The following is a 54,549-nucleotide window of genomic DNA, read 5'->3' as shown; positions in this document are numbered from 1 at the left end:
TTGATGCGCGCCGTGGAGCGGGTGCTCAGGCGTTGAGGTGGTTCAGGACCGTTTCGTGGAGCGCGCCATTCGTGCACACGAGGCTGCCACCTTCCAGGCTGCCCGCGCCGGCGACGTCGGTCCAGCGCCCGCCGGCCTCCTCGACGATCACCGTCAGCGCCGCCATGTCCCAGGGCGACAGCTCGGGCTCGGCAGACAGGTCCACGGAGCCCTCGGCGACCATCATGTGCGACCAGAAGTCCCCATACGCCCTGGTACGCCAGCAGGCGCGGCTCAGATCCAGGAAGTTGTTGAGCTTGCCCTGCTTCTCCCAGCCGCCGAAGCTGGAGTACGAGAACGAGGCGTCACCCAGGTCCGTCACCGCCGAGACCCGCATGCGGCTGGCCTTGGTGAGGCTCTTGCCGGTCCACGCGCCGCCGCCCTTGGCCGCCCACCAGCGCCGGCCGAGCGCGGGCGCGGAGACGAGTCCGACGACGACCTCGCCGTGGTCCATGAGCGCGATGAGCGTGGCCCAGACGGGCACGCCGCGCACGTAGTTCTTGGTCCCGTCGATCGGGTCGATGATCCACGACCTGGCGCCCCAGCCGGTCCGCCCGAACTCCTCGCCCACGACGGCGTCGCGCGGGCGCGCCCGGCGAAGCGTGCCGCGGATCGCCTCCTCGACCGCCCGGTCGGCGTCGCTGACCGGCGTGAGGTCCGGCTTGGTGTCGACCTTGAGGTCCACCGCCTTGAACCGCCGCAGGGTCAGGTCGTCGGCGGCGTCCGCCATGACGTGCGCGAGGCGTAGATCGTCGTTGTAACCCGTCACGAGGAGCCACGCTACCGTGCCGGGCACACGCCGCATCAGAGGCCGATTCCCGCTTTCTTGCCGACATATCACCACTCGGGGCGTGGCCTCCGTTGTTACTCGCGAGTAGCATTGCGGCATGTCTTTTGATGTGGGCGCTTTCATGCTCCAGACCGTGCCGTTCGCGAACACGCTCGGGGTCGTCTTCGACAAGGTCGACGACGGGTACGCCCTGTGCCGCCTGCCCGATCGTCCCGACCTGCACAACCATGTGGCGGGGCCGCATGCCGGGGCCCTGTTCACGCTCGCCGAGTCGGCGTCCGGCGCGGCCATGCTGTCGGCGCTCGGTGACCAGTTGTCGCGCGCGGTGCCGCTGGCCACCGGGGCGACCATCCGGTACCGGAAGCTGGCCATGGGCGAGGTGACCGCCGAGGCCCGGCTTCAGGCGGATCGGGACGAGGTGGTGTCACGGTTGGACGCGGGGGAGCGGCCGGAGTTCGAGGTGGGGGTGGAGCTCAAGAACGCCGAAGGCGTCCTGGTCAGCGAGATGACCGTCTCCTGGACCCTCCGCCCCAACCGCCCCGCCTAGCCTCACACGCTCGGCCTTGGCGTGGCGCACCGGACTGGGCCCGCTGAGTGCCGGGTTGCGCCGCGCTGTGTGCCCGGGCTGATCCGCGCGCTGGGTCTTCGGCCGAACCGCGGGATAGCCCCTCACCGCGGTGGGGCGGTGGAGCCTGGTGGGCCTGGCGCGGTGAGCTGTCCGGTCTGGAGGCGCGCTGGAACGTTGGGCCAGGCAAGGCGGTTGGCTGCGCGGTGGAGTGTCGGACCTGGTGGCGCGGCGGATTGTCGGGCCGGGAGCGTGAGCCGGGTGCGGTGGGTTGTCAGGTCTGGTGGCGTGGTGGCCCGTTGGGCCGGGCAGGCTGGTGGGCCGGATGGGCGGTGTCCCGAGGGCGGTGGGGTGTGTCCCTTGCCTGGGTGCGTGTCAGTCTGTTGTGGGTTCGGGGTCGCGGGTGGCGAGGAGGCGGCGGAGGCTGTCGAGGCGGGCCGGGTCGGCGTGGCCCTCGGCGACCCACGCGTCCAGCGCGCAGTCGGGGCCGCGGTGGGTGCAGCCCTTGGGGCAGTTGACCGTGCCGTCGATGAGGTCGGGGAAGGCGGCCAGTACGGTTTCCACCGAGATGTGGGCCAGGCCGAAGCTGCGTACCCCGGGCGTGTCGATGATCCAGCCGCCCTCGGGCAGTTCGAGGGCCACGGCCGAGGTGGAGGTGTGGCGGCCGCGGCCGGTCACCGCGTTGACGTGGGAGACGGCCCGGTTGGCATCCGGTACGAGGGCGTTGACCAGCGTGGACTTGCCCACCCCCGAATGGCCCACCAGCACGCTGATCCGACCGGTCAGGTGTTCTTGCAGGTCCTCCAGCGAGCCGCCCTTGTGGACGACCACGTGCGGCACGCCCAGCGGTTCGTACAGGGAGAGCAGCTCGTCCGGCGACGCCAGGTCGGACTTCGTCAGGCAGAGCAGGGCCTCGATGTCGGCGTCGAAGGCCGCCACCAGGATGCGGTCGATCATGCGCGGACGGGGCGGGGGCTCGGCCAGGGCGGTGACGATGACGAGCTGGTCGGCGTTGGCCACGACCGGGCGCTCGATGCCGTCGGTGTCATCGGTGTCGTCGGCGGAACGGCGCAGCATCGACGTGCGAGGCTCGACGCGGACGATGCGGGCAAGGGTGTCGGGTTCGCCGGAGACGTCCCCGACGATGGCCACCCGGTCGCCGACCACGATGCCCTTGCGGCCGAGTTCGCGGGCCTTCATGGCCACCACGAGCCTGCGGACGGGCTTGGCCTTCTTGCGGCCACGGCCGCCCGACGCGGCGGTGGCCGCCTCGACCAGGGTGGTGTAGCGGCCCCGGTCGACGGCCACCACGAAGCCCTCGACGGCGTCCTCGTGGGCAGGGCGGATCCGGGTCCTCGGCCGCGAACCCTTGCCCGGCCTGACCCTGACGTCGTCCTCGTCGTATTCCCGCCGCTTCAGCGGTCTTCCTCCCCCAGCATCTCCCCCCACATGCGGGTGAACTCCGGGAGGGTTTTACCCGTTGTGGCGATGTTCTCCACTTCGATGCCGGGCACCGCCAGGCCGATGACCGCACCGGCCGTGGCCATGCGGTGGTCGTCGTAGCTGTGGAAGACGCCGCCGTGGAGCGCGCGGGGGCGGACGATCAGGCCGTCGTCGGTCTCCTCCGCGTCGCCGCCCAGGCGGTTGATCTCGGTGACGAGCGCCTCCAGGCGGTCGGTCTCGTGGCCGCGGATGTGGGCGATGCCGCGCAGCCTGCTCGGGGTGGTGGCCAGGGCGGCCAGCGCGGCGATCGTGGGCGTCAGCTCGGAGACGTCGCGCAGGTCGGCGTCGATGCCGAGGATCCGGCCGTCGGCGGGGGCGGTGAGGGTGAGGGTGGCGACGGCCTCGCCGTACGGCGTCAGGTCGATCGTGGCGCCCATGCGGGTGAACAGCTCGCGCAGCACGTCACCCGGCTGGGTGGTGCTCAGCGGCCAGTCGGGGACGGAGACCGTGCCGCCCGCGACCATGGCCGCGGCCAGGAACGGCGCCGCGTTGGACAGGTCGGGCTCCACCGTGGTCTCCCGCGCGGCGATCGGGCCCGGGGCCACGCGCCACACGTCGGGTTCGGAGTCGTCGACGCTCACGCCCACGGCTCTGAGCATCTGCACGGTCATGAGGATGTGGGGTTGCGACGGGACCGGCGGGCCCGCGTGCCGGATCGTGACGCCCTTCTCGAAACGGGCCGCGGCCAGCAGCAGCCCCGAGACGAACTGTGACGAGCCCGACGCGTCCATCGTCACCTCGCCGCCGCTCAACGGGCCGCGGATGGTGAACGGCAGCGCGTCGTTGTCGATCGTGGCCCCGAGGGCGCGCAGGGCGTCGAGGATGGGGCCCATCGGGCGTTTGCGGGCATGGGCGTCGCCGTCGAAGCGCACCTCGCCGTCGGCCAGCGCGGCCATCGGGGGCACGAACCGCATCACCGTTCCGGCCAGGCCGACGTCGATGCTCGCGCCGCTGGTGACGGGGCCTGGGGTGACGCGCCAGTCGACGCCCGCCGGGGTCTCGTCGACGGCCTCGAAGCCCGCACCCAGTGCGCGCAGGGCGGCCACCATCAGGTCGGCGTCGCGGCTGCGGAGCGCCTGGCGGACCAGGCCGGGGCCGTCGGCCAGCGCGGCCAGCAGGAGCGCGCGGTTGGTCACCGACTTGGAGCCGGGCAGGGCGACGGTAGCCGCGAGGGGGGCGGTCGCGACCGGGGCTGGCCAGTGCTGTGCGGGCATGGTCAAAGACTACTGGCAGCCGGTACGGCGGGCCGCAGCCTGTGGACGAGGGCACGCGGCCCGCATGTCTGTGGACAGGGCGGCGGGCGGGGGCCCCGGAGGTGAGGGCGCGGAGGTGAGGGCGGGGAGGTGAGCGCGCGGAGGCCACGTGTCTGTGATCAGGGCGCCGAACGGGATCGCGGAGGCGGGGGTGAGGGGAGAGGCGGAGAGAGGAGGTGAGGGCGCGGGTTGGGGCGGGTGGTCGAGAGGGTGGGAGGCGGGGGAGGGCAGGGCGTGGCAGGGTGGGGTTATGTGTGGTAGATACGCCTCGGCGCGCAAAAAGCACGAGCTGCTGGAAGAGTTCCAGGTCGAACTGGACGACGAGCCCGACAAGGAGCTGAGCCCCGACTACAACGTGGCTCCCACCAAGCAGGTCTACGCCGTCCTCAGCCGCGTCCCCGAGGAGGCCGAGCGGGCGGTCAGGCAGCTCAGGGTCGTCAAGTGGGGCCTGGTGCCGATCTGGGCGAAGGACCCCTCGGTGGGCTCACGGATGATCAACGCGCGGGCTGAGACCCTGGCCGAGAAGCCGGCCTACAAGCAGGCGTTCGCCAAGCGGCGCTGCCTCATCCCCGCCGACGGCTACTTCGAGTGGATGCCGATCGAGGGCGACAAAAAGAAGAAGCAGCCCTACTTCATCCACCCCGAGGACGGCGGGGTGCTGGCCATGGCCGGGCTGTACGAGTTCTGGAAGGACAAGACCCGCGAGGACGACGACCCGCTGAAGTGGCTGGTCACCTGCACGGTCATCACGACGGACGCCGAGGACGACCTCGGCCACATCCACGACAGGATGCCGATGATGATCGAGCGGGAGCGCTGGGCGGAGTGGCTCGACCCCAAGCTGACCGACACCGCCACGGCCCAGGGACTGCTCGTCCCGGCCCAGTCGGGCCGGCTGGTTGCCTACCCGGTGTCCACAGATGTGAACAATGTCCGGAACAACGGTCCCGACCTCATCAAACCCCTGCCTGACGGAGAAGAAGGAGCGCTTTTCTAGTAGGTGTAAGAACCGCGCCAAATGGGCATCCGGTGGAAAAGCGATGCAACCGTTCACTCGGTGTCACCGCCACATTCACCCCTCGTTGCGCAGGGCGGGACCACCGGGGAGAGTCCCGCCAGGCTCCCCTCACCTGCCCGGAGGTGCGGATTCGTGGACCACACGACCGCTCGTGAACGTCTGGAGAGCATGCTGGCCGAGCTCGACCGCTCGATCAGGGTCCTGACCGGCGATCCCGTCGCCGTGCGTGAGCGTTCGGCGGCCGACGCCGGATCCGATCTCACCGAGGCCGACCGTGCCCAGGCCATGCTCGACGTGGCCGTCGCGCAGCGCCGCGCCGTCGTGAGCGCGCTCAGCCGCATCGACGACGGCGTCTACGGCGAGTGCGTCGACTGCGGCAAACCGGTCCCTGAAGGGCGGCTGGAGGCCCGCCCGGAGGCCGCCCGGTGCGTGCAGTGCCAGTCGAAGCAGGAGCGGCGCCGCTAGGTCTTGCGGGCGCTGGCCACCAGGTGGATGCCGACCGTGTCGTCGTCGTCCGGGTGCGCCTCGAGTTCCGTGCGCACCAGCCAGGCCAGTGACCGGGAGTCGGAGCCGAGCACGTGGTCGACGGTCGAGGGGGACAAGACGGTGCGGGGCCGTACCCACTCGACCTCGAGACCCGCGCCCATCAGCAGCTCGCGCAACTGCCCGCTGCTGAAGCAGCGGGTGATGCCGCCGTCGGGCCAGGGCACGAGCATGACCTCGTTCGTCTGGCGCAGGTGCTGCCACTGGCCCTGCTCGGCCAGGATGGCCATGCCCAGCACCAGCGAGTCGACGCACAGCAGCGCGCGGCCGCCGGGGCGCAGCACGCGGGCCACGTCGGACATCGCCGACTCGGCCATGAGCTCCACCGACATGGCGCGCTCCTCGGCCAGCACCGCGTCCACGCTCTCGTCGGGCAGGAAGGACAGGTCGTCGGAGCGCACCTGGCGGACCCGGACGTCGCGCAGCCTGGACTGGTCGGTGGTCATGCGGAAGTCGACGACCTCGATCACCTTGTGGCCGGCCCGCGCGGCCTGGGCGGACCAGCGCCCGCGCCCGCCGGACAGGTCGAGGATCACCGATGGCTGGCCGGGGAGCCACCTGCTGAGTTGTTCCGCGACGACCGCGCGGTAGAACGTCCAGTACGGCCCGAGGGTCCCCGAGCCGTTCAGTTCCTCGGCCGGAATGGGCAGCACACGCGACTCCTGGGTTCCGGGACAATGGCTACCAGCCGGTACGTATTCTTTTTCCCCGCACCGGGTTGTTCGTCACCTTCTATCTTGCGGGAACAGACGCGGGCGCGGGCGTGTTGCGACGAGCATGCTCGCAGTTGCAGGTCGTCCACAGATACCGCCACCCGGCCCCAGTGACCGGCGACTTGGTGCCAAGCAGGTATTCTCCCCTGAGTACGGTGTACCGCCACAGCCGGCCACCGGTGATCATAGGGGGGTGGGTCCGGTGCCCGCGACAGGCGCGGAGACTCTGGAGCAGCGCAGTGAGCGGTTCGAGCGCGACGTCATGCCGTATCTCGAGCAGCTCTACTCCGCCGCGCTCCGGATGACCCGGAACCCGGCGGATGCGGAGGACCTGCTGCAGGAGACCTTCGCCAAGGCGTTCGCCTCGTTCCACCAGTTCCAGGAGGGTACGAACCTCAAGGCGTGGCTCTACCGGATCCTGACCAACACCTTCATCAACAGCTACCGCAAGAAGCAGCGGGAGCCGAAGCAGTCGGGCACCGAGGAGATCGAGGACTGGCAGCTCGCGCGCGCCGAGTCCCACACCTCGACCGGGCTGAAGTCCGCCGAGGTGGAGGCGCTGGAGCACCTGCCCGACGGCGACATCAAGCAGGCGCTCGCGGCCCTGCCCGAGGAGTTCAGGATCGCGGTCTACCTCGCCGACGTCGAGGGCTTCCCCTACAAGGAGATCGCCGACATCATGGGCACCCCGATCGGCACCGTGATGTCCCGGCTGCACCGCGGCCGCAGGCAGTTGCGGAACCTGCTCGAGGACTATGCTCGCGAGCGTGGCCTCGTCCCGGCGGAGGGGTCGAAATGAGCTGTGGCAACCCGCACGACACCGACTGTCGCGAAGTGCTGGACAAGGTCTACGCCTACCTCGACGGGGAGCTCGGCGAGGGTGACTGCGTCGACATCCGGGTGCACCTCGACGAGTGCGACCCGTGCCTCAAGGAGTACGACCTCGACAAGGTCGTGAAGCAGCTCGTGGCCAAGCACTGCGGCTGCGACCCGGTGCCCGCCGACCTGCGCTCCAAGGTGCTCGGCCGGATCGAGCAGGTCCGGGCGGAGCTGTCCGACTAAGATCTTCCCCATGCGCGTGGTGGTCACCGGCGGCGCCGGGTTCATCGGGTCGAATCTCGTCGACCGCCTCCTGGGCGACGGCCACGACGTGGTCGCCGTGGACGACTTCTCTTCCGGCAGCCGCGACAACCTCGCCGGCGCCCTGACGAACGACCGCTTCCGGCTGTGCGAGCTGGACATCCGCGACCCGGCGATGATCGCGCTGGGCGCGGAGTGGAAGCCCGAGGTCATCTGCCACCTTGCCGCGCAGATCAGCGTCCGCAGAAGCGTGAGCGATCCCGTCCACGACGCGCGGGTCAACGTCGAGGGCACCGCGTCGGTGCTGGCCGCCGCGCGCGAGGGTGGCAGCCGCAAGGTGGTCTTCGCCTCCTCGGTCGCCGTGTACGGCCGGCCGCCCGCCATCCCGGTTCCCGCCGACGCGCCGGCCGACCCCCGCTCGCCGTACGCGGCCTCGAAGCTCAGCGCCGAGACGTATCTCGCGACCTTCCACGCCCTCTACGGCCTGGAGTACACCACGCTCGTCCTCTCCAACGTCTACGGCCCGCGCCAGTCGCCCGACGGCGAGGCCGGCGTCGTCGCCATCTTCACCGACTCCCTGCTCAACGGCGTGCCCACCGTCCTCTACGGCGACGGCACCCAGACCCGCGACTACGTCTACGTGGACGACGTGGTCGACGGCTTCGTGCGCGCGTGCGGCGCCGACGGCAACGGCCGCCGCTTCAACCTGGGCACCGGCATCCAGACGACCGACCGCCGCCTGCACTCGCTCATCGCCGACGCCGTGGGCGCCCAGGACAAGCCGGGCTTCGCGCAGCCCAGGCCGGGCGACCTGCCGGCCATGGCGGTGGATCCGGTGCCCGCCTACGACGGGCTCTCCTGGCAGCCCGCGAGCGACCTGGCCACGGGCCTGCGCGCCACCGTCGAGTGGAGACGGAGTTGCCGCAGGTAGTGGCTTGATTACGCTTTGCTTGCGATTCTCGACTCCGCCCGTTTCCGCACGTCAACTTCTGTAGCGTGAATCACAGGTTTCGACGGGGAGGAAGTGGATGTTGAAGGTGTCGACCGCCCGGCTGATCACGGCTCTCGTGCTGATCACACCGGTCGTTCTCCTCTTGACGGCCGGCGGGGGCGGTGGCGTCCTCCCGCCCGGGGTCTCCTGGACCTGAGCTCCAAAGGGGGGCCGCAATGCGTGATCTGTCGTGGCCTGCGAAGGTCTATCTGTTCGCCGTGATCGGCGCGGCCGCCGCGCTGTTCGCCCACAGCCTGATCACCAAGGGGCAGCTCGTCGCCTCGGAGAGCCTCGGCATCCTGCTCGTGCTCGCGCTGCTGTTCCTGGTGTGCGAGTCGATGCCGACGCTGCTCAACGTGGAGCAGTTCGCGGTGTCGGTGAGCTTCTCGGCCGCGCTGGCCGCGGTGGTGCTCATCGGGATGGAGGGCGCCGCGCTGGTCGGCCTCACGGCGGTCCTGAGCGTACGGCCCGGCCTGCCGCTGATCAAGCGGCTCTTCAACGGCGCCCAGTTCGCCCTGTGCGGTTACGCCGCCGGCTGGGTCTACCAGCAGTTAGGCGGTGTCTCCGGGGTCCCGCAGGTCAACGCGTTCGACGACCTGATCGGCCCCTACGCGGCGGCCACGGCCGTGTTCGTGCCGCTCAACATCGTGCTCACGCTCACCATGATCTCGCTGGCCACGCAGGTCAGCGCGGGCGAGGTGCCGATGCGCGGCATGGTGCAGTTCCTGCTGACCTATCTCGGCTACGGCACATTCGGACTGCTGGTGGCGGGCCTGTGGGCGACGATCCAGTCGATCTCGGCGGTGCTGGTGCTGCTGCCGCTGTTCGTGGCCAGGTGGGCCTTCGGCCAGTACCACGCGCAGCAGCGCTCCTACGACGCCACGATGGCCGCGCTGTGCCAGGCGGTCGAGACGAAGGACTACTACACCCGCGGCCACTGCACCCGGGTCTCGCTCGCCTCCACCATGATCGCGCAGGAGATCGGCATGGGCATGGACCGGCTGCGGGCCATACGCTACGCCGGCATGCTCCACGACGTCGGCAAGCTGGGCGTGCCCACCAAGGTGCTGCAGAAGGAGGGGCCGCTGACCGAGGAGGAGTTCGCCGCGATCCAGTTGCACCCGATGCGGGGCCTGGAGATCGTGCGCGGCATCGACTTCCTGGACGAGGCCTTCGCCGGGATCATGCACCACCACGAGCGCCATGACGGCAAGGGGTACCCGATGGGGCTGGCCGGGGCGGAGATCCCGGAGTTCGCCCGGGTCATCGCGGTGGCCGACGCCTTCGACTCGATGACCTCCGACCGCTCCTACCGCGGCGCCCGCCCGGTCGAGGTGGCGGTGGACGAACTGGAGCGCGGCGCGGGCACCCAGTTCGACCCGGTGATGGTGGCCGCGTTTATCAAGGCCCTCGACCGCAACCCGTGGCAGCCGCAACGCCGCGTCGAGCCCCCACCGGAGGACGCCGCCACCATCAAGGACCACGACGACCCGACCATGCCGATCCAAGTGGTGACGGGCCAGTGAAACGGGAGCGAACCCGACGCAGTGAGCGGAGTGGAGGGCCGAGGTACGAGGCACTCCGCGAAGCGAATGAGGAGTGGTGAGCGACCCAATGAAACGCGCCTTTCAGGGGCTGGATTCAGGGCAACTGCTGCTGATCTGTGCCGCCGGGTTGGTCGCTGTGGCGGGGGTGGCGCACACTGCGGCGGTCGGGCTTGACCGTCCTGAGGTGGCCATCGGGTTCGGTGCGCTGATCGCGGTGGGCGAGCTGGCCAGGCTGACCATGCCGGGCAACAGGGAGGTCGCCCCGATCGGCGCCGCCGCCGCGCTCGGCTACACGCTCCTGCTCGACCTGGCCACCAACCCGCTGCGCCACTCCGCGCTCCAGGTGGTGGCGGTGATCGCGGTCGGGATGGTGGCGGGCGCGCTGCCGCACCTGGCGGTGGGCCGGCCGCCGCGCCTGGACGCGATGGCCAGGCGGCTGCTGACCGGTGCGCTGCTGGCCTTCGCCTTCCGCCCGCTGGCCGGCACCCTGCACGAGCTGACGCTGGGTGAGCGCGGCACCTGGTGGCCCGCGCTGATCGTGATGGTCACGCTGATCGCGCTCACGCTGGGCATCGACGTGCTGATCGCCGCGATGCTCCGCGCCGAGCAGGTGCGCACCGCGTTCAGGGTGGCGGTCAGCGACGAGGTCCGCACCGCCTTCCCGCTGGGCGCGGCGGTCGCGGCCTCCGGCGTGCTGCTCGCGCTCGCCTCGCACAGCATGGACCTGGTGGCGCTGGTCGTGTTCGCCGCGCCGCTGCTGGTCACGCAGGTCGCCTTCCGCAAGTACGCCGGCATCCGCGCCACCTACCTCCAGACGGTACGCGCGCTGGCCCGGGTGACCGAGGTCGGCGGCTACGTGGAGCCCGGCCACTCCCGCAGGGTCAGCCGCCTGTCGGTGGCGATCGGCCGCGAGCTGGGCATGTCCGAGCCGGAACTCCTGGAGCTGGAGTACGCGGCCCTGATGCACGACATCGGCCAGCTCTCGCTGCGCGACCCGATCCCGGGCGGCGCGACCGTGCTGACCGATCCCGAGCAGGCCAGGCGGATCGCCGAGCTGGGCGCGGAGGTCATCAGGCAGACCGGCGTGCTGGACCGGGTGGCCGACGTGGTGCGCCGCCAGTGCGACCCGATCGACGAGGATCCGCCGCTGTCGAGCCGCATCATCAAGGTGGCCAACGCCTACGACGACCTCGTCGGCGGCTCCACCGACCGCGACCGCGCCGGCGCCGCCCTGGAACGGCTGCGCCTGGCGGGCGGCTCCGAGTACGACGCCGCCTGCATCGGCGGCTTGGCCAGGGTGGTCGACCGGGCCCCTTCGCACCGGATTTAGGGGGTTCGGGCGGGAGATCAGGAGGGTTTCCGGCCTCGTACAAAGCGGCGGGTATTCCGAGGGGAGATTTCGCCCGTCTCGCACCCTGGAGTTGTGGGCTTCCTACAGAACTGCCCCCGCAATCGAGGGTGTCTGCGGGAAAGGGGTGGCCGGGCGCGCGATCGTAAGGTGGGCGCGTGCTTACAGAGACCCTGGGACCCGTTCTGGTCGCCAACAGAGGCGAGATCGCGCGGCGGATCATCCGCACGGTCCGGCGGCTTGGCCTGCGCGCCGTCGCGGTCTACTCGGAGGCGGACGCCGACCTGCCGTTCGTCACCGAGGCCGACGAGGCGGTGCTGCTCGGCCCCGCCAACCCCGCCCAGTCCTACCTGGACGTGGACAAGGTACTCGCGGCGGCCCGGCGGACGGGGGCGCGTGCCGTACATCCTGGATATGGCTTCCTCGCGGAGAACGCGGCGTTCGCCCGCGCGGTGACCGAGGCCGGGCTGGTGTGGATCGGCCCGTCGCCCGAGGCGATCGAGCGGATGGGCGACAAGATCAACGCGCGCAACCTGATGGAGGCCGCGGGCGTGCCCGTCGCGGCGGGCACCCGCGAGCCGGTCACCGACCTCGAACGGGCGGTGGAGGCGGCGGACGGCATCGGCTACCCGGTCATGGTGAAGACGGCCGGCGGCGGTGGCGGCATCGGGATGGGCGTCGCGCACGACGACAGGGAGCTGGCCAAGGCGTTCGAGCAGGCGTCCAGGGCGGCGGCGCGCTTCGCGGGGGCCGACGCGGACGGGCCCGCGATCCTGCTGGAGCGCTACATCGAGCGGGCGCGGCACGTGGAGGTGCAGATCCTCGGGCTGCCCGGCGGCCGGGTCCTGGCGCTGGGCGAGCGCGACTGCTCGGTGCAGCGCCGCCACCAGAAGGTCGTGGAGGAGTCGCCCTCGCCCGGCATCACGCCCGATCTGCGCGCGCGCATGCTGGCCGCCGCCGCGCGGGCTGGCGAGGCGGTCGGCTACCTGGGCGCGGGCACCGTGGAGTGCCTGGTCGACGCGGAGAAGCAGGACTTCGTCTTCCTGGAGATGAACACCAGGCTCCAGGTGGAGCACCCGGTCACCGAGCTCGTCACCGGCCTCGACCTGGTGGAGCTCCAGCTGCGCGTGGCGGCGGGCGAGAACCCCGACGTCCGGTGGGAGCCGCGCGGGCACGCGATCGAGTTCCGCGTCTATGCGGAGGATCCCAAGCGCTTCTTCCCCGGACCTGGAAAGATCACGGTCTGGCGGGAGCCGGCCGGCGCCCGGGTCGACTCCGGCTACGTGGAGGGCAACACGGTCACCCCGTTCTACGATCCCCTCATGGCCAAGCTGTGCGTGTACGGCGACAGCCGCGCGCAGGCCATCGAACGGGCGAAGGAGGCGGTCGCCGGGTTCGCCGTCGAGGGTCCCAAGAACAACCTGCCGTTCTGCGCGGAACTGCTGGACAACGCGGAGTTCGTCAGCGGGGACTACGACACGGGTCTGGTCGGGCGCATGCGCGCACAACGCGCGTGACATGGTGAGAACGCAGGAAGAGGGGAGCACCCGTGGCCGAGGTACACGCCGAGATGGTGGCGAACGTCTGGAAGGTCGTCGTCCAGGAGGGCGACACCGTCGAGGACGGCGACACGCTGGTCATTCTCGAGTCGATGAAGATGGAGATCCCCGTTCTGGCCGAGGACTCCGGCGTGGTGGCGCAGCTCAAGGTCGCCGAGGGAGACGTCATCCAGGAGGGCGACCTGATCGCCGTCATCGAGTAGCGCGCTCCATGAAGCGTTCGCGGTCGACGACCACCCGTTCGATGGTGCCCTGGCCGACCATCGTGGTGCGGTCGCGGGCGACGAAGCTGAACACGAGCCGCCGGCCGTCGACCTCGGTGAGCTCGGTGCTGATCTCGACGTGCGCGCCGACCGGGCTGGCCGCCAGGTGCTCCATCTGGACGCGGGTCCCGACGGAGGTCTCGCCCGGGGCCAGGTGCGGGCGTACGGCCTGCACCGTGGCCATCTCGGCCAGGGCGAGCAGCCGCGGCGTGGCCAGCACCGGCACGTCCCCGCTGCCGATCTTGGTGGCGGTGTCCTCCCGCTCGACCATGATGAGCAACTGGGAGCGGAGGCCGGGCGCGAGCGTCATGGCCTCACCCTACTGTGGCCGCCGCCGATCTCCGGGAAACGCGGACAAGGTCCATCTCAAGGCCGCAGGATAGGGTTTGTACCGCTTGTGGCATATGAGTGGCGTGTGGGACGCCTGGGTCATACACTCTCGAAGTTCCGTGACCTCTGTGTTACCCCGCTGCGACACAAGTTCGCTTTGTTGGTGAGTCTGGGGTTGGAGAGGCAGGGGGTACCGGGGGAGACATGGTCGCGCAAGGGACGACGCTGGCGGGGAGGTATCGCCTCGACACCCGCATCGGCGCCGGTGGCATGGGCGAGGTCTGGCGTGGGGAGGACGTCGTCCTCGCACGGACCGTCGCCGTCAAGGTGCTGCTCCCAGGTCGGATGGACGACCCCGGTTTCGTGGCCCGCTTCCAGGGCGAGGCACGGGCCATGGCCACGATCAACCACTCGGGCGTCGTGGACGTCTACGACTACGGGGTCAGCGGCGACACCGTCTACCTGGTGATGAAGTTCGTCGACGGCGAGCCGCTCGACCGCCTGCTGGTCCGCCTGGGCCGCATCGCGCCGCAACCGGCGATGGAGCTCATCGCGCAGGCCGCCTCCGCGCTGCAGGCCGTTCACGACCAGGGCATCGTGCACCGGGACGTGAAGCCGGGCAACCTGATGGTCCAGCGCGACGGCACGCTCGTGCTCACCGACTTCGGCATCGCCCGCTCCGACCTGGCCAACCGGCTCACCGACGCCGGCATGGTGCTCGGCACCGCCGCCTACTGCGCGCCCGAGCAGGCCGAGGGCGCCCCCGTGACCCCCGCGGTCGACATCTACGCGCTCGGCGTGGTCGCCTACGAGTGCCTCGTCGGCCAGCGCCCCTTCGACGGCGACAGCGCGGTCACGATCGCGCTCAAGCACATCAGGGAGGCGCCGCCGCCGCTGCCCGCCGAGATCCCGCCGTACGTGCGGGCGCTGGTGGAGAAGGCGCTGTCGAAGGACCCGCTCAGGCGCTTCGCCAACGCGGCCGAGATGAGCCGCGCCGCCCGCCAGGTCGCCGCGGGCGAGGTGCCCGACGTGGTCACCGGCGCCACGATGGCGCCGCCGGTCGAGGCGTACCAGACGGGAGCGGTCCAGGGGCCGCCGCAGCCGTCCGGCGGCGAGGACGACACCACGCTCGCCCAGCCGCGCCGCGGCAACCGCCGGGCCGCCAAGGCCCGCCGCAGGGGCGGCCTGGTCGCCGCGATCGCCGTCGCCCTCGTGCTCGGCGTGGGCGCGGGCGCGGTCGCCATCACCGGGATGACCACCGGCGGCGAGCCGGAGACGCCCGCCACCCGGGTCGGCTCGGAGGAGACCACCACCAAGCCGGCACCGCCCAAGAACACCAGGACCCGGCAGCGGCCGACGCCCACCCCCGACGAGCCGACCCGCCAGCCGTCCAGGCAGCAGCCGACCGAGGAGCCGGAGCCGACGAAGTCGCCCTCGCCCACCAAGTCGCCCTCGCCGACGCCGTCGACCACGAAGGGCACCAAGACGCCGTCGCCCACGCCCGCGGTCAAGAAGCCGGTGCCCGGCGTCGTCAACATGAAGTACCCGGACGCCCGCCGGATCATCACCGAGGCCGGGTTCACCATCAAGGTCGACGACCAGGAGCGCGGCCAGTTCCCCGAGCGCTGCCTGACCGTGGTCGAGCAGAGCCCGGGCGCCGGCGCCAAGCTGGAGCTGAAGAAGGCCGTCCTGCTGACGCTGGTCAACACCGAGCTCTGCCCGTCGACGCCGCCGCCGTCCTCGACGCCGACGCCGACTCTCAAGCAGTAGTCGCCTCAGACCCCCGTGGTGTTGCGGGGGTAGGCGATCTGCGGGTCCGTCGCGACGTTCACCATGTACGGCACGCCGGACTCGAACGCCCGCCGCAGCGCGGGACCGATCTCCGACGGCCTGGTCACCAGCTCGCCGCCGCCGCCCAGCGCCGTCACCACCTGGTCGTAGCGGGTCTGCGGCTGCAGCTCGGCGGCCACGTCGTAGCCGTAGAGCATCTGCATCGGGTGCTTCTCCAGGCCCCAGATGCCGTTGTTGCCGCAGATCATGACGACGGGCAGGCGGTGGCGTACCAAAGAGTCGACGTCCATGAGTGAGAAGCCCGCGGCGCCGTCGCCGAGCAGCAGCACCACCTGCGAGGACGGGCGGGCCAGGCGGGCGGCGATGGAGTAGCCGAGGCCGGTGCCCAGGCAGCCGTACGGGCCGGGGTCGAGCCAGTTGCCCGGCTGCTTCGGCTCCACGTACTTGCCCGCGTAGGAGACGAAGTCGCCGCCGTCGCCGATCACCACGGCGTCGTCGGCCAGGACCTTGGCCAGCTCGCCGTAGATGCGCATGGGGTGGATCGGGTCGGAGTCGGCGGCCAGGAGGCCGGCGTCGGCGGCGACGGCCGCGGCGGCGGTCTCGGCCAGCCTGGCGGCCCAGGGGGCGTAGCGGGCCGGCTTGACGTCGGCTTCGCCGCAGGCCGTGCCGAGGCTCCAGAAGACCACCGACAGGTCGCCCGCGGCGGAGGCGGCCGGCTGCATGTGCGTGGCCAGTTGCGACGGCGCGTCCACGATGTGCACCACGCGCGCCAGCGAGGTGTCGTTCTTGCCGCCGAACCAGCCGTAGCCCAGGCGGAAGTCCAGCGGGGTGCCGACCACGATGACCAGGTCCGCCTCGCCGAACGCCTGCCCCCGGGCGCGCGTGACCAGCAGCTCGTGGCCCGCGGGCAGGACGCCGCGGCCCTGGCCGTTGAGGATCACCGGAATCCTCCACGACTCGGCGAAGTCGCGGGCCGCCTCCTCCGCGCGGTCCATCCACACGTCCGAGCCGAGCACCAGGACCGGACGCTCGGCCTCGCCGATCAGCCGGGCGATCGCCGCGACGTTGTCCGGGTCGGGCTCCAGCGGGGACGGGGTCTGGGTGTCGGCGGCGTGCGGCGGCGAGGGGGAGAACAGGTGGTCCATGGCGAAGTCCATGAACACCGGGCCGCGGTGCGGGGCGATCGCGGTGCGGAAGGCCATCTCGACGTCCTGGCCGATCGAGTCGGGGCCGGTCGCGGTGAAGGCCAGCTTCGTGATCGGTTCGAGCAGCGGCGGGTGGTCGAGCTCCTGGAGCGCGCCGCTTCCCCAGCGCGACTGCGGTGCCCTGCCGCCCATCACCACCAGGGGCGAGCCGTTGAAATGCGCGGTGGCGACGCCGCTGACACCGTTGGTGATGCCGGGGCCCGCCGTCAGCACCGCCAGGCCGGGCTTGCGGGTCAGCCTGGCCGTGGCCTCGGCGGCGAAGACGGCGCTCTGCTCGTGGCGTACGTCGAGGATCCGCACGTCCTCGTGTACCGCGCCGTCGTACAGGGGGAAGACGTGGCCTCCGGAAAGGGTGAACATGGTCTCGATGCCATAGGCCTTGGACACGGCGACGGCTGCGTCACCGGCATGCTTCGCGGACTCCATGCCGGGAACCTACCAACCAGTCACCGGGTCAAACAGAGAGTTGTTCTCCTGCTCATGGTCATCGGCAGCAGATGTCGACCCGGCCGTACTGGGCGCTGGCGTCTATCTTGCGTACCGAGGAAGGGTCCTGGACCACGTCGACGTCGGGGTTCTCGGCCACGACGGTGATGGCGTAGGCGCCGTCCTCCACGATGATGACGATGTCGCCCTGGGTTCTGACCTTCGCCTTCACGTTCATGGGCCGTTCGAGGAAGCCGAGCATCACCTGGCCCTCGCCGGTCTCCACGTCGGCCTCCTCGCCGCGCAGGCTGTGGGCGGAGATGCTGCCGGAGCCGCTGCGTGCCCACAGCCTGCCCACGGTCTGGTTGGCGCCGATGTCCCCGGAGACGGTGGTCAGGCGGGCGTCGCCGTACAGGCTGTCGACCTGGAGGGAGCCGGCCTCCACGGTCGCGTCCAGATCGGTCTCGGAGGGGACGAAGACCGTGTAGTCGGTGACGCACGTGTGGTCGCGCTCGTCGTCCATGTTGGGGCACTCCGCCGACAGCCGCAGGGTGGTGCCGTTCCAGTCCTCGGAGACGCTCGGCCGCGTGTCCGACCACTTCAGCCGCTGCGCCAACTGGATCTCGCCGGCGGCGCCCGGCACGACCCACACGCTCACCTCGCCGCGCGCCTCGATCGTGAGCTGCTTGCCGCCGAAGGGGATGGTGCGCACGCTCTCGTACGTCGGCGGGCGGGCGAGGGCGAAGCCGGCCCACATCGCGCCCGTGGAGACAATCAGGGCCAGCACGGTCAGCACCGCGCCGAACGTCAGCCAGACCGTCCTCACAGCACACTCCTGATCTTGAGGAAGTGGAGGACCGCCAGCACGCGGCGGTGGTCGCCCTCGGCGGGCGACAGGTCGAGCTTGGTGAAGATGTTGCCGATGTGCTTGCCGACCGCGCCCTCGCTGAGCACGAGCTCCTGGCCGATGCCGGCGTTGGAGCGGCCCTCGGCCATCAGCTTGAGCACCTCCTGCTCGCGCGGCGTGAGCCGGTCGAGCGGGTCGCTGTGGCCGCGCAGGAGGAGCTGGGAGACGACCTCGGGGTCAAGGACCGTGCCGCCGGCCGCGACCCTGCGCAGCGCGTCGATGAACTCGGTCACGTCCGCCACCCGGTCCTTCAGCAGGTAGCCGACGCTGCCGGTCGCCGAGGAGAGCAACTGGGCGGCATAGCGTTCCTCGACGTACTGCGAGAGCACCAGGACGGCCAGCTCCGGCTGCTGGCGGCGCAGCACGAGCGCGGCGCGCAGGCCCTCGTCGGTGTGGGTGGGCGGCATCCGCACGTCGGTGACCACGAGGTCGGGCCGATGCTCGTCGGCGGCGCGCAGCAGCCCCTCGGCGTCGCCCGAGGTCGCCACCACGTGCATGCCCGAGGCTTCGAGCAGCCGGATGAGCCCCTCCCTGAGCAGGACGGAGTCCTCGGCCAGCACTACTCGCACGGCAGCTCCACTTCGATCATCGTCGGCCCGCCGAGCGGGCTTTGCAGGTGCAGCGATCCATCCACCGACCGGACGCGCTGCGCCAGCCCGCGCAGCCCCGTCCCGCCCTCCATACTCGCGCCGCCCAGCCCGTCGTCCACCACCGTGAGCGTCAGCCGGTTGCCCTGGCGGCGCACCGAGATCTCGGCGGCACGCGCCCGCGCGTGCTTGGCGATGTTGGCCAGCGCCTCGGAGACCACGAAGAACGCGACCGCCTCGATGGTGGGCGAGACGCGCTGGGCGATGTCCACCCGCAGCCGCACCGGCACCGGCGAGCGGGCGGCGACGCCGGACAGGGCCGCGTCCAGGCCCTGGTCGTTGAGCACCGCGGGGTGCAGGCCGCGCACGAAGTCGCGTAGCTCGCGCAGGGCCTGCTTGGCCTCCTCGTGCGCCTGCTCGATCGCCTCCTTGGCGGGGTCGGGCAGGTCGGTGAGGGTGGCGCGGGCCAGGCCCAGGTTCATGGCCAGCGACACCAGCCGCTGCTGGGCGCCGTCGTGCAGGTCACGCTCGATGCGGCGGCGCTCGGCGTCGGCGGCGTCGATCACGCCCGCCCGGCTCACCTGGAGGTTCGCGATGCGCTCGCCGAGCTCGGCGTGGCTCGGCCCCAGCAGCGCCCGCGCGATGGAGATCTCCAGTACGGCCATGGCCCGCGCCGCGATCGGCGCCAGGACCAGCATGAGCAGCCCCACGGCCGTGTACAGCGACGCCACGACCGGGTTGCGCAGGTCGAAGTCGAACACCTCCGGCGGCGGCTGCAGCACCGGCTGGAGGAACGCGGTCAGCCCCACCACGCCGCCGCCCCACAGCCCGCAGACCAGCACCGCCGCGAACGCGCTGAACAGCGGCGCCATCAGGTGAAAGCCGATCTGCCGCCACAGCCGGTGGTCGCGCCAGGTCGTGCTGCGCGGCGCGGGCGGCAGAACGAACCCCAGGAACGCGGCCAGCCGCGAGCGCTGCACCGCGGTCATCCCGCGCACGCTGCGCCGCAGCACCGGCGGCAGCACGGCCAGCACGATCGTCAGCAGGGCGAGCACCGCGGCGATCGGCACACCGGTCACGACGTGGGCCGTGTCAAGCCACGTCCGTGCCGACCAGGGGCGGGGGACTTTCATGCTCTCCAACCTATGGACTGGCCCCCGATCCTCGACAGGGGCCTGCTGGGCTGACTGGGGGTGGTGCTAGCCCCACCCCCACGAGCATGCCGTACGCCCGAACCGGCGGGCCCGAATCGGCATCTCACAAAGGGGGATCTGACAGGGGAGGAAACCGATGGTGAAGACAGGGATCGTGCTCGCGGCGGCGACCGCGGCGCTGGCGTGGGGCGTGCCCGCGCAGGCCGCCTCGCCCGTGCTGCCGAAGGGCTTCCTGCTGACGGAGAAGGCCGCAGCGGGACCGCACAAGCCCGACGAGCGATGGAAGGTCGACAACCGGCGGACGACGGGCTTGCTGCTCGACCCGTGCGAGCACCGCTACTGGTCCGGCAAGAAGGCGACCGACCGGGGCAGGATCGCCTCCAGGACGATCGTCAAGTCGGTCGAGGTCGAGTCCTGGGGCGAGCAGGTGGCCCTCTACCGCGACGTGAAGGCGGCCAAGGCGGTCATGAAGGACCTGCGCGCCGACCTCAGGCGCTGCGCCGTCAGCGGCGGCGAGGAGTACCTGAGGACCACCTACACCAGCCGTCCGCTCGACGTCGGCGACGAGGGCATCAGGGCGCTCCACAGCGACTTCGAGGGCGCCGTGCGCTTCGTCGCGGTCCGCGGGGCCGCGGCCGTCCTCATCTACATGGAGGCCGGCGGCTCCGCGCGCGGGCTGCCGGTCAAGGACTTCAGGGCGCTGGTGAAGCAGGCCGGCACGATGGCCGCCCGGGTGTGCGCGCTGCCGCGGGCCCGCTGCCACCGGGCCTGACGCTCACCGCGCGGGCCTGAACGTCTCGCGGAAGCGCGCGGGGTCGAAGCCGCCGCCCAGGACGGGACCGAGCCCGGAATGGGCCAGCGCGGCGAAGTCGGGATGGCCGGCGGCGTTCGCGGGAAGCGCGCCGGCCAGCGGGCGGGCGGCCAGCATCTCCAGGTCGGCCACGTTCAGGCGGTCGGCCAGTCCCGGCTCGTCCGGCCACGACCCGATCACCAGCCCGGCCAGGTCGAGGCCGCGGTGCGCGAGCGCCTCCAGCGTCAGCGCGGTGTGGTTGAGCGTCCCGAGCCCCGGGCTCGCCACGACCAGCACCTGCGCGGTCAGCAGCCGGGCCAGGTCGGCGAGCGTGGTGCCGTCCTCGTCGAAGCGCACCAGCAGCCCGCCCACGCCCTCGACCAGGACGAGCTGGTGGGACTCGGCCAGCTCCAGCACCCGCGCCGCCACCTCGGGCAGCGACACCGGCGGCAGGCCGCTCGCGCGGGCCGCCGCCGCGGGCGAGAGCGGCGCGGGGTAGCGGGCGAACTCGAAGGTGGTGGTGACCCCGGAGAGCCTGATCACCTCGTCCAGGTCGGCGGGCTCGCCGGGCCGTACGCCGGTCTGGGCGGGTTTGACCACCGCCACGCTCGCGCCCCGCCGCCTGGCCAGGGCGGCGACCGCGGCGGTGACGACCGTCTTGCCCACTCCGGTGTCGGTCCCCGTGACTACCACGACACTCATGGGCCCACGATAGCGACCGGCCCGCCGTGCCCTGGCTACGGCCGGCGCAGGCGGGTGACGAACTTGTACCGGTCGCCGCGGTAGAGGGACTGCGCCCACTCGACCGGGTTGCCGTCGGCGTCGAAGGCGTGGCGGGTGAGCAGGAGCATCGGCAGGCCGACGTCCACGCCGAGGGCCTTGGCGTCGTACGGCGTGGCGAGAACGGTCTCGATGATCTCCTCGGCGTCCGTCAGCCGCACGTTGTAGGCGTTGTGCAGCGTCTCGTACAGCGACGAGTGCACCTCCAGCTCCCTGCGCAGCCTGGGGAAGCGGCGGGCCGACAGGTGGGTGGTGTCGATGGAGACGGGCTCGCCGTTGGCCAGGCGCAGCCGGTGGATGCGCAGCACGCGCCCGCCCGGGTTGATGGCCAGGCGGCGGGCGAGCGGCTCGTCGGCGGTGATGTAGCCGATTTCGAGGATCTTGGTGTCCGGTTCGAGGCCGGCGGTGCGCAGGTCGCCGATGTAGGAGGTGAGCTGGAGCACCTGCGCCACCTTGGGCTGGGCGACGAACGTGCCCTTGCCCTGGATGCGCAGCAGCCTGCCCTCCACCACGAGCTCGGTGAGCGCCTGCCGCACGGTCGTGCGCGAGGTCTCGAAGCGTACGGCCAGCGTCCGCTCGGGCGGCAGCGCTGTGCCCGGCGGCAGGCTCTTGGTCAGTTCGAGCAGGCTCCGTTTGACGTCGTAGTACTTAGGTACGCGAGGGGGGTCCTCAGTCACGCTCTCACCTTCACTTCTGCCACGGCGGTGAGGGCGTGTCTGATCACCGCGAGATCATCGGAACTCAGATTGGCCCGAGCGGTCAACCGCAGGCAAGAGCGTCGTGCCGGCGACCGGTGCCATCCGTGCTCAGCACAGGTGGCACCGGTCGCAGGCGTGGTCTCCGCCGCCCATCGGACGTCCGGCACGACAGCTCCTGCCGGCATGCCGGGTCCCTGGCCGGGCTCGCGGGCCAGGACGGCCGGCTCACCCGCCCGGGCACGCGCGCGTACTGGCAGCTCAGGCTGACTGAGAAGGATATCCACCACCGGGCGTGCGGTGCTCACGCGGGCCCGGCCTGGAGCCGTGTCCGGAGCGGACGGCGTCACTGACCCGATCAATGTGTTCCTCACCTCCGGGTCGCGGGCCGGGGAACCGCACATTTGGGACGGTGTGTTGGTTCTCACAATGTGAGATTCCCGAAAAAAACCCATTTGACCGCACAGTCCTGCCCCTTCCGCCTCCGGTTTGGCTGTTGGGGTGGTGAGCACGCATGATGCACTCGTGCCGACTCTCAGCGACCTCGTCGTCCGCCACACCGCCCTTGACGAGGCTGATCTCGACTGGCTGCACTCGCTGGTCTCCGACTGGCAGTTGCTGGCCGACCTCTCCTTCGCCGACCTCATCCTCTGGACGCCGCTGCTGGAGGAGCGGGGCTGGATCGCTATCGCGCAGATGCGCCCCACCACCGGCCCCACCGTCTACCACGACGACATCGTCGGCAGCGTCGTCGGCCGCGGCGAGCGCCACCTGATCGACACCGCCTGGAACGAGCGCCGCATCTGCCGTGAGGGCGACCCCGACTGGTCGACGGGCGTCCCGGTCCGCGAGGAGACCATCCCGGTACGCCGCACGCTCCCCGACGGCTCAGGACGCTTCATCGGCGTCATCCAGCGCTCCACGAACCTGTCGTCGGCCCGCACCCCCTCCCGCCTCGAGCTCACCTACCTCCAGAGCGCCTCCGACCTGGCCCAGATGGTCGCCGAGGGCCGGTTCCCCTTCTCGGGGGAGGAGCCGATCCTGGTGCGCTCGCCGCGCGTCGGCGACGGCCTGCTCCGGCTCGACCGCGCCGGCCGCGTCACCTACGCCTCTCCGAACGCCCTGTCCGCCTACCGCCGCCTGGGCCTGCACGCCGACCTCGTGGGCGCCGAGCTGGGCCGGGTGACCGCGCAGCTCTGCTACTCCGACGAGCCCATCAACGAGGACCTCATGATCGTGGCCAGCGGGCGCGCGGCCAAGGAGACCGAGGTGGAGTCGGGCGGCACGATCGTGCAGCTCAGGGCGATCCCGCTCATCGTGGGCGGCGGCCGCATCGGAGCGCTGGTCCTCATCCGCGACGTCACCGAGCTGCGCCGCCGCGAACGCGAGCTGATGACCAAGGACGCCACGATCCGCGAGATCCACCACCGCGTCAAGAACAACCTGCAGACCGTCGCGGCCCTCCTCCGCCTCCAGGCCAGGCGGCTGCGCGTGCCCGAGGGCAGGGAGGCGCTGGAGGAGGCGGTGCGCCGCGTGGGCTCGATCGCGATCGTGCACGAGACGCTCTCCCACGCGCCCGAGGAGTTCGTGGACTTCGACGACATCGCCGACCGGGTGATCGCCATGGCCGGCGAGGTCTCGGCCCCCGAGGCCGCCGTCACGCCGCGCCGGGTGGGCGCGTTCGGCATCCTGCCGTCGCTGATCGCCACGCCGCTGGCCATGGCGCTGACCGAACTCCTCCAGAACGCCCTGCAGCACGGCCGTCCCAAGCGCCTTCAGGTCGTGGTCAAGGCCGAGCCCGACCGCCTGAACATCCTCGTCTGGGACGACGGCCTGGGCCTGCCCGAGGACTTCGACCTGGAGAACGCGACCAGCCTCGGCCTGCAGATCGTCCGCACGCTGGTGGTGGGGGAACTGTCCGGCAAACTCGCCATCGCCCCCCGCGACGGCGGCGGCACGGAGGTCTCCCTGTCCATCCCCCTCCCCACCGCCCCACCCGACGCGTCGCGCGGGTAGAGGGTACGGCACCGCCCTCCGCTGGGCAGGGGCCGATCCGTGGCCACTTCCGGGCGGTCCTGGGGACGTGTGGCCGCCTTCCGGGCAGGTCCTGGATGCGAAGCCGCCTGTTCCAGGGACCCGCGTGGCCTGTTACCGGGACCCGCGTGGCCCCTTTCCGGACCCGCGTGGCCTGTCGCCGGGCAGGCGTGGTCGGGTCCTGGGCAGGGAGTGTCGTCCATGCCGCGGGCGGGTCCGGGCGGGGGTGTCGCGGCGGTGACATGCGGACGCCGCCACGGCGCGCTCTTGGGCGTCCAAGGGGTTGGACCACTTGGGCGGCCAAGGATGCGCCGTGACGGCGGGTGCCACGTCCGACGTGAGAAGCGATCCCCACGATCGGCGCCCGCCGGGGTCGGCGGGTGGGGTCAGGCCGGCTGTGCCGTACCTTATGATCTTGACGGAGGGGCGGCGTCAGAGGGCGGCGCGGGCGCGGGCGCGGCGGCGCTTGAGGGCGCGGCGCTCGTCCTCGCTCAGGCCACCCCACACGCCGGCGTCCTGACCCGACTCCAGCGCCCACTGCAGGCACTTCTCAACGGCCGAGCAGGAACGACAGACCTGCTTGGCCTCCTCGATCTGCATGAGAGCGGGGCCGGTGTTGCCGATCGGGAAGAACAGCTCAGGGTCCACGTCACGGCAGGCAGCTCGGTGGCGCCAGTCCATGCGTCACTCCTTAGTGGATGGAGCCGGTGGTTGACTCCGTGCGGCTAGTACTTTGTGAAGAGATTCACTAACTCGCGCGAACCTTTCCCGAATCCTGTGGACCCGGGGATGCCCGCTGAACATCGGCAGACCTCTAAGGGGCTGATTAAAGGTCCTACGTTCCGATGTCATTCACGAGCTTTTCAGCCACGCAGAGTGCACGCAAGGGGGTTGGTGGGAAGTTTTGGCGGAGATGGATGTCGGATGCGTCACACAATGACCGAATGTAACCATCTAGACCAGAACTTGTAACGCGTTCGGTGTAGCCCGGAATGTGATGGATTCGCGCTCGCCGAGGTAGTCGCCGTCGAGCTGAAAGGCCACGGGGCGTTCGGCGGTCAGCGTGAACTCGGCCTCGTCGTGGAGCTGCACGAGGTGGCGGCCGGACGGAAGGCGATCACTCTCCGTGAGGATCTGCCGGATCAGTGGCAGCATGGTCGGGAGCCCCAGGCGTTGCAGCCCGAGCAGGTCCAGCCCGGTCTCGAAGCTCGCCCACGGGGTCGGGGTGACCGCGCGCGTGCCCACGTAGGTCCAGGGCGAGGTGTTTGAGATGATCGCCATGAAGATCCCGTGCGCGGTCGGGATGCCGGGCCCGGTGAGCGTCATGGCCGGGGTGCGCTTGTCGGTGGCGACGTAGTGGCGCAGCGCGGTGTTCACGTAGCGGGCGGGCGTGGCTTTCCTGCCGGTCCCGCGCAGCCCCTCGACCGCCCTGATCACCTCGGCGTCATAGCCCATGCCGGAGCAGAAGGTGAAATACCTGCTCTCGTCCTCCCACCTCGCATGCCCCAAGCTGACGATCCTGCGCCGGTCGTCCCGCAGCGCCTCCAGCACCGCGCCCGTGGCCTCGACCGGGTCGTTGGGCAGGCCGAGCGCGCGGGCGAAGACGTTGGCGCTCCCGCCGGGGATGACGATGAGCGCGGGCCGCTCGGTCGCGGTGGTGGCGGCGGTGTTGAGCAGCCCGTTCACGGTCTCGTTGACGGTCCCGTCGCCACCGAGCACGGCCACCGTGTCGAACCCCTTGGCCGTCGCCTTCGCGGCCAGCGCCGCCGCGTGCCCTCGGTAGCCGGTCTCCTCGACGGTCAGATCGACGGCGGCGCCGAGGGCGCGGATGAGGACGTCGCGGGTCCGCGAGTTGGTGGTGGTCGCCTTGGGGTTGACCAGCAACATCGCACGCATGCCTCCAAGGTAACCGCTCCCCGATCGTCCCACTCACCCCCACACCCACCCAAAAACCTCACCTACCCATCAACCCACCCTCCCCGGACACTTTCGTGGGGTCTGTCCGGGCGCCGAGACGGCGGGACGTCGGGCGGTGGGCTTCGGCGCCTTCGGCAGGTGGCCGACCCGGGCACGGTGGCCGGTCAAGGTGGGCCGTTGCGGCGGGTACCACGTCCGACGTGAGAAGCGACCCCCACGATCGGCGGTCACCGGCGGCGGCGGGTGGGGGCAGCTTGGCTTCGCCGTAACGGATGGGGGGCCACTAGACCGGAACGGCGGGAAGGCCGGGGAGAGAGAGCGAGACGGCGGGAAAGCCGGGGGCAGGGGACGAATAGAGTATTGGGCGTGAGGACGTTGTGGGTGGCGGCGGCGGTGGTGGCGCTGGAGGGTTTGGTGGCGCTCGGCCTGGGGATCTACGTCGCCGTTGAGGCCGTCGTGGGCAGGCCGGAGAGCATGACCAGCGCCGTGGCGGAGGCCGGGTTCGGGCTGCTGGTCGGCGCCGGCCTGCTGTGGGTCGCCTGGGGCGGCCTGCTCAAGGCCGAGCGGTGGGGGAGGGCGCCGAGCGTGCTCACCCAGATCTTCGTGATCCCGGTGGCCGTCACGCTGATCCAGGCGGACCGTCCGGCCCTGGGCTTCCCGCTCATGGCGGTCGCCCTGGTCGGCCTGGGCGTGCTGCTGGCGCCCCCCACCACGAAGGCGCTCTACGGCGAGGACCGTTAGTCCTCGGCGGTCAGTCCCTCGCGTAGCTGGGCGAGCGTGCGGGCCAGCAGACGCGAGACGTGCATCTGCGAGATCCCGAGCTCGGTGGCGATCTGCGACTGCGTCATGTTCCCGAAGAACCGCAGCAGCAGGATGCGCTTCTCGCGCGGCGGCAGCCGTTCGAGCAGCGGCTTGAGCGACTCGCGGTACTCGACGCCTTCGAGCGACTCGTCCACGATGCCGAGCGAGTCGGACACGGCGGGCGCGTCGTCGTCACCGGAGTCGGGAGCGTCGAGCGAGACGGTCGAGTAGGCGTTGGCCGACTCCAGGCCCTCCAGGACCTCTTCCTCGGTCATCTTGAGGTAGGCGGCCAGTTCGGCCACGGTCGGCGCGCGGCCCTCGCGCTGCGACAGCTCGCTTATCGCCTTCGTCAGCGACAGCTTCAGCTCCTGCAGGCGGCGTGGTACGCGCACCGCCCAGCCCTTGTCGCGGAAGTGGCGCTTGATCTCCCCGACGATCGTCGGCGTAGCGTAGGTGGAGAACTCCACGCCCCTGGCGAGGTCGAAGCGGTCGATGGACTTGATCAGGCCGATGGTGGCGACCTGGGTGAGGTCGTCCAGCCACTCGCCGCGATTGCGGAAGCGGCGGGCCAGGTACTCGACAAGGGGAAGGTGAAGCTCGACCAGCTCGTCCCTGATGCGCTGCCGGCGCGGCTCATCGGGACCCAGCTCGGCCAGCTCGGCGAAGAGCATGCGAGCGCGCACCCTGTCGGGCACGGCGTGTTCGCTGGTGGCCATGGCTCCAGTCCTTTCCGTCACGCCGGCCTCGCCGCGCCTCGGCGCTTACGCAGGACGATCGACATGCGGTCGGGGGAGTCGGTTACGGCGTCCACGTCGTCCGCCAGGGCGGTCAGCACCATCCACGCGAAGTCGTCGCGCTTGGGCGCGGAATTGCCGACGGTCGCGACCTCTACGCTGACCTGCATCTCCTGCCCGGTCAGCTCGAACTCGGCCGTCAGGTCGGTGCCCGGCACCGCCTCGGTCAGCAGCATGGCGCACGCCTCGTCGACGGCGATCCGCAGATCCTCGATCTCGTCGAGCGTGAAGTCCAGCCGCGCGGCCAGCCCGGCGGTTGCCGTACGCAGCACGGACAGGTAGGCGCTCGCCGCGGGGAGCCTGATGCTCACCACGTCGCGGATGCCCGCCACGCCCTCAGCGCGCGTCTCGGTTTCCTCGGTCACGATCCTCCCTCGGGTCAGCGACCCCGTACGGTTTCGACGCTGACTGCAACTTACCGCCCCGGAGAGGTGCTTGGCGGATTCAGACTCGCCAACGAACGAAAAGGCTCTGCGTGGCTGGTACCACACAGAGCCCTTTTTTCCGATTTATGCGGCCTTAGTGGCCCAGAAGATCTTGGAGATTTCGTCGATCTTGCCGAGAAGGTCGTCCGCCTTGGACACGTCTACGGTGCCCTTGCCGCCAGCCGCGCCGGCCAGCTTGGTGGCCTCCCAGAAGAGCTGGTGGAGCTGGGGGTACTGCTCCAGGTGCGGCGGCTTGAAGTAGTCGGTCCACAGCACCCACAGGTGGTGCTTGACCAGCTCGGCCCGCTCCTCCTTGATGGTGAGGGCGCGCGAGCGGAAGACCGGGTCCTCGTTGCCCGCGTACTTCTCCATGATCGCCTTGACCGATTCCGCCTCGATCCGGGCCTGAGCGGGGTCGTAGACGCCGCAGGGCAGGTCGCAGTGCGCGGAAGCGACATGCTTGGGTCGTAGCAGTCGTGCGAGCATCAGAAAGTCCTTCCTTGATGCTGAGTCAGCTTGGGTCCAGTTACCGACCTTACTCGGGTCCGAAACGCCCGTGGATGAAGGGGTCACAGCACATGAGAGTGCGTGTCGAAGGGGACTCCATGCGGCCTGCGCTGCGTCCCGGCGACTGGCTGCTGGTACGGCGGGGCGCCACCGTCCACCCAGGAGACCTGGTCGTCGCCCGCCTGCCCGGGGACCCCGCGCGCCTCATCGTCAAGCGGGCCCAGTGGCACGGCGAGGAGGGCTGGTGGCTGGAGAGCGACAACCAGCGCGCCTCCGGCCGCCGTGACAGCTGGGACTTCGGCCCGGTCAGCGACATCGTGGGCCGCGTGGTGCTGCGCTACTGGCCGTTGCTCAGGTTGCCGAGCCACTTGTCGCGCAACCGCTCGTAGGTCCCGTCCTTCCTGGCACGTTCCAGGACCTTGTCCACGGTGCGGAGCAGCCCGGCGTCTCCCTTGCGTACGGCGATGCCGTACCTCTCGCCGGTCTCCAGGCTCTCCAGCAGCTTGAGCTCCTTGCCGAGCTTGAGCTTGGTCAGCCAGAGCGCGATCACCGGCCGGTCCTGGATCAGCGCGTCCACGTGCCCGGCCTGGAGCCCGATGAGCTGCTGCAGCGAGTCGTCGTACTCGACGACGGCCAGGCCCTTGTCGCGCGCGTAGTCGGCGCCCGTGGTGCCGGTCTGGACCCCGACCTTCACCCCGGCGCCCTTCAGCTTCTTCAGCTTGCTGTCCCTGCGCACCAGGACGGCCTGGGAGGCCTCGAAGTAGGGCGTGGAGAAGGCGAGGTTCCTCTTGCGCTGCTCGGTGATCGTGATGCCGGCCGCGGCCACCTCGCAGGTGCCGTCGCCGAGCGCGCTGCCGTTCTGGATGGCGTCGAAGTCCACGTTGACGACCTTGAGCGGCCTGCGCAGCTCCTGGGCCACCAGGCTGACCAGGTCCACGTCGAAGCCCACGATGACGCCGTCCTGCTCGAACTCGAACGGCTCGTAGGGCGTGTTGGTGCACATGGTGAGGGCGCCGGAGGGGTCGGCCTGCCGTACGCGCTCGGTTCCGCAGGCGGCGAGCGTGCCGCAGGCCGCCAGCGCGAGCAGGGCGAGGCCTGCGCAACGCCTCATACGGGCGGGGGAGCCCGCATGAGGCGTTGCGGCGCGTGCGGTGCTCATCAGCCCTCGGGGTGCAGGACGCGCCGCAGGAACGCCCTGGTCCGCTCGTGCTGCGGGTCGCCGATGACCTGGGCGGGGGTGCCCTCCTCGACGATCACGCCGCCGTCCATGAACACGACCCGGTCGGCCACCTCGCGGGCGAAGCCCATCTCGTGGGTGACCACCATCATCGTCATGCCCTCCTCGGCCAGCTTGCGCATGACCATGAGCACGTCGCCGACGAGTTCGGGGTCGAGGGCGCTGGTCGGCTCGTCGAAGAGCATGAGGTCGGGGTTCATCGCCAGCGCCCTCGCGATGGCCACGCGCTGCTGCTGGCCGCCGGAGAGCTGCGCCGGGTAGGAGGCGCACTTGGCGCCCACGCCGACCTTGTCCAGGTTCTCCCTGGCGATGACCTCGGCTTCCTTCTTGCTGCGCTTGAGCACCCGCTGCTGGGAGATCATGACGTTCTGCAGGGCCGTCATGTGCGGAAACAGGTTGAACTGCTGGAAGACCATGCCGATGCGGCGGCGTACGGCGTCGATGTCCACGTCGGGGTCGGTGAGCTCGACGCCCTCCACGTACACCTTGCCCTTGGACGGGTGCTCCAGCAGGTTCACGCAGCGCAGCAGCGTGGACTTGCCGGACCCCGAGGGGCCGATGACGCAGACGACCTGGCCGGGGTCGACGGTGAAGTCGATGCCCTTGAGCACGTGGTTGTCGCCGAAGCTCTTGTGCAGGTCCCTGACGTCGATGGCGTGTGGCGTCGTCATCGCTTCTCCAGCCTGCGTGCGAGGTATCCGAGCGGGATCGTGACCAGAAGATACGTCAGGCCCGCGACCATCAGGGGCGTCGCGTTGGAGTACTGCGAGGCCAGGTCGTTGCCGAACTTGGCCAGTTCGACGTACTGACTGGACACCCCCAGGAACAGCACCAGCGAGGAGTCCTTGAGGAGGAAGACGAACTGGTTGGTCGTGGGCGGGATGACGATCCTGATGGCCTGGGGGATGACCACGGTGAACAGCGCCCTGCTGGCCGACATGCCCAGCGACCTGGCCGCCTCGGTCTGACCGGGAGGCACGGCCTGGAGGCCGGCGCGGAAGACCTCCGCCTGGTAGGCGGCGCCGATCACGCCGAGGCCGAGGATGCCCTGGCCGTAGACGTCGCCGGGGATCTGGAAGCCGGGCAGGGCAGCCGGCAGGAAGGTGATCAGGATGAAGACGAGCAGGGCGGGCAGGCCGCGGAAGATCTCGATGTAGATGGTCGCGATCCACCGGTAGATGCCGACCTGCGACATGCGCATCAACGCGAAGATCAGCCCGAACACGAAGGCGAGGATGAATCCGCCGACGGTGTAGATGATCGTGTTGGTCAGCGCGATCGTGAACAGTTCGGGCAGCGTCTTCTGCGCCACGTCGAGCTTGGCGAAGTTCTGCGCCAGGTTCGGCCAGTCCGCGTAGAAGCCCAGGCCGATGAGCAGGGCCGCGAGCACGATGTACTGGACGGTCCGGATGATGCGCTGCTTCTTACGTGGGCTGAGCCGGGCACGGCCCGGCTCAGCCACCGTGGACGGCTTCATCAGCCCAGCTCACCGGGCTTCTTGCCGAACCACTTCACGAAGATCTGCTCGTAGGTTCCGTCCTTCTTGGCGGTTTCGATGGAGTCGTTGATGGCCTTGAGCAGGACCGGGTCGGCGTTCTTCTTGAGGCCGATGCCGTACTGCTCGCCGGTGTCGAGGCTGGCGATCATCTCGAACTTGGCGGCCACGTCCGGCTTCTTCAGCCAGGTGAGGACGACGGGCAGGTCCTGGACGATCACGTCGGCCTGGCCCGACTGCAGGGCGAGGAGCTCCTTGGAGGAGTCGGCGTACTCGACCGGGTCGAAGCCCTTGCCCTTGACGTAGTCGAGGCCCGTGGTGCTGGCCTGGGCGCCGAGCTTGAGGCCCTTGGCCTTGACGTCGTCCAGGGACGTGGCTCCGGTGCCCTTCTTGGCCAGCAGGGCCTGCGTGGCGTCGAAGTAGGGCACCGAGAAGTCGATGTTCTGCTTGCGCTCGTCGGTGATCGTCATGCCGGCGGCGGCCACGTCGCACTTGCCGGAAGCCATCGCCGCGCCGCTCTTGATCTGGGCGAAGTCGATGTCCACGATCTCCTGGGTCACGCCCAGCTTCTTGGCGGCCAGGTCGACGATGTCCACGTCGAAACCGACGACCTTGTCGCCTTCCTTGAACTGGAAGGGTTCGTACGGGATGTTCGTGCATGTGGTGAGCTTGCCGGCGTTCACCAGCTTGGCGCCGCCGGCGGCGGTGCCGGACGGCTGCGCGGTGTCGGTGCCCGCCTGCTGGCCGCCGCACGCGGACAGTGCCAGGGCGGCGGTGATAGCGAGCGTGCCTACGGCGTAGCCACGGCGACGCGAAGACCAGAGGGCCATGTTCGGCCTCCTCATGAGGTATGCCACGAAAGTTAGGTTTTGTGAAGTTTAGATGGCGGTTAGTAGCAGTCCGTGCGTTCTGATTTAACGATGCGTCAACAGAACGGCGTCAGCTCCGACACCTGATCTATCTCACCATGTGGCACAATCATGAAACGGGTGACCCCCGTACCCCTCACGAGACGACCGATCGACGAGGGGATCCTGGCAGCTACCGAAGCCAGGCCTCCTTGTGGCGTCTGTCCTTCCGTCCGATGAACCTACAGGGGTCTCTGTGGCTGTCACGCCCGCTTCCACCTCGCTTGATTCCTTCGACCTGGACCCGGCTTTCGCGCTGCACCGCGGCGGCAAGCTCGAGGTCCGCTCGACCATCCCCGTCCGCGACAAGGACGACCTCTCCCTCGCCTACACCCCCGGAGTGGCCCGCGTCTGCTCGGCCATCGCCGACTCCCCGGAGCTGGTCAACGATTACACCTGGGTCTCGAATGTGGTCGCCGTCGTCTCCGACGGCACCGCTGTGCTAGGGCTCGGCGACATCGGTCCCGCCGCCGCCATGCCCGTCATGGAGGGCAAGGCACTCCTCTTCAAGGAGTTCGGGGGCGTCGACGCGGTTCCCATCTGCCTCGACTGCACCGACGTCGACGCGCTCGTCGAGACCGTGGTACGGCTCGCGCCCTCCTTCGGCGGCATCAACCTGGAGGACATCAGCGCCCCCCGGTGCTTCGAGGTCGAGGACCGGCTGCGCGACCTGCTCGACATCCCGGTCTTCCACGACGACCAGCACGGCACCGCGATCGTGGCGCTGGCCGCGCTCAAGAACGCCGCCCGCCTCACCGGACGTTCCCTGTCCGACCTGCGCGCCGTGGTGGCCGGCGCGGGCGCCTCCGGCGTCGCGGTGAGCCGCATCCTGCTGGAGGCGGGCATCGGCGACATCGCCGTGGCCGACTCCAAGGGCCTGCTCCACAACGGACGTACCGACCTCAACCCGATCAAGTCCGCGCTGACCCGCGACACCAACAAGGGCGGCCACACGGGCTCGACCGAGCAGGCGCTGGCCGGCGCCGACGTCTTCATCGGCCTGTCCGGCTCGACCGTCGCCGAGGAGGCCATCGCCTCCATGGCCCCCGACGCGATCGTCTTCGCGCTGTCGAACCCGACCCCCGAGATCGACCCGGCCGCCGCCCGCCGCCACGCGAGCGTCGTGGCCACCGGCCGCTCCGACTACCCCAACCAGATCAACAACGTGCTGGCCTTCCCCGGCGTCTTCCGCGGCGCCCTCGACGTGCGGGCCCGCACGATCACCGAGAACATGAAGGTGGCCGCCGCCGACGCCCTGGCCGACGTGGTCGCCGACGACCTGACCGCCGACTACATCATCCCGAGCCCGTTCGACGCCCGGGTGGCCCCCGCGGTGACCGCCGCCGTGGCCGCCCAGGCCCAGATCGACGGCGTCGCCCGCGTCTAGACCCCGTACGATCGCGTGCCCGGCCGGACCAATCCGGCCGGGCCTTTTTCTGCAAGCCGTCATCAAGCGGCGTCTGAGAAGGTCGACGAAACCGTCGATCTTGGAGGACACATGAAAGCGGTTCTGGTGAGCGCGGCGGCCGCCGCCACGCTTCTCTGCGCGACCATCCCGGCCGAGGCCGCCACCGGCCTCAAGACCGTGTACGGCTGGGCGAAGATCTCCGGCAACTCCCACTTCGTCCTGACCCCGCACAAGGCCACGCTGGGCGAGATCGGGGAGAGCGGCCTGCTCGGCTGGTCACTGGAGAAGAAGACCGGAAAGCCCGTCCGGATCGCCTACACCGAGGGCCTGGACTACCGGCAGGTCAACAAGACGTGCGGCAAGCGGGCCGCCGGCTACCCCTACGACAGCGCCACCAAGAAGGCGTACGGCAAGACCAAGTGCGACCCGATCCACCTCTGGCAGCGGCTCAAGAAGGGCCGGATGGCGGTGCGCGTGGTCTTCGACAACACCAAGCGGCCGATGGCCGTACGCGTCTGGGAGCTGAACCTGCCCTAGCCCGTCCGTCTTTAGGAACAGCAGAAAACCTCTTTACTCTTCGTGCTATAAAGGGAGCGCTCTGTAAGGATGGCGGGCGCCGGCTCCTGGGCGAGGAGAGCTATGGAACGCGAGCCCAACCGACTGCTCCAGCGAGTCATCGCGGAGGCGGGCTTCTCACACAAGGGCCTTGCCCGGCGGCTGAACGATCTGGGAGCAGCGCGCGGCACCCCCGGCCTCAAGTACGACCACAGCTCCGTTCTGCGCTGGATCGGTGGTCAGCGGCCGAGGGAACCGGTTCCGTGCCTTCTCGCGGAGATCTTCGCGCTCCGGCTCGGCAGGCCGGTGACCACCGAGGAACTCGGCATGCCGGCCATGACCACACCCCTCGATCTCGGGCAGGAGTTCACGCACACCTGGCAGGAGGGGGTCGCTACCGTGACGGCACTGTGGCGGGCGGATGTGGAGAGACGGAGGTTCCTGCTCGACTCGACGTTCGCGATCGGGGCGGGCTCGGTGGGGGCCCTGCGCTGGTTGTCGGCGCCGGCCGAGGGGAGGCCGACCGGCGGGGGAGGACGCAGGGTCGGCAACGCGGACATCGCCGCGATTCACGAGGTGACCCGTTCGTTCGGGGAATTGGACAACCGTTTCGGGAGCGGCCGGGTGCGCTCCTCGGTCGTGAAATATCTGGACACCGCCGTGTCCCCGCTCCTTCGGGACGGCTCGTACGGCGAGGCCACCGGCCGCCAGCTCGCCTCGGCCGCCGCCGAACTCACCCGCCTGGCCGGCTGGATGGCCTACGACCTCGAACAGCACGGCCTCGCGCAGCGCTATCTGATCCAGGCGCTGCGCCTGGCCCGCGGCGCCGCCGACCACGCGCTGGGCGGCGAGATCCTCGCCGGGATGGCCCACCAGGCGATCTACATGGGCCAGCACAACCACGCACTCGACCTGGCCCGCGCCGCGCAGTTGTCGGCCGGCCGGGCGGGCGTGCGGACGCTGCTGGCCTCCGCCCACGTCCTGGAGGCCCATGCCCACGCCGGACTCGGCGACGCCCGGTCCTGCGGCACCTCGCTCAACGAGTCCGAGCAGGCGTTCTCGGCCCGCCGTACCGAGGACGAGCCGGTGTGGCTCGGGTACTTCGACGAGGCGTACCTGGCGGCCAAGTTCGCCCACTGCTTCCGCGACCTGGGCGACGGCGAGCGCGCGGTCCGGCACGCCCGCCGCTCGCTGCAGATGGACGGCCGCTTCGTGCGTGGCCGCATGTTCAACCTCTCGCTGCTGTCGGCTGGGCTGCTGCAGACCGGCGAGCTGGAGGAGTCCTGCGCCACCGCCGCCGACGCACTGCTCCTGGGCGCCGAACTCCAGTCGGCCCGCTCCCGCTCCTACGCCGACGACCTGCGCCGCCGCCTCGAACCCCACAAGCATGAGCGCGCCGTCCAGGAACTCACCGAACGCACCCGCGACCTGGCCTCCGTCTGACGTCACACCCGGCGCCCCGCCGACCGTCACTCCGGTATGAACAGTGACGACGGCCTGGCCGACTCCGTGGGGTCGGCGCTACTGACCGCCCTGAGCACCCTGCCGCCGGCCGAACGGCTCGCCTTCGTGCTGCACGTGCTGCTCGGCCTGCCGTACCGGGAGATCGCGCCGCTCCTGAACCGCTCACCCGCGGCCACCCGCCGCCTCGTCACCCGCGCCCGCCACCACATGACCGACGCGAAAGCCCGCGGTGGACCCACCGCGGGCTTCCTCTGACGACGCTCGTCAGTGCAGGATCTCGCCGTTCGGGCCCACCACGGACTTCGTCTGCGCGTAGGTCGCCTTGTTGTAGACGTCGGCGGTCTCGCTGTCGAAGTAGGCGGAGCTGACGAAGTCGATCCGCTGGTTGCCGTCCTGGTCGTGGAAGATGCTGGTCACGCCGTTCAGGTAGCCGGTGCGCTTGGCGTTGTTATACCTGATCAGCCAGGGCCCGCCGTCGGCGCCGCCGGTGAGCGAGCACTTGAGCACCTGGTGCTCCTCCACCTTGAAGGTGTTGACCTGGTAGGTCTTGGTGCCCGTCTTGCCGTAGCAGAACTTGGGGGTGACGCCGGAGTACGGCTTGTCGCCGTCGGGGTGCGGGTCACCGGGGTAACCGAAGACGTAGACCGGCTGGCCCTTGGGCTGGTTCCACGCGAACCCCTGCCCTCCGACGACGTCCCCGAGCTTCCCGGTGTCCTTGGCGAGCCCGATGATGTAGTGGTCGCGGAAGTACTTGATCTGCTTGCCGGTCTTGACCCACTGCTTGAGGTAGAAGCGGGTCTCGTACCAGGCGATCTCGTTGCCGTTCTTGTCCTTGTCGACGGTCAGCAGCGCGAGGACCTTGCCGTCGGCCTTCTCAGCCAGCAGCTTCTTGTAGGCCTCCTGGCTGATGGGGGCGGGGCCGTCCTGGACGTACTGCTCGCCGTTCTGGTTCGCCGCGGTGGCCTTCGGGGCCGCCTTGTATGCCGCCTCCGTGACCTCCACCCTGGTCAGGGTCTTCTCGCCCTTGTAGTCGCTGCCGACCTTCTCGGGCGTGAGATCGAAGTCCTTGGACCAGTACGGCCCGCCCGCGCCGTACTTGGAGAAGCCGGCGTCGTACTCCTCCTTCTTGATCTCCTCATGCTTGACCCACTTGTCGCCCTTCCAGGCGTCGTACGCGCTCTTGGTGACCTCTTTCTCCTCGGTCAGCGTGAAGCCGTTGTGCACGGCCACGAAGGCGTAGTCGCCGTCGTAGTCGTCGTACACGTCGAGGTCGTAGGTCGTGAAGGCGTACGCGCCCGCGTACACGCCCCAGGGAGCCTTGCCCTGGTAGTAGCCGGGGACGAAGACCCACTTCTTGTAGACGTCCTTGCCGTCCTCGTACACGCAGTGCCCGGCGGTCGCGACCAGGTTGCGGTGGCGCGACTGGATCGAGGTGGCCGAGCACCAGCGGTAGTTGCCCTTGCTGTCCAGGAAGAAGACCTTGCCGATGCTGCGGGGCAGGTTGACGTTCTTGACCTTGGCGCCGGGCTTGGAGGAGGTGATCGGGGCGGTCATGCCGGGCTTGCCGTCGAAAGTCTTGGCCTGGGTCGTCACCAGCTTGGGGACGTCTTTCGCGTCCCAGTGGTACTGGGTGGCCTTCTTCAGGGCGGCGGCGTTGCCGTCCAGCCAGAAGAACGCGTTGCTGTAGGCGTCGGCGGGCTTCGGAGCGAGCGGGTCCTGGACCCAGCTCGGCTCGGCGGCGGCCGGGAGAGCAAGGGATGCAGCGCTCAGACTGGCGGCGGCGAGGGGGACGAGCAGGCGCTTCACGGAGGGCTCCACAGGAGTAACAAGAGGGATGTCAGGACCCTATCGACCCATGCGTCCCTCTGATAAGGGATCTTCTAAGAAATTTCCTGAAGAAAGACCGAAGGGCCTGGCTTGCGCCAGGCCCTTCGGGTGATGCCGGGGTGAGCCGAGGTTTGGACGCTCAGCTCAGCCGATCACCGAACTACTTGGGGAGGCCCCAGGTGATCGCGCCGGACCACACGTTCGCAGCGGCCGAGTACACGGCGTGCGTCTCCTCGTCGAAGTACGGCGAGGACATGTAGTCCCAACGGTCGTTGCCGTCCGTGTCGTACAGAACGCTGGTCACGCCGTTGACGTAGCCCATGCGCTTGGCGTTGCTGTACTTGAGCAGCCACGGGGCGCCGTTGTAGCCGCCGGTGACGGCGCACTTCAGCGACACGTGCTCCTCGATCTTCAGGCTCGCGACCTTCGTGGCCTTCGGGCCGGTCTTGCCGTAGCACCACTTCGGCGTGACGCCGGAGTAGGGCTTCGAGCCGTCGGGGTGCTTCGCGTAGGGGTAGCCGAAGGTACGAACGACCTTGCCGGTGCCCTGGTTCCACGAGAAGCCCTGGCCGCCGACGTTGTCGCCGAGACGACCGGTGTCCTTCACCGCGTGAGCCACGATGTAGAACTCGCCCACCCAGTAAACTTCCTTGGTGGTGGACTTGACCCACTTCTTGATGAAGAACTGCTTCTTGCCCCAGTTGACCTGCTTGGCCGGGTCCGAGGTCTCCTTGCCGTCCTTGTCAAGGCCGAAGACCTTGCCCAGGAACTTGCCGTCAGCCTTCTCGGCCAGGAGCTTCTTGTACTCCTCCTGGCTGATGAACTGAGCGCTGGCGTTGGTCGGGCCGACGAACTTGGCGTTGTTGTCGAAACCGTTGGGAGCGTTGGTGTACTGCAGCTCCGTCACCTCGACGGAGGTCAGCTTGACGCCGTCCTTGCCGGTCGCGGTGAGGTAAGGCTTGGCCGAGTTGTAGTCGACAACGCTGGCCGGCTTACCGACGGTCTCCGGCGAGGAGGTCACGGACTCCTTCTGGAAGGGGCCGTTCTCGCCGTACTTGGAGACGCCCGCGTCGTACTCGGCCGCGGTGATCTCGGTCTTCTTGACGTACTTCTCGCCCTTGTACGCGTCGTACTCGGACTTCGAAACCTGCTTCGAGCCGTTGAAGACGCCGCCGACACCGTTGTACACAGTGACGAACGCGTAGTCGCGGTCGAAGTCCTCGTACACCGAGAGGTCGTAGTGGGTGAAGGCCTGCTTACCCACGTAGATGCCCCACGGAGCCTTGCCCTGGTAGTAACCGGGGACGAAGACCCACTTGGAGACGACCTCGTCGTTGGCCTTGATGTCGTAGACGCAGTGACCGGCCGTGGCGACCAGGTTGCGGTACTTCGACTGGATCGACGTGCCGGAGCACCAGTACAGGTTGCCGTCGCGACCCTCGAAGAAGACCTTACCGATGGACTTCGGCAGGTTCACGTTGTGGGACTTGACGGTGACCTTCTTCTCGGCACCGATCGGGGGGAGCTCGCCCGGCTTCGTGTTGCCGACGTAGCCACCCTTCTCAACGATCTTCTTGACGTCCTTGTTGTCCCAGTAGTAGGCCGTGGCCTGCTTCAGGGCAGCGTTGTTGGACTTCGTCCAGAAGTTGATGATCTCGGCGGCCTTGGCGTCCGAGGCAAGCTGCTCGGCGTCGTACGTCGGCTCAGCCTGCGCGGCACCGGCAAGGCCGGCGGCCAGCAGACCAGTGGCCAGGATGGCGCCACCGGCCGGGAGGAGGATGCGCTTCAAGGTAACTCCTTGCGCTGTCGTGGAACGCCTCTTGCGTCCCATGCGTCAGTAAAGGGATAGCCAGGAACATACAGCGCCGATCTTGAAAACAGGAACCCGCTTTGGGAGGAAAAGATGGGTCAAGTCGGCCGTGATCGGTTCGTGATGTTTAGGCGGGCGATGGGGCTGACCGGGCGAAGGGCAAGGTCTGTGCTGTTTTCGCAGATCAACTCATGAGAGTTGCCGGTGTGACCCGTGTGGTCAGGGTGTCGGTCTAGAGGGTGTGGCCTCAGCTATGTGACGCAGATCACATCTGATCGATGGCACCGTTCGCGCGCGCCGTGCGTCCAAACGGCTTCAACTTTCGCCGGAACAGCCGTAGGGCCCGGCGGTCGCCGGGCCCTACGGGTCATTCAGGATCTACGAACAGCCTCAGGCCGCTCGCTCAGCGCCCCTTAGAACGCCTTGCCGGACCACACCTTCGCGGCGGCCTGGTAGACCGACGCGGTCTCACCGTCGAAGTACGGCGAGGTGATGGTGTCGACGCGGTCGTTGCCGTTCTGGTCGGCGAAGGTGCTGGTGACACCGTTCACGTAACCGATGCGCTTGGCGTTGCTGTACTTGAGGAGCCAGGGACCACCGTCGGCGCCCTCGGTCATCGCGCACTTGAGCGCGATGTGCTCCTCGATCTTCTTGGCGGCCGAGGCGGCCAGCTTCGAAGAGGTCTTGCCGTAGCACCACTTCGGCGTGATGCCGGTGTAGTTCTTGTTGCCGTCGGGGTGCGGGGCGGCCGGGTAGCCGAACACCCGGACGTCCTTGCCCGTGGGCTGGTTCCAGGCGAAGCCCTGGCCACCGACGTTGTCACCGAGGCGGCCGGCGTCCTTGATGGAGCCGGAGACCACGAAGTAGGTCTCGTGCCAGTAGATCTCCTTGACGGAGCTCTTGACCCACTTCTTGATGAAGAACTGCTGCTTGTACCAGGCGGTCTCGTTGCCGTTCTTGTCCTTGTCGGCCCAGAGCTTGCCCAGGAACTTGCCGTCGGCCTTCTCGGCCTGCAGCTTCTTGTAGGTCTCCTGAGTGATGGCGGCCTTGCTCGAGTTGGTCGGGCCAACGAACTTGGCGTTGTTGTCCAGACCGGCCGGAGCCTTGGTGTAGTCGTGCTCGGTGACCTCGACGCCGGTGAGCTTGATGCCGTTCTTGCCGGTCGCGGTCAGGTATGGCTTCACGTCCGCAGCCGTCTTCACGTCGGCGGGCTTGCCCACGGTCTCGGGAGCCGAGGTGACCGACTCCTTCTTGTAGGGGCCGTTCTCGCCGTACTTGGAGACGCCCGCGTCGTACTCGGCGGCCGTGATCTCCTTCTTCGCCGCGAACTTCTCGCCCTGGTAGGCGTCGAACTCGCTCTTCGCGACTTCCTTCTTGGTACCGCCACCGAGGTGGACGCCGTTGTAGACCGTGACGAACGCGTAGTCGCGGTCGTAGTCCTCGTACGTGGAGAAGTCGTAGTGGGTGAAGGCCTGCTTACCCACGTAGATGCCCCACGGGGACTTGCCCTGGTAGTAACCGGGGACGAAGACCCACTTGGACATGACGTCCTGGTTGTCCTTGACGTCGTAGACGCAGTGGCCGGCCGTGGCGACCAGGTTGCGGTACTGCGACTGGATCGAGGTGGCCGAGCACCACTTCTTCTCGCCCTTGCCGTTCACGAAGAACACCTTGCCGATGGTCTTCGGCAGGTTCACGTTCTGAACCTTGGCGGTGGTCTTCTTCTCGGCGCCGATCGGGGGCGTGGTGCCGGGCCGGCTGTCCGCGGAGTAGCCGCCCTTCTGCTTCAGCTTCTCGACGTCTTTGCCGTCCCAGACGTTGGACTCCTTGGCGGCCTTGAGGGCGGCGCCGTTGTTGTCCGCCCAGAAGGCGGCGATGGCCTTAGCGGTGGCCGCGCTCTTCGCCATCGGGTCGGTGTCGACGTCGTTGGCGGCCGAGGCGGTGCCGGCCAGGCCGGCGGCCAGCAGGCCGGTCGCCAGGATGGCGCCACCGGCGGGGATGAGGATGCGCTTCAAGGGAACTGCTCCTTGGTCTGTCGTGGGTCGCAACATGCGTCCCATGCGTCAGTAAAGGGATAGCAAGGAACATACCCGTGTGATCTTTGCAGGTGGAAGCCGTTTCGCCCGGTTTGGTAGTCACCCTTACCGCCGTGACCGTGCTGTTATCTGTCAGATACAATTACCGCCGGTGATCGTTTGGGCATGTTTTCACTGGCCAATCGGGGGCATGTGGCGAATGGTGCAAAAGAGTCGTAAGGGCCTCGCCACTCACCGTGCACCGGTGAATGTGACGTAGATCACAGGAACCAGATTGGCCCCTCGTCCCGTCTAAGTCGCTCCGATCATGAGCGGACAGGGGTGCGGGGCGCTCCGATTCGGGCAGCAGACGACCGCCAGGGACGCGAACCGGCCGCCCGTGAGCCAGAAACCCCACTGGACGTCCACGGCGCCACCGAGGGATTCGGTCGCGTTGGCCAGCCGTACCGGACGGCCTATGCGCTCCTCGTCGGCGGGCAGGAGCAGGTTGCGCCGCACCAGCGTGTACTCGCGGTCGAGCCAGGCGAGCGCGTCCGCCACGGAGTCGTGCGTGGCGCTCACCTGGCGGCGTGGGCGCGCGAGCCAGTCGGCGGTGCGCATCGGAGGGAGCGGCGAGCCGGGGAACTCGGGCGTGCCGGTCCGGCGCTCTTCCTCCAGGCGCAGTTCCTCGCCGATCCCGGTCCACAGGTAGGCGTGAAAGTGCCCGGCCATGTGAGGAGATATGCCCAGAAATGCGGAAGGGGCCCGGCAGTGATGCCGGGCCCCTTCACGTCGACGTCCTACTTGTAGAGCTCGCCCTTCGGGCCGACGACCTTGCCGGACCACACGTTCTTCGCGGCGTTGTAGACGTCAGCCGTCTCGCCGTCGAAGTACGGGGAGGTGATCCAGTCGATGCGGTCGTTGCCGTCCTGGTCGGCGAAGGTGCTGGTGACACCGTTCACGTAGCCGAGACGCTTGGAGTTGCTGTAGTTCTTCAGCCAGGGGCCGCCGTCGTAACCGGGGGTCACGGCGCACTTGAGGCCCACGTGCTCCTCGATCTTCAGCCACGAGGCGCCGACCTTCTTGCCGGTGGTCGGGCCGTAGCAGGTCTTCGGGGTCACGCCCGAGTAGACCTTGTTGCCGTCCGGGTGCGGCGCGTACGGGTAACCGAAGGCGCGCACCGGCTTGCCGCTGGGCTGGTTCCAGGAGATGCCCTGGCCGCCGACGTTGTCACCGAGACGGCCCGCGTCCACGAACTTCTTGCCGTCGTGGCCGATGCCGTTGTAGACGGTGACGAACGCGTAGTCGCGGTCGTAGTCCTCGTAGGTCGTGAAGTCGTAGTGGGTGAACGCCTGCTTGCCCACGTAGATGCCCCACGGCGCCTTGCCCTGGTAGTAGCCGGGGACGAAGACCCAGCGGTCCAGGACGTCGCGGTTGCCGTCCGTGTCGTACACGCAGTGGCCGGCCGTGGCGACCAGGTTGCGGTAGTTCGACTGGATCGAGGTGGCCGAGCACCAGCGGTACTTGCCGGAGGCGTCGACGAAGAACACCTTGCCGATGGTCTTCGGCAGGTTGACGTTCTGGGACTTGCCGGAGCCGGAGGACTGCGGCGCGGTCTGCCCGGGACGGCCGTCGGGGCTGTAGCCGCCCTTCTGGACGACCTTCTTCACGTCCGCGGCGTCCCAGGTGTAGGAGGTCGCCTGGCGCAGAGCGGCGAAGTTGGACCGCATCCAGAACGCGGCGACGGAGTAGGCCGCCTTGGTGTTGGTGGCCATCGGGTCCTTGGCGATGTCGTCGGCGGCCTGAGCGACACCGGACAAGCTGGCGGCCACGAGACCGGTCGCCAGCAGAGCGCCACCGGCCGGAAGAAGGATTCGCTTCAAGGTAACTCCAGGTTGCGCTGGTCTAGGGGCGCCGAATGCGCTCCGAACTCAGCAAAAATGGACAGCCCGGAACTTACAGTGCTGACTCGGTCCATGTGAATTTTCGGTAGATCATGTCAACCGCTCCAACACGCGGCGTGATCGTTCCGAGACAGAGGTCCTGCCTGATCACAGAGCCGGCCTATGGGGCCGATGTGACTTGCCTCACTTTTCGCTGCTGCCCTGCGCGTCGGCCTGCCGGTACACGTCTGAGGTGGTGGCGATGAACGGCGGCGCGGACACCGCGTCGTACGCCCCGCGGGCGTCGCGGTTCCAGGTCAGGCTGTTGACCCCGTTGAGGTAGCCGAGCTTCGTCGAGCTCTGGAACTTCCACAGCCAGGGGCCGCCGCTCGCGCCCGCGGTCAGGTTGCAGGGCTGGAGCAGCACGCCGTACTGCAGCTCCCGGCTCGGCGCGGTCGTCTTGGTGGTGCCGCCGGCGCAGGTCTCGAGCGTCTTGCCGGTGAAGGGCCGGGTGCCGTCGGGCTGGGCGCCCGCCGGGTAACCGAAGGCGTTGACGCGGTTGCCGTACCCCTTGGAGATCGCCAGGCCCTGGCCGCCGACGTTGTCCTGCAGCTTGCCGACGTCCTTCATGGCGTAGGAGCCGTCCTTCTGCTTCTCCCAGACGAAGCCGCGGTGGACGGTGACGAAGGCGTAGTCGAAGTCGTAGTCGCCCTTGACCCAGTCCTCGTGCAGGCTGAGCGAGGCGCCGACGTAGATGCCGTCAGGGGTGCTGCCGTCGGGCTGCGGGTTCGGGACGAAGATCCAGTTGTGCGCCTCGCCGGGCTGGCGCGGGTCGTAGGCGCAGTGTCCCGCCGTGGCGACGACGCTCTTGCTCTTGGACGCCACCGCGCTGGCCGAGCACCAGAACTCCTTGCTGCCGAACCGGAAGAAGACCTTGCCCATGGTCTTGGCGGCCGAGGCGCCCTTGGGCAGCGCGGGCGCGACGTCACGGGGGCCCGACTTCGCCTGCTTCACGGTCGAGGAAGCGGCCTTCACGGCGGAGCCGACCGCCGACCCGGCGGCGGTGGAGGAGGCGGCGGGCGCGTTGCCCGCGGGCGTGGCCGGCGAGTAGCTGTCGGCCTTCTTGAGCCGGTCGGGGTGCCAGTACTCCGCGACCTTCTTCATGTCCGCGTCGGTCTTGGCCAGCGCGACGGTCATGACCTTGCTGGGGGCGGCGTTCGCGATCCCGGTCAGGGCAGGCACCATCAGCAGCGCGCCGAGGGCGGCGGCCGCGAGGGACCTGACCGGGGGGATCATGAAATGCCTTTCTTGGGGTCGTAAGGGAGGATTTTTCCAGATCGACTCACTGTATGGCAGCTCGGATGGAGATTCGTTATCTGATCAAGGTTGACGTGTGTCCCATAAAGCCCATGTGAGGCAAGCGTCCCGCGCGTCGGTCGTTGGTCACCGATGATCTGCGAGCAAGGCTGCGGGTATGCGACTCATGTGTCTCGCCGTCCTTTCATGTACGGCTATCGCCGCTGGTCCAGCCGCAAATCCCGCGGAACCACCGAAGAACGGATACGTGCTCACCCACGGCGCCCGTCATGTTCTTCTCGTCTGCGACGGCCGCCCGAGCGTGCACCCGCGGGCCACCGAGGCGTGCGCCGCGCTGACGGCCGCCGCGGGCAATCCGGCGCGCATGCCGGTGACGCAGGTGCTGTGCACCGAGGAGTACAGCCCGGTGAAGGTCACGGCCACCGGCGTCTGGGGAGAGAGGCTGATCAACTACACCGCCGTCTACGGCAACCGGTGCCGGATGAGCGCCGCCACGGGCCCGCTGTTCGCGTTCTGACATGGGAAAGTCCCCGGGGAGGGCCCGGGGACTTTCAGCTCGGGTTCCGACGCCTTACAGGGGGAAGTTGCCGGTCCACCGGTTGGCGGCGGCCTTGTAGACCTTGTAGGTGTCGGCGTTGAAGTACGGCGACGAGATGTGGTCGTACCTGTCGTTGCCGTCGGTGTCCCACGCCACGCTGTTGACGCCGACCAGGTAGCCGGTGCGCGAGGCGCTCTTGTAGTTGTAGATGAACGGCCCGCCGCTCGCGCCGGCGGTGAAGGAGCACTTGAAGCCGATGTGCTCCTGGAGGTTGTACTTCGGCGCCGACGGCATGGGCTTGGTCTTGCCGTAGCACCACTTCATCGTGCGGCCGGTGAACGGCTTGTCGCCGTCGGGGTGCTCGCCCGCCGGGTAGCCGAAGGAGAACACGTTCACCTTCGTGCTGCGGTTCCAGGCGAAGCCCTGGCCGCCGACGTTGTCACCGAGACGGCCGGCGTTCTTGACCGTCCACTGCCACTTGCCGTTGACCTTCTCCCACTTGACCTTGATGCCGTTGTAGACGTTGACGAACGCGTAGTCGAAGTCGTAGTCCTCCTTCACCACGAAGTCGTCGTGCGCGTTGAACGTCCTGGCGGCGTAGATCCCGTAGGGAGCCTTGCCCTCCCACGCGCTGTTGCCGTCCCAGTACGACGGGATGAAGATCCAGTTGTCGTAGAAGACGTTCTTCTTGGTGTCGTAGACGCAGTGCGCCGAGGTCGCCACCAGGTTGCGGTACTTGCCCTGGACAGAGCTGGCCGAGCAGAAGCGCCAGCTCTTCGGGTCGTTCGGGTTGGCGCCGGGCAGCGTGAAGAACACGCGGCCGACCGTGTTGGGCAGGTTGACGTGCTTGCTCTTGGCGGTCTTCGCCTTCTCCTCGCCGATCGGAGGAACCGATCCGGGCGGACCGTCGGGGCTCTGGGTGCCGCCCCTGACGCCCTTGGACGAGATGTCCAGGGAGTCCTTCATGTCCGTGGCCAACCGGATGCGGTCGGGCGTCCAGAACTGGACCGCCTGGGTCGCGGGCGTCGTCGCGTTCTTGGAGACGACGTCCTTGGGTGCCTGCGTCGCGGAGGCGGTGCCGCTCATCATGCCGGCGGCCAGTCCGATGGCCACCAGGCCGGCGAGCGGAATCGCCATGCGCCTTGCTCGGGAAATCATGGAGCTCCTTCCAGTTCTCGGCGGCCCAGAGCGGGGTACGGCGCCCCGGTGGGCCAGGAAAACGCTGGGAACGCTAATGAATGGCGCAGGGCGAGTTCCAGGAAACGACGCGAAAAAGTCTGGCCCGGTTCCGTTCCGTTATAGAAATAGCAATTGGGCATGTATTCTCAACCGGTATCCGCGCTGGTCTCCGCGGCGTCGAGAATTCATTCTCCCCACGAATAACAGCGGTCACTTTCACCAATGCGCCGCCTGGGCCCACTCGGGTCAGAAACGTCACTCGCGAGCCGAACCGAATGTTGTTCTGGTTAGATGGAGGGCATGGACCCGCGCACCCCCTGCCTCGTCGGCGCCGCCCAGCTCACCGTCCGGACACAGCCCGGGCCGGAACCCCTCGACCTCTGGGAGCACGTGGCCAGGGAGGCCGCGCGCGACGCCGGCCTGCCGCCGTCGCGGCTCGACTCGATCGGGCTGGTCTACACCGATTCCTGGCAGTACGACGCGCCGCCGTACCGGCTGGCGGAACGTCTCGGGGCGGCGCCGCGCCACAGCGTCTACTCCAACGTCAGCGGTACGGCTCCGCAGATGCTCATCGGGGCGGCGGCGGCGCGGATCGCGGCGGGGGAGCTGGACAGCGCGCTGGTGGCGGGGGCGGAGGCGCTGGCCACGCGCAGGCACTTCCGGAAGATGAGGGAGCATGTGGTGTGGAGTCATCCGGCCGATCCGAAGCCGCCGTACGGGTGGGACCGGCCGCCGCATCCTGCGGAATTGGCGCACGAGTTGTTCCTTCCTGTCCACACTTATCCGATCCTGGAGACGGCCCACCGTTTCTCCCGAAATATGGCGATAAGTCGGGAAATGTCGGAGAGGGCGGGGTTTATGTCGCTTATGTCGGAAGTGGCGGCGGCCAATCCCCACGCCTGGCGGCGGGTGGCGTTTTCTCCGGAGGAGCTGGAGACCGGGCGGTTCGTCGGCTGGCCGTACACCAGCAACACGGTCGCGACGCTGGAGGTCGACCAGGCCGCGGCCGTCGTCCTGGTCAGCGCGGAGCTGGCCGACAGGCTGGCGATTCCGCTGGAGCGGCGGGTGTACCTGCGCGGCTGGGCCTACGCCGAGGACACCTGGGAGGTCGCCGCCCGGCCCTCGCTGGCCTCCTCGACGGCGATCGCGAGGGCGGCCGAGGCCGCTTTCGCCCGCGCCGGGCTGGGGCTGGACGACATGGCCGCGCTCGACCTGTACAGCTGCTTCGCCGTCGCCCTGCGGCAGGCGTGCGACGCGCTCAAACTTGACCTTTTCGACCCGCGCGGCCTCACGGTCACCGGCGGCCTGCCGTACGCCGGCGGCCCCGCCAGCGACTACGTCCTGCACTCCACCGCCACCCTGGCCGGCCTCCTGCGCGCCCAGCGCGGCCACGGCCTGGTCACCGGCGTGGGCATGCACCTGACCAAACACACCTGCGCCGTCTGGTCCACCGAACCCGGCGGCGTCCTCGGCGACGCCGCCCCCGTGCACACCGCCACCCCCGTCCCCCTCCAGCCCCTGTATGAGGGCCCCGCGACGGTGGCCGGCTACACGGTCGCGCACGGCCGCGACGGCGCACCCGAGCGCGCGATCCTGGTCGTCGACCTCCCGGACGGCCCCGCCCGCGCCCACGCCGTCGTACGGCAGGCCGACCTACTGGCCGACGCCGAGTCCCGCGAACTGGTGGGCACCCGGGTACGCCTGCGCACCGAGGGACAGGCGAACGTAGCCGATTGGTGACACCGATCCCCATGCACTTTCGTAGCCAACCGGCTACCCTTCGTGTGTTGACATTTTTATGTCACCGGCGAACGCTGGAGTCATGCGGAGGACCACGGTGCGCATCGACGAGACACTCCTCAACGAGGCGAAGGCGTACGCAGCACGCAACGGACGCAGTCTCACCTCGGTCATGGAGGACGCCTTGCGGCAACTACTCAACCGCTCCACAGAAGCGGCCGAACGGCCCCGGGTGGAGCTACCGGTCTCCGGATCCCGCCTCAGGTCCGGGATCGAGCTCACCCCCGAGTTCATCAAGGACCTGCTCGACCGGGAGGGTGTCGAACGCGACCTCAAGGAGGTGGGCGATGCTGCTGAGTGACGTCAACGTGCTCGTCAACGCCTTCCGCCTGGAGGCCAAGGGGCACCGGTCCTGCCGCGCGGTCGTCGAAGACCTCGTCAACGGCGATTCGGCCTATGCGGTCTCGGATCAAGTGATCAACAGCTTCATCCGGGTCCTGGCGAATCGGCAGCTCTACGAGCAGCCGGCGACGCTGGAGGAGATCCTCGCCTTCGCGGAGCTGGTCCGCAACCAGCCCCATGCGATCGTGGTCAGCCCGGGGGAGCGCCACTGGGAGATCTTCACCGGTCTGTGCAAGCAGATCGGGACGAACCATAAGCTCGTGCCCGACGCGTATCTGGCGGCGCTGGCCATCGAGCACGGTTGTGAATTTGTGACCTGTGACAAGGACTTTGCCCGGTTCGAGGGGTTGCGCTGGAGGTCGCCGCTCAACTGAACTGGGGCCGAGGGCGTAAGCCGCACTACTGCGCGAGGATCGCTGGTGGCGGATCAGTTCGACGTCATCGAGGCCGGTGAGAAGGGGCGCCGGCGGTGGATCGGCATCGTGGTGCTGGTCGCGGTACTCGCGGTGCCCGTCGTCGGCCTGCTCGCCAGCCGGGAGCCGGAGGCGGAGGCGCCCGTGCGGCCCTCCCGTGATCCAACGCCCATGTTGACGACGCTGACCTCGGCGCCGAACGTGCTGCATGCCAAGGCGCAGGTCAAGGGGGCTGACGAGGTCATCCAGGTGGTGTTCCCGCACGGGTTGCGGGCCGAGGTGCGGTATCCGGCGGAGTTGCGGCTCGATGAGCTGGGGTCGCGGCCGTTCGTGGGGTTGTGGATCTCGGGTGAGGAGTTCTCGCAGTACCGGCAGTTGGCTGCGCCTTACGGGGGTGACATCGAGGTGACGCGGGGGGAGAAGCCGCTGCGGTCGTTCACCGAGAACGTCACGCTGTGGCCGCGGCCGCCCGGGGGCGGGCTGGTGGGGCAGGTGATGTTGTTCGCGTTCGGGCCGTGGCGGATGGCGATGTACGACCGGCCGACCGGGATGCGGTTCGAGCAGCGGATGGAGCTGGCCACGAACCTCAAGGGGACGGTGACCAAGGACGGCTACCTGGTGCTCAGGTCGTCGGGGCAGATCCGGCTGGCCGCGCCGGGTGACGGGCGGCGTAGTGATCCGGTGGGGCCGCAACTGCTGTTCGGCGGCGGGTCGAGTGACATGGTCGCGCTCGTGCCCACCCCGGACTGCGCGCTGCCCGAGGTGCCCAACGCCATGGGCTCGCGCGGGCGGCACACGGAGTCGGTGTGCATGGGGGACTTCATGGTGGCGGCCTCGGGCTCCCGCGATTTCGTGCGCACGGCGGTCAGCAAGATCCGGATCACCCCGAAGTGACCCGTCCCGGCCCGGTTCGCCGGAGGTCATGCGCTCGCTGAAAGTCCGTGCTCAGCGGGTTGGGGTGGCGCGGGTGCGGTGGTCTCCGCGGGTTGGGGTAGCGCGGGTGTGGTGATGTCAGAGGGTTGGGGTGGCGCGGGCGTGGTGGTGTCCGCGGGTTGGGGTAGCGCGGGTGTGGTGATGTCAGGGGTTGCGGGGCTAGTGGGGGGTGGGGGTTAGGGGGCGGGGGTGGTGGGTTCGGGCTTTGCGGCGGGCCTGGTAGGCCAGGGGCATGTAGCGCAGGCGCTCCGGCAGTCTGGGGGTTAGGAGGGCTACCAGTCTTCCGATTCGGTGCAGGCGGCGTTCGTCGCGGGGGGTCCAGGTCAGGCCGAGCTTTGCGCGCACTGCCGGCGGCAGCGTGCCCACCGTGACGAAGGCGTTGAAGCCGCCGGAGGCCACTCCCACCGGCATCCACAACCGCCGCACCGCCGCGGGCAACCGAGGCGGCGCCGGGGTGCCGCGCATGACCTCCAGCACGTTCAGTGCCGTCGGGTGTGCCTCCAGGCGGGTCGCGACCATGTGGTTGAAGTAGGACCGGAAAGCCGCCATGTCCGGTGGCATCTCCCGCTCGGGCACCCGCAGGATCCTGGCGAGCTGCCGTGACTCGGCGAGCATCCGTTCCGCGTCGGCCGCCGGGTACGGCGTGCCGAAGACCCGGTTCAACGTCAGGAAGCGCTCGAACAACGACCAGTGCACCCAGGCCCACGCCTCGCCGTTGAGCGCGTGGTAGGCCCGGCCCCGCGAGTCCACACCGCTGATCGGCTCGTGCAGTTCGCGGAGCCTGCGGCCCTCGGCCAGGCCGTCCGGCCCGCCGTACACCCAGGTCTGGACGGAGGTGAGCGTGCGGTCGAGGCGTCCCCACGGGTCCTGCTTGAAGGTGGAGTGCTCAGCGACGGCGGCGCCCACGGCGGGGTGCATGGTCTGCAGGATCAGTGCGCTGCCCGCGACGAGCAGGTTGCGGTACTCGCCCGCGGTGTCCCAGTGCATCGATCCCGGGCCGAACGGCTCGACGTCCATGACGGCGCCTCCTGGGTGATACCACCTCTTTCCTTTGTATCACCCGAAAAGGGGCCAAAGTAACCCAGTACTTACCTAGACGGCAAAGACGATCTTTCCAAAGATTTCGCCCTCGTGCATCGCGGCGAACCCGGCCGCCGCCTCACTGAGGGGGAGCGTCCTGTCGATGACGGGGCGTACGCCGGTCTGCTCAAGGAAGACGGCCAGACGCTGGAGCTGGTCCCTGGTGCCCATCGTGGAGCCGACCACGGACAACTGCAGGAAGAAGACCCGGTTCAGGTCGGCGGGCGGGACGGCGCCGCTGGTCGCGCCGGAGACCACGATGCGGCCGCCCGGCCTGAGCGACTTCAGCGAGTGGTCCCAGGTGGCCTGGCCGACGGTCTCCATGACCGCGTCCACCCGCTCCGGCAGCCGCGCGCCTGGCTCGAAGACCTGGTCGGCGCCGAGTTCGAGGGCGCGCTCGCGCTTCTCCGGCGACCTGCTGGTGGCCCAGACGCGGTAGCCGCCGGCCCGGCCGAGCGCGATGAGCGCCGTGGCCACGCCGCCGCCGGCGCCCTGCACCAGCACGGTCGCGCCCGGCTGCAGCCCGGCCTTGTCGAACAGCATCCGGTAGGCGGTCAGCCACGCCGTCGGCAGGCAGGCGGCCTCCTCGAAGGTGAGCGCGGCCGGCTTGGGCACCAGGTTCCGCCTCGGGACGGCCACGCGCTCGGCGAAGGTGCCGTCGTGGGTCTCCGACAGCAGCGAGCGCTTGGGGTCGAGCGTCTCGTCGGCGCCCGAGCCGATCACCGAGTGGACGATGACCTCGTTGCCGTCCTTGTCCAGGCCGGCGGCGTCGCAGCCGAGCACGATCGGCAGCCGGTCCTGGCGGATGCCGACGCCCTTGAGCGTCCACAGGTCGTGGTGGTTGAGCGCGGTGGCCTTGACCGTGACGGTCGTCCACCCGTCGGGCGCCTCGGGTTCGGCGTGCTCGCCGAGCCTCAGGCCGGCGAGTGGGTTGTCGGGATCGGTCTGTGCGGCGGTTACGGCGAACATGGCCGCACCCTACTGGAGCCCGTCAGCCGAGCGAGTCGCGGATCTGCCGTGAGGCCGTGTCGAGGGTCCTGCGGACCTCCTCCAGGCGCTCGCGGGTGAGGTGGCTGTCGGAAGCCTCCTCACGCACCTGCGCCACGAAGTCGGCGAGCATCTCGCCGAGCTCGTTGTCCAGCTCGACCCGGTTGCCGGGGACGCCGCCGATCGTGGTCCAGATGTCGCCCCAGATGCGCCGCCACTCGTGCTTGAGCCGCTCGCCCTCGCCCGTCCACGAGCTCATGTTCTGGGTCCACTGGCGCTTCTGTTCCTCCTTGAGGCGCCGCATGTCGGCCTTCTGACCGGTACGCACGTCCTTGGCCATCTTCGTCAGCTCCTCGCGGAGCGACTTGACGGTGTCGCGGACGTCCTCCTTGACCTCGCGGGCGATGTCGCGTACCGAGGCGGAGATCTCCTGCTCCAGGTCGGCCAGTTCGTCGAGGCGCTCGCTGAGCTCCTCGCGACCCTTGTCGGTGATGGAGAAGACCTTCTTGCCGTCGACCACCTCGTGGGTGACCAGGCCCTCCTCCTCCAGGCGGGCCAGGCGCGGGTAGATGGTGCCGGGGGAGGGCGAGTAGACGCCGAGGAAGCGGTCCTGGAGCAGGCGGATCACCTCGTAGCCGTGACGCGGGCTCTCCTCCAGCAGCTTGAGCAGGTACAGCCGCAGGCGGCCGTGGCCGAAGACGGGACTCATTCCTTCTCTCCCTTGAGCACGGCGACCTCGCCGGAGACCGTGGTGACCGTGAGCGAGGCCATGCCGCCGCCGAGCCGTCCCGACAGCGACTGCGAGCCGGGCTTGCTCTGGTTGACGAGCTGGCCGAAGGTGCTGACGACGCGCCCGGAGGTCGAGCGTACGGCGACGTCGGCCTCGACGTTCTCCGGCAGCCTGACCAGGACGCCGCCGGAGACGCTGTTGAGCGTCACGTGGCCGGTGGGCCGCAGCGCCAGGTCGGCGGTGATGCGGCCGGACACGGTGTTGGCTTTCAGCCGTCGTGGTATCCCGTCGGCGACGGTCAGGTCGCCGGAGATGCTCTTGAAGGCCAGGTCGCCGGCCATCGCGCGGCTCTCGACGTCGCCGGAGACGGTGGTGGCGCTCACGTCGCCGCTCACGCCGTCGAGCACGATCTCCCCTGACACGCTCCTGACCTGCGTCTGCCGCTCGAATCCGGCGACCACGGCGGGCGCGGAGACGACTCCGGCGTTGACCGTGCAGGTCTTCGGCACGGTGAGCGTCAGCACCGAGCGCCGCCGGTCGCGGCGCAGCCAGCCGAGCAGGCCGTCCCAGGTGAGGTCCTTGTAGGTGACGCTCAGTTCCCTGGCCTCCTCGTCGTAGCTGACGATCAGCGGCGAGGCCGACTCGACCTCGGACACCTCGAGCGCCGCGGGCCCGTCGCTGGCCAGCACGTTGAGCTTGCCCGCGACGATGCGCACGTCGAGCGCCGCCACCGGTCCGAACGTGAGCTGCTCGGGCCCGTCGATAGTCCAGTGAGCCATGACCCCTCCGCGTTAGGTTTCCTCCCCTAACACGATATGTCGCGACAACAAGAAACTCAAGATGTATCGCGTTTGTGTGGCGGGTCGTGCCTACTCGTCGTCGTCATCCAACCGGGCCAGCCACGTGGCCAGACGCTCCACGGGCGTCTCGAACTCCGGGTTGAGATCGACGAACTCCTTGAGCCGCTCCCCGAGCCAGAGGATGCTGACCTCCTCCTCGCCACGGCGCTCGACGAGCTCCTCGATCCCCCGATCGGTGAAGTACATGGTGCTCCGTTCTAACAGAAAGCCCCCGCCGGAGCGGGGGCCTTCCAGGTGGAAAACGATCAGCCGAAGATCTCGTGCACGATCTCCTCGAGCTCCTTGTCGTGCGAGGCGTGGGAGCCGGTCGCGGGGGAGCTGTTGGGGGTGCGCGAGACCCGGCGCAGCGCCCGGCCGCCGAGAAGCTGCGGGTCCTCCGCCAGCTTCAGCGTGAGGTACGGCCACGGCCCCATGTTGACCGGCTCGTCCTGGGCCCAGAGCAGCTCGACCTGCGCGCCGTACCGGGAGAGCTCGGCGGTGAGCTCCTCGGCGGGGAACGGGTAGAGGCGCTCCAGGCGGACGATCGCGACGTCGTCGCGGCCCGACGCGTCCCGGCCGGCGGCCAGGTCGTAGTAGAGCTTGCCGGAGGTCAGGACGACCTTGGTGACCTTCGACGGGTCGACGGTGGTGTCACCGATGACCGGCTGGAAGGTGCCCGAGGTGAAGTCGGCCGCCTTCGAGGTCGCCTTCTTGTGGCGCAGCAGCGACTTGGGCGTGAAGACCACCATCGGCTTGTGCCGCCCCGACTCCACCTGCCACCTGAGCAGGTGGAAGTAGTTGGCCGGGGTGGTGGGCTGCACGACCGTCATGTTGTCCAGGGCGCAGACCTGCAGGAAGCGCTCGATGCGGGCGCTGGAGTGGTCGGGGCCCTGGCCCTCGTAGCCGTGCGGCAGCAGCAGGACGACGCCCGACTTCTGGCCCCACTTCTGCTCACCGGACGAGATGAACTCGTCGATGATCGTCTGGGCGCCGTTGACGAAGTCGCCGAACTGGGCCTCCCACGCCACGAGGGCGTCGGGGCGCACCACGCTGTAGCCGTACTCGAAGCCCAGTGCCGCGAACTCGCTGAGCAGCGAGTCGTAGACGTAGAACTTCGTGGTGCCGTGGTTGAAGGCCTTCAGCGGGGTGTGGTCCTCGCCGGTCATCCTGTCGACCAGCACCGCGTGGCGCTGGGTGAAGGTGCCGCGACGGGTGTCCTGGCCGACGAAGCGGACCGGGTGACCGTCGATCAGCAGGGAGCCGATCGCCAGCGCCTCACCCATGGACCAGTCGATCGCGTCCTGCTCGACCATCTGGCCGCGCCGCTGCAGCACCGGCGACAGGCGCGGGTGCACGGTGAAGCCCTCGGGCAGGTTGAGCTGGGTGTCGACGATGCGCTTGAGCGTCTCGTCGGTGATCGCCGTGGGCGTGTCC

At 69.3% G+C, this 54,549-nt stretch carries 58 protein-coding genes (2 of these 58 cut by a window edge); 25 read left to right on the top strand and 33 right to left on the bottom strand.

Translation table 11 applies throughout. The annotated features are described in order from the left end of the window. A protein-coding gene (locus ACIBEJ_RS42530) for a fructosamine kinase family protein (protein ID WP_397188640.1) crosses the window boundary here: on the top strand, positions 1–36 show its 3' end. 753 nt of this gene lie to the left of the window's left edge; 36 of the gene's 789 nt are visible here — the last part of the coding sequence; the start codon falls outside the window, past its left edge; its stop codon occupies positions 34–36. On the opposite strand, the gene hisN is transcribed toward ACIBEJ_RS42530, so the two are convergent. Beyond that, positions 26–808 carry a histidinol-phosphatase gene (gene hisN, locus ACIBEJ_RS42525; protein ID WP_397188639.1) on the bottom strand — a complete coding sequence of 261 codons (783 nt, stop codon included), beginning with the start codon at positions 806–808 and terminating at the stop codon, positions 26–28. The genes ACIBEJ_RS42530 and hisN overlap by 11 nt on opposite strands. Before the next feature lie 118 nt (positions 809–926). Here hisN and ACIBEJ_RS42520 point away from each other — a divergent pair, with 118 nt between their 5' ends. After that, positions 927–1,376 (top strand): DUF4442 domain-containing protein, encoded by a 450-nt coding sequence (locus tag ACIBEJ_RS42520; protein WP_397188638.1) that lies wholly within the window; start codon positions 927–929, stop codon positions 1,374–1,376. Positions 1,377–1,769: 393 nt separating this feature from the next. On the opposite strand, the gene rsgA is transcribed toward ACIBEJ_RS42520, so the two are convergent. After that, positions 1,770–2,843, bottom strand: coding sequence for a ribosome small subunit-dependent GTPase A (rsgA, locus tag ACIBEJ_RS42515; RefSeq protein WP_397188637.1), 1,074 nt, complete (start codon positions 2,841–2,843; stop codon positions 1,770–1,772). After that, positions 2,810–4,111, bottom strand: coding sequence for a 3-phosphoshikimate 1-carboxyvinyltransferase (aroA, locus tag ACIBEJ_RS42510; protein ID WP_397188636.1), 1,302 nt, complete (start codon positions 4,109–4,111; stop codon positions 2,810–2,812). Before aroA ends, rsgA begins: the two co-directional genes overlap by 34 nt. A 289-nt stretch (positions 4,112–4,400) precedes the next feature. On the opposite strand from aroA, the gene ACIBEJ_RS42505 reads away from it, so the two are divergent. Next, positions 4,401–5,147, top strand: a complete 747-nt coding sequence (locus ACIBEJ_RS42505) for an SOS response-associated peptidase (RefSeq protein WP_397188635.1) — start codon at positions 4,401–4,403, stop codon at positions 5,145–5,147. Between the two features lie 153 nt (positions 5,148–5,300). Continuing rightward, the gene (locus ACIBEJ_RS42500; protein WP_397188634.1) at positions 5,301–5,633 is read left to right on the top strand and encodes a TraR/DksA family transcriptional regulator; all 333 of its coding nucleotides are present in this window, start codon (positions 5,301–5,303) and stop codon (positions 5,631–5,633) included. On the opposite strand, the gene ACIBEJ_RS42495 is transcribed toward ACIBEJ_RS42500, so the two are convergent. Beyond that, positions 5,630–6,364 carry a class I SAM-dependent methyltransferase gene (locus ACIBEJ_RS42495; RefSeq protein ID WP_397188633.1) on the bottom strand — a complete coding sequence of 245 codons (735 nt, stop codon included), beginning with the start codon at positions 6,362–6,364 and terminating at the stop codon, positions 5,630–5,632. The genes ACIBEJ_RS42500 and ACIBEJ_RS42495 overlap by 4 nt on opposite strands. Positions 6,365–6,617: 253 nt before the next feature. Here ACIBEJ_RS42495 and ACIBEJ_RS42490 point away from each other — a divergent pair, with 253 nt between their 5' ends. The 7 genes from ACIBEJ_RS42490 (at position 6,618) to ACIBEJ_RS42460 (ending at position 13,152) form a co-directional block, all read left to right on the top strand. Next, complete coding sequence (locus ACIBEJ_RS42490) at positions 6,618–7,223, top strand: sigma-70 family RNA polymerase sigma factor (RefSeq protein WP_397188632.1); 606 nt, start codon at positions 6,618–6,620, stop codon at positions 7,221–7,223. Beyond that, the gene (rsrA, locus tag ACIBEJ_RS42485) at positions 7,220–7,486 is read left to right on the top strand and encodes a mycothiol system anti-sigma-R factor (RefSeq protein WP_397188631.1); all 267 of its coding nucleotides are present in this window, start codon (positions 7,220–7,222) and stop codon (positions 7,484–7,486) included. The genes ACIBEJ_RS42490 and rsrA overlap by 4 nt, the downstream gene beginning before the upstream one ends. Before the next feature lie 10 nt (positions 7,487–7,496). Further along, positions 7,497–8,435, top strand: a complete 939-nt coding sequence (locus tag ACIBEJ_RS42480) for an NAD-dependent epimerase/dehydratase family protein (protein WP_397188630.1) — start codon at positions 7,497–7,499, stop codon at positions 8,433–8,435. 236 nt (positions 8,436–8,671) lie between these two features. Next, positions 8,672–10,021, top strand: coding sequence for an HD-GYP domain-containing protein (locus ACIBEJ_RS42475; protein ID WP_397188629.1), 1,350 nt, complete (start codon positions 8,672–8,674; stop codon positions 10,019–10,021). A gap of 88 nt (positions 10,022–10,109) precedes the next feature. Next, positions 10,110–11,372, top strand: a complete 1,263-nt coding sequence (locus ACIBEJ_RS42470) for an HD-GYP domain-containing protein (protein WP_397188628.1) — start codon at positions 10,110–10,112, stop codon at positions 11,370–11,372. 176 nt (positions 11,373–11,548) lie between these two features. After that, the gene (locus ACIBEJ_RS42465; RefSeq protein ID WP_397188627.1) at positions 11,549–12,907 is read left to right on the top strand and encodes an acetyl/propionyl/methylcrotonyl-CoA carboxylase subunit alpha; all 1,359 of its coding nucleotides are present in this window, start codon (positions 11,549–11,551) and stop codon (positions 12,905–12,907) included. 32 nt (positions 12,908–12,939) lie between these two features. Then, the gene (locus tag ACIBEJ_RS42460; RefSeq protein ID WP_397188626.1) at positions 12,940–13,152 is read left to right on the top strand and encodes a biotin/lipoyl-binding carrier protein; all 213 of its coding nucleotides are present in this window, start codon (positions 12,940–12,942) and stop codon (positions 13,150–13,152) included. On the opposite strand, the gene ACIBEJ_RS42455 is transcribed toward ACIBEJ_RS42460, so the two are convergent. After that, positions 13,142–13,522 carry a thioesterase family protein gene (locus ACIBEJ_RS42455; protein WP_397188625.1) on the bottom strand — a complete coding sequence of 127 codons (381 nt, stop codon included), beginning with the start codon at positions 13,520–13,522 and terminating at the stop codon, positions 13,142–13,144. The two genes, ACIBEJ_RS42460 and ACIBEJ_RS42455, sit on opposite strands and share 11 nt — an antisense overlap. Before the next feature lie 224 nt (positions 13,523–13,746). Here ACIBEJ_RS42455 and ACIBEJ_RS42450 point away from each other — a divergent pair, with 224 nt between their 5' ends. Next, entirely contained in the window at positions 13,747–15,312 is a 1,566-nt protein-coding gene (locus ACIBEJ_RS42450; RefSeq protein ID WP_397188624.1) for a protein kinase, read from the top strand. A gap of 5 nt (positions 15,313–15,317) precedes the next feature. Here the strand turns inward: ACIBEJ_RS42450 and ACIBEJ_RS42445 are convergent, their stop codons facing one another. From ACIBEJ_RS42445 to ACIBEJ_RS42430, 4 genes are read right to left on the bottom strand one after another with little or no spacing between them, the layout of a single operon-like run. Beyond that, entirely contained in the window at positions 15,318–16,964 is a 1,647-nt protein-coding gene (locus tag ACIBEJ_RS42445) for an acetolactate synthase (RefSeq protein WP_397188623.1), read from the bottom strand. A 58-nt stretch (positions 16,965–17,022) separates the two neighbouring features. Then, positions 17,023–17,790, bottom strand: coding sequence for a hypothetical protein (locus ACIBEJ_RS42440; RefSeq protein WP_397188622.1), 768 nt, complete (start codon positions 17,788–17,790; stop codon positions 17,023–17,025). After that, positions 17,787–18,440 (bottom strand): response regulator, encoded by a 654-nt coding sequence (locus tag ACIBEJ_RS42435; protein ID WP_397188621.1) that lies wholly within the window; start codon positions 18,438–18,440, stop codon positions 17,787–17,789. Before ACIBEJ_RS42435 ends, ACIBEJ_RS42440 begins: the two co-directional genes overlap by 4 nt. Then, positions 18,431–19,591 carry a histidine kinase gene (locus tag ACIBEJ_RS42430; protein ID WP_397188619.1) on the bottom strand — a complete coding sequence of 387 codons (1,161 nt, stop codon included), beginning with the start codon at positions 19,589–19,591 and terminating at the stop codon, positions 18,431–18,433. The genes ACIBEJ_RS42435 and ACIBEJ_RS42430 overlap by 10 nt, the downstream gene beginning before the upstream one ends. Before the next feature lie 157 nt (positions 19,592–19,748). Between ACIBEJ_RS42430 and ACIBEJ_RS42425 the strand changes: the two genes are divergently transcribed. After that, the gene (locus ACIBEJ_RS42425; RefSeq protein ID WP_397188618.1) at positions 19,749–20,384 is read left to right on the top strand and encodes a hypothetical protein; all 636 of its coding nucleotides are present in this window, start codon (positions 19,749–19,751) and stop codon (positions 20,382–20,384) included. A gap of 3 nt (positions 20,385–20,387) precedes the next feature. Here ACIBEJ_RS42425 and bioD read toward each other — a convergent pair whose 3' ends face one another. Both bioD and ACIBEJ_RS42415 read right to left on the bottom strand, forming a co-directional pair. After that, positions 20,388–21,104 (bottom strand): dethiobiotin synthase, encoded by a 717-nt coding sequence (gene bioD / locus ACIBEJ_RS42420; RefSeq protein ID WP_397188617.1) that lies wholly within the window; start codon positions 21,102–21,104, stop codon positions 20,388–20,390. A gap of 35 nt (positions 21,105–21,139) precedes the next feature. After that, entirely contained in the window at positions 21,140–21,859 is a 720-nt protein-coding gene (locus ACIBEJ_RS42415) for a GntR family transcriptional regulator (RefSeq protein ID WP_184972473.1), read from the bottom strand. A 543-nt stretch (positions 21,860–22,402) separates the two neighbouring features. Between ACIBEJ_RS42415 and ACIBEJ_RS42410 the strand changes: the two genes are divergently transcribed. Further along, positions 22,403–23,893, top strand: coding sequence for a histidine kinase N-terminal domain-containing protein (locus ACIBEJ_RS42410; protein WP_397188616.1), 1,491 nt, complete (start codon positions 22,403–22,405; stop codon positions 23,891–23,893). A gap of 450 nt (positions 23,894–24,343) precedes the next feature. On the opposite strand, the gene ACIBEJ_RS42405 is transcribed toward ACIBEJ_RS42410, so the two are convergent. Together ACIBEJ_RS42405 and ACIBEJ_RS42400 are read right to left on the bottom strand one after the other, a co-directional pair. Continuing rightward, complete coding sequence (locus ACIBEJ_RS42405) at positions 24,344–24,592, bottom strand: WhiB family transcriptional regulator (protein ID WP_397188615.1); 249 nt, start codon at positions 24,590–24,592, stop codon at positions 24,344–24,346. Positions 24,593–24,865: 273 nt separating this feature from the next. Continuing rightward, the gene (locus ACIBEJ_RS42400) at positions 24,866–25,807 is read right to left on the bottom strand and encodes a diacylglycerol/lipid kinase family protein (protein ID WP_397188614.1); all 942 of its coding nucleotides are present in this window, start codon (positions 25,805–25,807) and stop codon (positions 24,866–24,868) included. Positions 25,808–26,194: 387 nt separating this feature from the next. On the opposite strand from ACIBEJ_RS42400, the gene ACIBEJ_RS42395 reads away from it, so the two are divergent. Then, on the top strand, positions 26,195–26,569 hold the full coding sequence (locus ACIBEJ_RS42395) for a hypothetical protein (protein ID WP_397188613.1): 375 nt from the start codon (positions 26,195–26,197) through the stop codon (positions 26,567–26,569). Here ACIBEJ_RS42395 and ACIBEJ_RS42390 read toward each other — a convergent pair. From ACIBEJ_RS42390 to sodN, 3 genes are all read right to left on the bottom strand, one after another. Next, positions 26,566–27,345: an RNA polymerase sigma factor SigF gene (locus ACIBEJ_RS42390; protein WP_397067867.1), complete on the bottom strand. Its 780-nt coding sequence runs from the start codon at positions 27,343–27,345 to the stop codon at positions 26,566–26,568. The two genes, ACIBEJ_RS42395 and ACIBEJ_RS42390, sit on opposite strands and share 4 nt — an antisense overlap. Positions 27,346–27,362: 17 nt before the next feature. Then, on the bottom strand, positions 27,363–27,788 hold the full coding sequence (locus ACIBEJ_RS42385; protein ID WP_397188612.1) for an anti-sigma factor: 426 nt from the start codon (positions 27,786–27,788) through the stop codon (positions 27,363–27,365). 144 nt (positions 27,789–27,932) lie between these two features. Beyond that, positions 27,933–28,334 carry a superoxide dismutase, Ni gene (gene sodN, locus ACIBEJ_RS42380; protein WP_397188611.1) on the bottom strand — a complete coding sequence of 134 codons (402 nt, stop codon included), beginning with the start codon at positions 28,332–28,334 and terminating at the stop codon, positions 27,933–27,935. A 17-nt stretch (positions 28,335–28,351) separates the two neighbouring features. Here sodN and ACIBEJ_RS42375 point away from each other — a divergent pair, with 17 nt between their 5' ends. After that, the gene (locus ACIBEJ_RS42375; protein WP_397188656.1) at positions 28,352–28,744 is read left to right on the top strand and encodes a S24 family peptidase; all 393 of its coding nucleotides are present in this window, start codon (positions 28,352–28,354) and stop codon (positions 28,742–28,744) included. On the opposite strand, the gene ACIBEJ_RS42370 is transcribed toward ACIBEJ_RS42375, so the two are convergent. The 4 genes from ACIBEJ_RS42370 to ACIBEJ_RS42355 are packed head-to-tail and all read right to left on the bottom strand — an operon-like array spanning position 28,693 to position 31,917. Next, positions 28,693–29,466: an ABC transporter substrate-binding protein gene (locus ACIBEJ_RS42370; RefSeq protein ID WP_397188610.1), complete on the bottom strand. Its 774-nt coding sequence runs from the start codon at positions 29,464–29,466 to the stop codon at positions 28,693–28,695. The two genes, ACIBEJ_RS42375 and ACIBEJ_RS42370, sit on opposite strands and share 52 nt — an antisense overlap. A gap of 47 nt (positions 29,467–29,513) precedes the next feature. Then, complete coding sequence (locus ACIBEJ_RS42365) at positions 29,514–30,263, bottom strand: amino acid ABC transporter ATP-binding protein (protein ID WP_397188609.1); 750 nt, start codon at positions 30,261–30,263, stop codon at positions 29,514–29,516. Next, positions 30,260–31,069 carry an amino acid ABC transporter permease gene (locus ACIBEJ_RS42360; protein WP_397188608.1) on the bottom strand — a complete coding sequence of 270 codons (810 nt, stop codon included), beginning with the start codon at positions 31,067–31,069 and terminating at the stop codon, positions 30,260–30,262. Before ACIBEJ_RS42360 ends, ACIBEJ_RS42365 begins: the two co-directional genes overlap by 4 nt. After that, entirely contained in the window at positions 31,069–31,917 is an 849-nt protein-coding gene (locus ACIBEJ_RS42355) for an ABC transporter substrate-binding protein (protein ID WP_397188607.1), read from the bottom strand. Before ACIBEJ_RS42355 ends, ACIBEJ_RS42360 begins: the two co-directional genes overlap by 1 nt. A gap of 274 nt (positions 31,918–32,191) precedes the next feature. On the opposite strand from ACIBEJ_RS42355, the gene ACIBEJ_RS42350 reads away from it, so the two are divergent. From ACIBEJ_RS42350 to ACIBEJ_RS42335, 4 genes are all read left to right on the top strand, one after another. Next, entirely contained in the window at positions 32,192–33,382 is a 1,191-nt protein-coding gene (locus ACIBEJ_RS42350; protein WP_397188606.1) for an NADP-dependent malic enzyme, read from the top strand. 111 nt (positions 33,383–33,493) lie between these two features. Next, positions 33,494–33,940: a hypothetical protein gene (locus tag ACIBEJ_RS42345; protein WP_397188605.1), complete on the top strand. Its 447-nt coding sequence runs from the start codon at positions 33,494–33,496 to the stop codon at positions 33,938–33,940. Between the two features lie 102 nt (positions 33,941–34,042). Further along, positions 34,043–35,401 (top strand): hypothetical protein, encoded by a 1,359-nt coding sequence (locus ACIBEJ_RS42340; RefSeq protein WP_397188604.1) that lies wholly within the window; start codon positions 34,043–34,045, stop codon positions 35,399–35,401. Positions 35,402–35,437: 36 nt separating this feature from the next. Continuing rightward, complete coding sequence (locus ACIBEJ_RS42335; RefSeq protein WP_397188603.1) at positions 35,438–35,677, top strand: sigma factor-like helix-turn-helix DNA-binding protein; 240 nt, start codon at positions 35,438–35,440, stop codon at positions 35,675–35,677. Positions 35,678–35,686: 9 nt separating this feature from the next. On the opposite strand, the gene ACIBEJ_RS42330 is transcribed toward ACIBEJ_RS42335, so the two are convergent. From ACIBEJ_RS42330 to ACIBEJ_RS42305, 6 genes are all read right to left on the bottom strand, one after another. Further along, on the bottom strand, positions 35,687–37,228 hold the full coding sequence (locus tag ACIBEJ_RS42330) for a hypothetical protein (RefSeq protein ID WP_397188602.1): 1,542 nt from the start codon (positions 37,226–37,228) through the stop codon (positions 35,687–35,689). A 181-nt stretch (positions 37,229–37,409) separates the two neighbouring features. Then, the gene (locus ACIBEJ_RS42325; RefSeq protein ID WP_397188601.1) at positions 37,410–39,038 is read right to left on the bottom strand and encodes a trypsin-like serine peptidase; all 1,629 of its coding nucleotides are present in this window, start codon (positions 39,036–39,038) and stop codon (positions 37,410–37,412) included. A gap of 434 nt (positions 39,039–39,472) precedes the next feature. Then, entirely contained in the window at positions 39,473–41,074 is a 1,602-nt protein-coding gene (locus ACIBEJ_RS42320) for a trypsin-like serine peptidase (RefSeq protein WP_397188600.1), read from the bottom strand. Positions 41,075–41,386: 312 nt separating this feature from the next. Continuing rightward, positions 41,387–41,806 carry a hypothetical protein gene (locus ACIBEJ_RS42315; protein ID WP_397188599.1) on the bottom strand — a complete coding sequence of 140 codons (420 nt, stop codon included), beginning with the start codon at positions 41,804–41,806 and terminating at the stop codon, positions 41,387–41,389. Positions 41,807–41,874: 68 nt separating this feature from the next. Further along, positions 41,875–42,957: a trypsin-like serine peptidase gene (locus ACIBEJ_RS42310; protein WP_397188598.1), complete on the bottom strand. Its 1,083-nt coding sequence runs from the start codon at positions 42,955–42,957 to the stop codon at positions 41,875–41,877. A 204-nt stretch (positions 42,958–43,161) separates the two neighbouring features. After that, complete coding sequence (locus ACIBEJ_RS42305) at positions 43,162–44,253, bottom strand: trypsin-like serine peptidase (protein ID WP_397188597.1); 1,092 nt, start codon at positions 44,251–44,253, stop codon at positions 43,162–43,164. Between the two features lie 268 nt (positions 44,254–44,521). On the opposite strand from ACIBEJ_RS42305, the gene ACIBEJ_RS42300 reads away from it, so the two are divergent. Beyond that, positions 44,522–44,791, top strand: a complete 270-nt coding sequence (locus ACIBEJ_RS42300; RefSeq protein WP_397188596.1) for an SSI family serine proteinase inhibitor — start codon at positions 44,522–44,524, stop codon at positions 44,789–44,791. Positions 44,792–44,845: 54 nt separating this feature from the next. Here the strand turns inward: ACIBEJ_RS42300 and ACIBEJ_RS42295 are convergent, their stop codons facing one another. Continuing rightward, entirely contained in the window at positions 44,846–45,970 is a 1,125-nt protein-coding gene (locus tag ACIBEJ_RS42295) for a trypsin-like serine peptidase (RefSeq protein ID WP_397188595.1), read from the bottom strand. 321 nt (positions 45,971–46,291) lie between these two features. Between ACIBEJ_RS42295 and ACIBEJ_RS42290 the strand changes: the two genes are divergently transcribed. The 4 genes from ACIBEJ_RS42290 (at position 46,292) to ACIBEJ_RS42275 (ending at position 49,440) form a co-directional block, all read left to right on the top strand. Next, positions 46,292–47,731: an acetyl-CoA synthetase gene (locus tag ACIBEJ_RS42290; RefSeq protein WP_397188594.1), complete on the top strand. Its 1,440-nt coding sequence runs from the start codon at positions 46,292–46,294 to the stop codon at positions 47,729–47,731. An 82-nt stretch (positions 47,732–47,813) separates the two neighbouring features. Beyond that, the gene (locus tag ACIBEJ_RS42285) at positions 47,814–48,092 is read left to right on the top strand and encodes a DUF6364 family protein (RefSeq protein ID WP_397188593.1); all 279 of its coding nucleotides are present in this window, start codon (positions 47,814–47,816) and stop codon (positions 48,090–48,092) included. Continuing rightward, complete coding sequence (locus tag ACIBEJ_RS42280; protein ID WP_397188592.1) at positions 48,079–48,507, top strand: type II toxin-antitoxin system VapC family toxin; 429 nt, start codon at positions 48,079–48,081, stop codon at positions 48,505–48,507. The genes ACIBEJ_RS42285 and ACIBEJ_RS42280 overlap by 14 nt, the downstream gene beginning before the upstream one ends. A gap of 45 nt (positions 48,508–48,552) precedes the next feature. Further along, positions 48,553–49,440, top strand: coding sequence for a hypothetical protein (locus tag ACIBEJ_RS42275; RefSeq protein ID WP_397188591.1), 888 nt, complete (start codon positions 48,553–48,555; stop codon positions 49,438–49,440). A 198-nt stretch (positions 49,441–49,638) separates the two neighbouring features. Here ACIBEJ_RS42275 and ACIBEJ_RS42270 read toward each other — a convergent pair whose 3' ends face one another. From ACIBEJ_RS42270 to ACIBEJ_RS42245, 6 genes are all read right to left on the bottom strand, one after another. Further along, the gene (locus ACIBEJ_RS42270; RefSeq protein WP_397188590.1) at positions 49,639–50,496 is read right to left on the bottom strand and encodes an oxygenase MpaB family protein; all 858 of its coding nucleotides are present in this window, start codon (positions 50,494–50,496) and stop codon (positions 49,639–49,641) included. 75 nt (positions 50,497–50,571) lie between these two features. Next, positions 50,572–51,528: a zinc-binding dehydrogenase gene (locus ACIBEJ_RS42265; protein ID WP_397188589.1), complete on the bottom strand. Its 957-nt coding sequence runs from the start codon at positions 51,526–51,528 to the stop codon at positions 50,572–50,574. 22 nt (positions 51,529–51,550) lie between these two features. Beyond that, on the bottom strand, positions 51,551–52,255 hold the full coding sequence (locus ACIBEJ_RS42260; protein WP_397188588.1) for a helix-turn-helix transcriptional regulator: 705 nt from the start codon (positions 52,253–52,255) through the stop codon (positions 51,551–51,553). Next, the gene (locus ACIBEJ_RS42255; RefSeq protein ID WP_397188587.1) at positions 52,252–53,055 is read right to left on the bottom strand and encodes a DUF4097 family beta strand repeat-containing protein; all 804 of its coding nucleotides are present in this window, start codon (positions 53,053–53,055) and stop codon (positions 52,252–52,254) included. Before ACIBEJ_RS42255 ends, ACIBEJ_RS42260 begins: the two co-directional genes overlap by 4 nt. Before the next feature lie 90 nt (positions 53,056–53,145). Continuing rightward, positions 53,146–53,322 carry a DUF6104 family protein gene (locus ACIBEJ_RS42250; protein ID WP_184972535.1) on the bottom strand — a complete coding sequence of 59 codons (177 nt, stop codon included), beginning with the start codon at positions 53,320–53,322 and terminating at the stop codon, positions 53,146–53,148. A 59-nt stretch (positions 53,323–53,381) separates the two neighbouring features. Further along, positions 53,382–54,549, bottom strand: partial view of a multifunctional oxoglutarate decarboxylase/oxoglutarate dehydrogenase thiamine pyrophosphate-binding subunit/dihydrolipoyllysine-residue succinyltransferase subunit gene (locus ACIBEJ_RS42245; protein WP_397188586.1) — the 3' portion only. The gene runs 2,486 nt beyond the window's last position; 1,168 of the gene's 3,654 nt are visible here — the last part of the coding sequence; the start codon falls outside the window, past its right edge — the gene reads right to left on this strand; the stop codon is at positions 53,382–53,384.

Origin of the sequence: Nonomuraea sp. NPDC050790, assembly GCF_044456745.1 — a bacterium.
In the GTDB taxonomy this organism is placed as follows: Bacteria; Actinomycetota; Actinomycetes; order Streptosporangiales; family Streptosporangiaceae; genus Nonomuraea.
This window is presented reverse-complemented; position numbering and strand designations above follow the sequence as displayed.

Coding starts and splice junctions, on each gene's coding strand:
- ACIBEJ_RS42285 (WP_397188593.1), top strand. CDS start 47,814: ATGCGGAGGACCACGGTGCGCATCGACGAGACACTCCTCAACGAGGCG.
- bioD (WP_397188617.1), bottom strand. CDS start 21,104: ATGAGTGTCGTGGTAGTCACGGGGACCGACACCGGAGTGGGCAAGACG.
- sodN (WP_397188611.1), bottom strand. CDS start 28,334: ATGCTCGCACGACTGCTACGACCCAAGCATGTCGCTTCCGCGCACTGC.
- ACIBEJ_RS42390 (WP_397067867.1), bottom strand. CDS start 27,345: ATGGCCACCAGCGAACACGCCGTGCCCGACAGGGTGCGCGCTCGCATG.
- ACIBEJ_RS42345 (WP_397188605.1), top strand. CDS start 33,494: ATGAAAGCGGTTCTGGTGAGCGCGGCGGCCGCCGCCACGCTTCTCTGC.
- ACIBEJ_RS42475 (WP_397188629.1), top strand. CDS start 8,672: ATGCGTGATCTGTCGTGGCCTGCGAAGGTCTATCTGTTCGCCGTGATC.
- ACIBEJ_RS42505 (WP_397188635.1), top strand. CDS start 4,401: ATGTGTGGTAGATACGCCTCGGCGCGCAAAAAGCACGAGCTGCTGGAA.
- ACIBEJ_RS42430 (WP_397188619.1), bottom strand. CDS start 19,591: ATGAAAGTCCCCCGCCCCTGGTCGGCACGGACGTGGCTTGACACGGCC.
- ACIBEJ_RS42315 (WP_397188599.1), bottom strand. CDS start 41,806: ATGGCCGGGCACTTTCACGCCTACCTGTGGACCGGGATCGGCGAGGAA.
- ACIBEJ_RS42365 (WP_397188609.1), bottom strand. CDS start 30,263: ATGACGACGCCACACGCCATCGACGTCAGGGACCTGCACAAGAGCTTC.
- ACIBEJ_RS42290 (WP_397188594.1), top strand. CDS start 46,292: ATGGACCCGCGCACCCCCTGCCTCGTCGGCGCCGCCCAGCTCACCGTC.
- aroA (WP_397188636.1), bottom strand. CDS start 4,111: ATGCCCGCACAGCACTGGCCAGCCCCGGTCGCGACCGCCCCCCTCGCG.
- ACIBEJ_RS42280 (WP_397188592.1), top strand. CDS start 48,079: ATGCTGCTGAGTGACGTCAACGTGCTCGTCAACGCCTTCCGCCTGGAG.
- ACIBEJ_RS42260 (WP_397188588.1), bottom strand. CDS start 52,255: ATGAGTCCCGTCTTCGGCCACGGCCGCCTGCGGCTGTACCTGCTCAAG.
- ACIBEJ_RS42305 (WP_397188597.1), bottom strand. CDS start 44,253: ATGATCCCCCCGGTCAGGTCCCTCGCGGCCGCCGCCCTCGGCGCGCTG.
- ACIBEJ_RS42400 (WP_397188614.1), bottom strand. CDS start 25,807: ATGCGTGCGATGTTGCTGGTCAACCCCAAGGCGACCACCACCAACTCG.
- ACIBEJ_RS42265 (WP_397188589.1), bottom strand. CDS start 51,528: ATGTTCGCCGTAACCGCCGCACAGACCGATCCCGACAACCCACTCGCC.
- ACIBEJ_RS42295 (WP_397188595.1), bottom strand. CDS start 45,970: ATGATTTCCCGAGCAAGGCGCATGGCGATTCCGCTCGCCGGCCTGGTG.
- ACIBEJ_RS42335 (WP_397188603.1), top strand. CDS start 35,438: ATGAACAGTGACGACGGCCTGGCCGACTCCGTGGGGTCGGCGCTACTG.
- rsrA (WP_397188631.1), top strand. CDS start 7,220: ATGAGCTGTGGCAACCCGCACGACACCGACTGTCGCGAAGTGCTGGAC.
- ACIBEJ_RS42375 (WP_397188656.1), top strand. CDS start 28,352: ATGCTGAGTCAGCTTGGGTCCAGTTACCGACCTTACTCGGGTCCGAAA.
- ACIBEJ_RS42250 (WP_184972535.1), bottom strand. CDS start 53,322: ATGTACTTCACCGATCGGGGGATCGAGGAGCTCGTCGAGCGCCGTGGC.
- ACIBEJ_RS42340 (WP_397188604.1), top strand. CDS start 34,043: ATGGAACGCGAGCCCAACCGACTGCTCCAGCGAGTCATCGCGGAGGCG.
- ACIBEJ_RS42405 (WP_397188615.1), bottom strand. CDS start 24,592: ATGGACTGGCGCCACCGAGCTGCCTGCCGTGACGTGGACCCTGAGCTG.
- ACIBEJ_RS42520 (WP_397188638.1), top strand. CDS start 927: ATGTCTTTTGATGTGGGCGCTTTCATGCTCCAGACCGTGCCGTTCGCG.
- ACIBEJ_RS42470 (WP_397188628.1), top strand. CDS start 10,110: ATGAAACGCGCCTTTCAGGGGCTGGATTCAGGGCAACTGCTGCTGATC.
- ACIBEJ_RS42370 (WP_397188610.1), bottom strand. CDS start 29,466: ATGAGGCGTTGCGCAGGCCTCGCCCTGCTCGCGCTGGCGGCCTGCGGC.
- ACIBEJ_RS42270 (WP_397188590.1), bottom strand. CDS start 50,496: ATGGACGTCGAGCCGTTCGGCCCGGGATCGATGCACTGGGACACCGCG.
- ACIBEJ_RS42450 (WP_397188624.1), top strand. CDS start 13,747: ATGGTCGCGCAAGGGACGACGCTGGCGGGGAGGTATCGCCTCGACACC.
- ACIBEJ_RS42425 (WP_397188618.1), top strand. CDS start 19,749: ATGGTGAAGACAGGGATCGTGCTCGCGGCGGCGACCGCGGCGCTGGCG.
- ACIBEJ_RS42455 (WP_397188625.1), bottom strand. CDS start 13,522: ATGACGCTCGCGCCCGGCCTCCGCTCCCAGTTGCTCATCATGGTCGAG.
- ACIBEJ_RS42360 (WP_397188608.1), bottom strand. CDS start 31,069: ATGAAGCCGTCCACGGTGGCTGAGCCGGGCCGTGCCCGGCTCAGCCCA.
- ACIBEJ_RS42355 (WP_397188607.1), bottom strand. CDS start 31,917: ATGGCCCTCTGGTCTTCGCGTCGCCGTGGCTACGCCGTAGGCACGCTC.
- ACIBEJ_RS42445 (WP_397188623.1), bottom strand. CDS start 16,964: ATGGAGTCCGCGAAGCATGCCGGTGACGCAGCCGTCGCCGTGTCCAAG.
- ACIBEJ_RS42255 (WP_397188587.1), bottom strand. CDS start 53,055: ATGGCTCACTGGACTATCGACGGGCCCGAGCAGCTCACGTTCGGACCG.
- ACIBEJ_RS42480 (WP_397188630.1), top strand. CDS start 7,497: ATGCGCGTGGTGGTCACCGGCGGCGCCGGGTTCATCGGGTCGAATCTC.